The 45,276-nt window shown below is 61.7% G+C and carries 43 protein-coding genes and 2 pseudogenes; 14 read left to right on the forward strand and 31 right to left on the reverse strand.

Annotation, left to right across the window (positions count from 1 at the left end; all coding sequences use genetic code 11):
• Positions 1 to 113: 113 nt before the first annotated feature.
• From tnpA to K225_RS0116610, 5 genes and pseudogenes are all read right to left on the reverse strand, one after another.
• The gene (tnpA, locus tag K225_RS0116590; RefSeq protein WP_026437438.1) at positions 114 to 545 is read right to left on the reverse strand and encodes an IS200/IS605 family transposase; all 432 of its coding nucleotides are present in this window, start codon (positions 543 to 545) and stop codon (positions 114 to 116) included.
• Positions 546 to 655: 110 nt separating this feature from the next.
• Positions 656 to 1,069 (reverse strand): annotated as a pseudogene (locus K225_RS21055) (recombinase family protein); the annotation flags it as partial.
• A 60-nt stretch (positions 1,070 to 1,129) separates the two neighbouring features.
• Positions 1,130 to 2,347, reverse strand: a complete 1,218-nt coding sequence (locus tag K225_RS0116600; protein ID WP_003465063.1) for a TniQ family protein — start codon at positions 2,345 to 2,347, stop codon at positions 1,130 to 1,132.
• Complete coding sequence (locus K225_RS0116605) at positions 2,344 to 3,252, reverse strand: TniB family NTP-binding protein (protein ID WP_003465065.1); 909 nt, start codon at positions 3,250 to 3,252, stop codon at positions 2,344 to 2,346. Before K225_RS0116605 ends, K225_RS0116600 begins: the two co-directional genes overlap by 4 nt.
• Positions 3,253 to 3,254: 2 nt before the next feature.
• Positions 3,255 to 4,934, reverse strand: coding sequence for a DDE-type integrase/transposase/recombinase (locus K225_RS0116610; protein WP_003465068.1), 1,680 nt, complete (start codon positions 4,932 to 4,934; stop codon positions 3,255 to 3,257).
• Positions 4,935 to 5,138: 204 nt separating this feature from the next.
• Between K225_RS0116610 and K225_RS0116615 the strand changes: the two genes are divergently transcribed.
• On the forward strand, positions 5,139 to 8,105 hold the full coding sequence (locus K225_RS0116615) for a Tn3-like element ISPa38 family transposase (RefSeq protein WP_003100881.1): 2,967 nt from the start codon (positions 5,139 to 5,141) through the stop codon (positions 8,103 to 8,105).
• Positions 8,106 to 8,111: 6 nt separating this feature from the next.
• Here K225_RS0116615 and trbB read toward each other — a convergent pair whose 3' ends face one another.
• The 6 genes from trbB to K225_RS0116645 form a co-directional block, all read right to left on the reverse strand.
• Complete coding sequence (gene trbB / locus K225_RS0116620) at positions 8,112 to 9,161, reverse strand: P-type conjugative transfer ATPase TrbB (RefSeq protein ID WP_026437439.1); 1,050 nt, start codon at positions 9,159 to 9,161, stop codon at positions 8,112 to 8,114.
• Positions 9,158 to 9,622, reverse strand: a complete 465-nt coding sequence (locus K225_RS0116625) for a ribbon-helix-helix protein, CopG family (RefSeq protein ID WP_026437440.1) — start codon at positions 9,620 to 9,622, stop codon at positions 9,158 to 9,160. Before K225_RS0116625 ends, trbB begins: the two co-directional genes overlap by 4 nt.
• Positions 9,619 to 11,613 carry a conjugal transfer protein TraG gene (locus K225_RS0116630; protein WP_026437441.1) on the reverse strand — a complete coding sequence of 665 codons (1,995 nt, stop codon included), beginning with the start codon at positions 11,611 to 11,613 and terminating at the stop codon, positions 9,619 to 9,621. Before K225_RS0116630 ends, K225_RS0116625 begins: the two co-directional genes overlap by 4 nt.
• A 220-nt stretch (positions 11,614 to 11,833) precedes the next feature.
• Entirely contained in the window at positions 11,834 to 12,082 is a 249-nt protein-coding gene (locus K225_RS0116635) for an EexN family lipoprotein (RefSeq protein ID WP_026437442.1), read from the reverse strand.
• The gene (locus tag K225_RS0116640; protein ID WP_026437443.1) at positions 12,079 to 13,023 is read right to left on the reverse strand and encodes a LysR substrate-binding domain-containing protein; all 945 of its coding nucleotides are present in this window, start codon (positions 13,021 to 13,023) and stop codon (positions 12,079 to 12,081) included. Before K225_RS0116640 ends, K225_RS0116635 begins: the two co-directional genes overlap by 4 nt.
• Positions 13,024 to 13,114: 91 nt before the next feature.
• Positions 13,115 to 14,605 (reverse strand): MFS transporter, encoded by a 1,491-nt coding sequence (locus K225_RS0116645; protein ID WP_238323260.1) that lies wholly within the window; start codon positions 14,603 to 14,605, stop codon positions 13,115 to 13,117.
• Between the two features lie 174 nt (positions 14,606 to 14,779).
• Here K225_RS0116645 and K225_RS0116650 point away from each other — a divergent pair, with 174 nt between their 5' ends.
• Both K225_RS0116650 and K225_RS0116655 read left to right on the forward strand, forming a co-directional pair.
• The gene (locus K225_RS0116650; protein WP_026437445.1) at positions 14,780 to 15,421 is read left to right on the forward strand and encodes a glutathione S-transferase family protein; all 642 of its coding nucleotides are present in this window, start codon (positions 14,780 to 14,782) and stop codon (positions 15,419 to 15,421) included.
• 17 nt (positions 15,422 to 15,438) lie between these two features.
• The gene (locus K225_RS0116655) at positions 15,439 to 16,143 is read left to right on the forward strand and encodes a GNAT family N-acetyltransferase (RefSeq protein WP_026437446.1); all 705 of its coding nucleotides are present in this window, start codon (positions 15,439 to 15,441) and stop codon (positions 16,141 to 16,143) included.
• Here the strand turns inward: K225_RS0116655 and K225_RS21060 are convergent.
• Genes K225_RS21060 through fabF form a run of 3 tightly spaced genes read right to left on the reverse strand, consistent with a single transcriptional unit; the run spans position 16,108 to position 18,660 of the window.
• A complete protein-coding gene (locus K225_RS21060) occupies positions 16,108 to 16,776 on the reverse strand; it encodes a DUF1638 domain-containing protein (protein WP_051249032.1) in 669 nt (222 codons plus the stop codon). The genes K225_RS0116655 and K225_RS21060 overlap by 36 nt on opposite strands.
• Entirely contained in the window at positions 16,763 to 17,386 is a 624-nt protein-coding gene (locus K225_RS0116665) for an SIS domain-containing protein (RefSeq protein ID WP_026437447.1), read from the reverse strand. Before K225_RS0116665 ends, K225_RS21060 begins: the two co-directional genes overlap by 14 nt.
• An 8-nt stretch (positions 17,387 to 17,394) precedes the next feature.
• A complete protein-coding gene (gene fabF, locus K225_RS0116670; protein ID WP_026437448.1) occupies positions 17,395 to 18,660 on the reverse strand; it encodes a beta-ketoacyl-ACP synthase II in 1,266 nt (421 codons plus the stop codon).
• 305 nt (positions 18,661 to 18,965) lie between these two features.
• Here fabF and K225_RS0116675 point away from each other — a divergent pair, with 305 nt between their 5' ends.
• On the forward strand, positions 18,966 to 19,538 hold the full coding sequence (locus tag K225_RS0116675; protein ID WP_026437449.1) for a TetR/AcrR family transcriptional regulator: 573 nt from the start codon (positions 18,966 to 18,968) through the stop codon (positions 19,536 to 19,538).
• Between the two features lie 123 nt (positions 19,539 to 19,661).
• Here the strand turns inward: K225_RS0116675 and K225_RS0116680 are convergent, their stop codons facing one another.
• From K225_RS0116680 to parA, 5 genes are all read right to left on the reverse strand, one after another.
• Positions 19,662 to 21,626, reverse strand: coding sequence for a relaxase/mobilization nuclease and DUF3363 domain-containing protein (locus K225_RS0116680; RefSeq protein ID WP_026437450.1), 1,965 nt, complete (start codon positions 21,624 to 21,626; stop codon positions 19,662 to 19,664).
• Positions 21,627 to 22,074: 448 nt separating this feature from the next.
• Positions 22,075 to 22,662, reverse strand: a complete 588-nt coding sequence (locus tag K225_RS0116685) for a S26 family signal peptidase (protein ID WP_026437451.1) — start codon at positions 22,660 to 22,662, stop codon at positions 22,075 to 22,077.
• Positions 22,659 to 23,204 (reverse strand): DUF2840 domain-containing protein, encoded by a 546-nt coding sequence (locus K225_RS0116690; RefSeq protein ID WP_026437452.1) that lies wholly within the window; start codon positions 23,202 to 23,204, stop codon positions 22,659 to 22,661. Before K225_RS0116690 ends, K225_RS0116685 begins: the two co-directional genes overlap by 4 nt.
• On the reverse strand, positions 23,201 to 23,452 hold the full coding sequence (locus K225_RS0116695) for a hypothetical protein (RefSeq protein ID WP_034713130.1): 252 nt from the start codon (positions 23,450 to 23,452) through the stop codon (positions 23,201 to 23,203). The genes K225_RS0116690 and K225_RS0116695 overlap by 4 nt, the downstream gene beginning before the upstream one ends.
• Positions 23,449 to 24,087: a ParA family partition ATPase gene (gene parA, locus K225_RS0116700; RefSeq protein WP_019718174.1), complete on the reverse strand. Its 639-nt coding sequence runs from the start codon at positions 24,085 to 24,087 to the stop codon at positions 23,449 to 23,451. Before parA ends, K225_RS0116695 begins: the two co-directional genes overlap by 4 nt.
• Between parA and K225_RS22730 the strand changes: the two genes are divergently transcribed.
• Positions 24,086 to 24,214, forward strand: a complete 129-nt coding sequence (locus K225_RS22730; RefSeq protein WP_255346481.1) for a hypothetical protein — start codon at positions 24,086 to 24,088, stop codon at positions 24,212 to 24,214. The genes parA and K225_RS22730 overlap by 2 nt on opposite strands.
• Positions 24,215 to 24,376: 162 nt before the next feature.
• On the opposite strand, the gene K225_RS0116710 is transcribed toward K225_RS22730, so the two are convergent.
• The 4 genes from K225_RS0116710 to K225_RS0116725 all read right to left on the reverse strand — a co-directional run bounded on the left by K225_RS0116710 (position 24,377) and on the right by K225_RS0116725 (position 27,114).
• Complete coding sequence (locus K225_RS0116710; RefSeq protein WP_238323261.1) at positions 24,377 to 25,150, reverse strand: replication initiator protein A; 774 nt, start codon at positions 25,148 to 25,150, stop codon at positions 24,377 to 24,379.
• Between the two features lie 86 nt (positions 25,151 to 25,236).
• Entirely contained in the window at positions 25,237 to 25,518 is a 282-nt protein-coding gene (locus K225_RS0116715; protein ID WP_026437455.1) for an AlpA family transcriptional regulator, read from the reverse strand.
• 125 nt (positions 25,519 to 25,643) lie between these two features.
• Entirely contained in the window at positions 25,644 to 26,399 is a 756-nt protein-coding gene (locus tag K225_RS0116720; protein ID WP_026437456.1) for a DUF2285 domain-containing protein, read from the reverse strand.
• A 364-nt stretch (positions 26,400 to 26,763) separates the two neighbouring features.
• Complete coding sequence (locus K225_RS0116725; protein WP_026437457.1) at positions 26,764 to 27,114, reverse strand: DUF2958 domain-containing protein; 351 nt, start codon at positions 27,112 to 27,114, stop codon at positions 26,764 to 26,766.
• 318 nt (positions 27,115 to 27,432) lie between these two features.
• Between K225_RS0116725 and K225_RS0116730 the strand changes: the two genes are divergently transcribed.
• Complete coding sequence (locus tag K225_RS0116730) at positions 27,433 to 27,726, forward strand: helix-turn-helix domain-containing protein (protein ID WP_026437458.1); 294 nt, start codon at positions 27,433 to 27,435, stop codon at positions 27,724 to 27,726.
• Between the two features lie 62 nt (positions 27,727 to 27,788).
• Here the strand turns inward: K225_RS0116730 and K225_RS0116735 are convergent, their stop codons facing one another.
• The 4 genes from K225_RS0116735 to K225_RS0116750 all read right to left on the reverse strand — a co-directional run bounded on the left by K225_RS0116735 (position 27,789) and on the right by K225_RS0116750 (position 32,098).
• The gene (locus tag K225_RS0116735; protein WP_026437459.1) at positions 27,789 to 28,103 is read right to left on the reverse strand and encodes a DUF736 domain-containing protein; all 315 of its coding nucleotides are present in this window, start codon (positions 28,101 to 28,103) and stop codon (positions 27,789 to 27,791) included.
• 763 nt (positions 28,104 to 28,866) lie between these two features.
• Positions 28,867 to 29,076, reverse strand: a complete 210-nt coding sequence (locus K225_RS0116740) for a hypothetical protein (protein WP_026437460.1) — start codon at positions 29,074 to 29,076, stop codon at positions 28,867 to 28,869.
• Between the two features lie 60 nt (positions 29,077 to 29,136).
• On the reverse strand, positions 29,137 to 31,191 hold the full coding sequence (locus tag K225_RS0116745; RefSeq protein ID WP_026437461.1) for a ParB/Srx family N-terminal domain-containing protein: 2,055 nt from the start codon (positions 31,189 to 31,191) through the stop codon (positions 29,137 to 29,139).
• A 79-nt stretch (positions 31,192 to 31,270) separates the two neighbouring features.
• Positions 31,271 to 32,098, reverse strand: coding sequence for a DUF932 domain-containing protein (locus tag K225_RS0116750; RefSeq protein ID WP_026437462.1), 828 nt, complete (start codon positions 32,096 to 32,098; stop codon positions 31,271 to 31,273).
• Between the two features lie 678 nt (positions 32,099 to 32,776).
• Here K225_RS0116750 and K225_RS21065 point away from each other — a divergent pair.
• The 7 genes from K225_RS21065 (at position 32,777) to K225_RS21905 (ending at position 39,425) form a co-directional block, all read left to right on the forward strand.
• Complete coding sequence (locus tag K225_RS21065) at positions 32,777 to 32,968, forward strand: type II toxin-antitoxin system RelB/DinJ family antitoxin (RefSeq protein WP_034713134.1); 192 nt, start codon at positions 32,777 to 32,779, stop codon at positions 32,966 to 32,968.
• Positions 32,969 to 33,011: 43 nt separating this feature from the next.
• On the forward strand, positions 33,012 to 33,932 hold the full coding sequence (locus K225_RS0116755; RefSeq protein ID WP_026437463.1) for an ABC-three component system protein: 921 nt from the start codon (positions 33,012 to 33,014) through the stop codon (positions 33,930 to 33,932).
• Positions 33,929 to 34,180 (forward strand): ABC-three component system middle component 6, encoded by a 252-nt coding sequence (locus tag K225_RS22395; RefSeq protein ID WP_026437464.1) that lies wholly within the window; start codon positions 33,929 to 33,931, stop codon positions 34,178 to 34,180. The genes K225_RS0116755 and K225_RS22395 overlap by 4 nt, the downstream gene beginning before the upstream one ends.
• Positions 34,177 to 35,898, forward strand: a complete 1,722-nt coding sequence (locus K225_RS0116765) for an ABC-three component system protein (protein WP_026437465.1) — start codon at positions 34,177 to 34,179, stop codon at positions 35,896 to 35,898. The genes K225_RS22395 and K225_RS0116765 overlap by 4 nt, the downstream gene beginning before the upstream one ends.
• A gap of 80 nt (positions 35,899 to 35,978) precedes the next feature.
• The gene (locus K225_RS0116770; RefSeq protein WP_026437466.1) at positions 35,979 to 37,307 is read left to right on the forward strand and encodes an SIR2 family protein; all 1,329 of its coding nucleotides are present in this window, start codon (positions 35,979 to 35,981) and stop codon (positions 37,305 to 37,307) included.
• Complete coding sequence (locus K225_RS21900) at positions 37,285 to 39,168, forward strand: ATP-binding protein (protein ID WP_198135306.1); 1,884 nt, start codon at positions 37,285 to 37,287, stop codon at positions 39,166 to 39,168. The genes K225_RS0116770 and K225_RS21900 overlap by 23 nt, the downstream gene beginning before the upstream one ends.
• Before the next feature lie 47 nt (positions 39,169 to 39,215).
• A complete protein-coding gene (locus tag K225_RS21905; protein ID WP_042043535.1) occupies positions 39,216 to 39,425 on the forward strand; it encodes a KTSC domain-containing protein in 210 nt (69 codons plus the stop codon).
• Positions 39,426 to 39,436: 11 nt separating this feature from the next.
• Here the strand turns inward: K225_RS21905 and K225_RS0116785 are convergent, their stop codons facing one another.
• From K225_RS0116785 to K225_RS0116795, 3 genes are all read right to left on the reverse strand, one after another.
• Positions 39,437 to 40,507, reverse strand: a complete 1,071-nt coding sequence (locus K225_RS0116785) for a YhcG family protein (protein ID WP_026437469.1) — start codon at positions 40,505 to 40,507, stop codon at positions 39,437 to 39,439.
• Positions 40,504 to 41,703, reverse strand: a complete 1,200-nt coding sequence (locus tag K225_RS0116790; RefSeq protein ID WP_026437470.1) for a site-specific integrase — start codon at positions 41,701 to 41,703, stop codon at positions 40,504 to 40,506. Before K225_RS0116790 ends, K225_RS0116785 begins: the two co-directional genes overlap by 4 nt.
• 157 nt (positions 41,704 to 41,860) lie before the next feature.
• Positions 41,861 to 43,017, reverse strand: a protein-coding gene (locus tag K225_RS0116795) for an IS3 family transposase (protein WP_155885299.1) whose coding sequence is annotated in 2 segments (ribosomal slippage) — positions 41,861 to 42,750 and positions 42,750 to 43,017 — 1,158 coding nt in all. Because the reading frame shifts where the segments join, the coding sequence is not laid out codon by codon here.
• A 335-nt stretch (positions 43,018 to 43,352) separates the two neighbouring features.
• Between K225_RS0116795 and K225_RS0116805 the strand changes: the two genes are divergently transcribed.
• The gene (locus tag K225_RS0116805; RefSeq protein ID WP_026437473.1) at positions 43,353 to 44,018 is read left to right on the forward strand and encodes a peroxiredoxin-like family protein; all 666 of its coding nucleotides are present in this window, start codon (positions 43,353 to 43,355) and stop codon (positions 44,016 to 44,018) included.
• A 122-nt stretch (positions 44,019 to 44,140) separates the two neighbouring features.
• Here the strand turns inward: K225_RS0116805 and K225_RS21070 are convergent.
• Positions 44,141 to 44,953, reverse strand: a pseudogene (locus K225_RS21070) (LysR substrate-binding domain-containing protein); the annotation flags it as partial.
• Positions 44,954 to 45,276 lie beyond the last annotated feature (323 nt).

The following is a 45,276-nucleotide window of genomic DNA, read 5'->3' on the forward strand; positions in this document are numbered from 1 at the left end:
GGGTAACCATCCCCCGGCAAAGCCGGGGGCATTCGGGATGTGAGCCGCTCAAAGCGGCTGTAAGGGGTCGCTAACGCGGCCCCTCATTCTTGGGGCCACCTATCGGTGGCTACTCACCTCCATAGACCGAGTTGGTCCAACCTCTCGTCTTCCTTCTCCTGGTTTCGGATGTACTCCCGTATCACCGCTTCGTCGCGTCCCACCGTCGAGACGAAGTACCCTCGCGCCCAGAAGTGCTGACCCACGAAGTTGCGCTTTCGCTCTCCGTACACCCGCGCAAGGTGGATTGCGCTCTTGCCTTTGATAAAGCCCACCACCTGCGACACCGAGTACTTCGGTGGGATCGACAGCATCATGTGCACGTGATCGGGCATCAGATGCCCCTCTTCAACCCTGCATTCCTTTTGCGCGGCCAACTTTCTGAATACCTCACCCAGGTGTTCGCGTAGCTGCTTGTACAGCGTTCGCCTTCGACACTTGGGGATGAAGACCACGTGATATTTGCAATCCCAGGCCGTGTGACTCAAACTTTCATACTTGTCCATCGTGTTTCTTCCTTTCGTTTGCTTGGCGGCTCACGATTGAAAGTCTCTACGGTGGACAACCTCCTGAAAAGTCAAACTTCTACTGCCTCCCCGGCAGAGCCGGGGGGCCTCCTTTTGGTAGCTAGGCCGGCAATCGTGCGCTCCGCGATCAACTCGCGCTCGAACTCGGCCAGGGCGGCGAAGATGCCAAAGACCAGCTTGCCGGCGGCGGTCGTGGTGTCGATGGCCGCGCCGTGCCCGGTTAATACCTTCAAGCCGATGCCGCGCCCAGTCAGGTCGTGCACGGTGTTGATGAGATGTCGCAGGTCGCGTCCGAGCCGATCCAGTTTCCACACGACCAGTGTGTCGCCAGTTCGCAACGCCTTCAGGCAGCTCGTCAAGCCGGGCCGATCCTCGCGCATGCCGGATGCCTGGTCCTCGTAAAGATGTACTGGATCGACCCCGGCGGCAATCAGCGCGTCGCGCTGCAAATCGGTAGCCTGGGAGCCGTCCGCCTTCGATACCCGCATGTAGCCTATCAGCATGTCGTACCTGTCACATATACGTTCGATTATGTGACAGTGTGAGCCAGAAAGTTCTCGCCGTCAAAAACTGTCACTTAACCCGTCATTTAGTCTAAGACCTGCAAACGGCCATTCAGGCTCGTAATGTGACAAAAACTCCGGCGGGATGCCCTCCTTGGTGAACGTGGCGCGCAAACGTTCCAGGGATTCGGGGTCGCGTCGCCCGTAGGACGCCAGTGTGAACAGCAAGCGGGCCGTCTCCGGGTTGTGTCGCGCTTCAATGATGGCCTCATCGATGGCCTGGGCTGCTCGTTGCCAGTGGTTGATGGGTTCCGGCTTCGGCACCTTCGCCGGCAGGCCGTTGGTGAAACCAGTGTGCGGCTCCGTCTGAAACAGCGCGGCCTGTTCCCCGCGCGGGATCAGCGCCTTTGACTCGATCAGCGTGATGGCGGTGGCCGCCGCCTCCAGCATCTGCCACTGCACCGCCGGGGCCAGAATCTCGTAGGGACGCCACAGACTCTGCCCGGCGCGCAGCGGATGGCCGCAGCGCTCCCAGACATGGCGGATGCTCGCCGAGCAACTGCCGCAGTGCGAGAGCGGCGTGTTCAGCTCATCAAGCAGGGTGCGCAGCAGCCGGAACCACAAGCCGGCGTGGACACGCCGACGCGGCAGCTCCACAAAACCCGTCGTCAGCGCCTGCCAGGTGCGCCGGTCCATGCAGGCGATTGCGTCATCGGCAGGGCGCGGCGCAGCATCGGCGATTTCCCACTGAAGATACCGGCCGGGCATGCCCCAGTAGGACTCCAGCCAGCAGCCATGCTGCGGGCAGCTCAGCATCAAGGGGAGCTGCCAGACGAGTAGCACAGCTTGATTCGTTGGATCGTTCAGACACTGCGGACACGCCCGGCGAATCGTCTGGCTCGGTAGCCAGGCACGCCAGCGAGTGATGGACCGCACCTTGCGGGTGCGCTTGGGCAGGAGCACCGCGCATTGGAATGTATAGGTTTCCAAGGCTGCTGGTACCGAATCGTCGAGACTGTCGAGCAGCCACGGCACCCAGCCTGCAAGACTCATGCTGCGCAACCGCTCCAGCTCGACGCCACTGCGCTGGCAGAGCGCCGTCAGCAACGACAAGGATGGTGCGGTATCCAGGTCATCAAGTTGGCTGTGACCAAGATCGTGGGCCAGCAGCTCGTGCACGTCCATCTGGTAGCAGGCGGCGACCCGGTTGAGCCATGAGGACAGGGCTTCGCCTTCCTTGGGTGCCGGATGCAGCGGCCAGCGCGGCGCGGACTTCACATCAGTTCCCGCTCGAACTGTCGCCGCCGCTCACTGGGGCCGATGTAGTCGGCCATGCTGAGCGTGCGGTGGTTGATCGCTTCCTCGCCACTCTCCACGGCGGCGACGGCCGCCGCCACCAGCAGATGTGCAAGCTCGCCGATGGTGCCTTCGCTCCGGGTGAGCAGGTAGCGGGCCATGTCCAGCGTGGCAATCGGGGATGGCCGCCGTAGCGGGAGTGACGCCGCGAAGCTGGCCAGCAGCGAGCAGCAGTCCTCATTGGCCTCCCACGGCGGCAGCAGCATCGGCTCGAAGCGGTTTTCCAACTGATCGTCCGAACGGATGGCCAGGTACGCCTCGCGCGTGCCGACCCCGACCAGGGGGATACGCAGCTCGTTGCCGAGGAAGCGCAGCAGGTTGAGGAACTCGCGCCGGTTAACGCTGTTGCCAGCCAGTACATTGTGCAGTTCGTCGATCACCAGCATGCGCACGCCGACCTTGCGCAGCAGGGCCAGCGCCAGTTGCTCCATTTCCGGCAGCCGTGGGCGCGGGCGCAGCGGCGCGCCCATCGCAGCCAGCAGCGCGACATAGAAGCGGATCACCGATGGCTCTGACGGCATCTGCACGACCAGCACCGGGATATGTTCTTGGTCAGCGTCGGTGCCGACCGGGTGCGCCCGCCGGAATTTCTCGACGATCATCGACTTGCCGTTGTTGGTGGGGCCGACCAGCAGCAGGTTTGGCATGCGTTGCTTGTTCGGCCACGCATACAGAGTTTCCAGCCGGTTCAGCGCCTCGACCGCGCGCGGGTAGCCGATCCAGCGGTCGGCGCGAATGCGCTGGATGCGCTCGTCTGCCGGCAGCCTGGCCAAACCCTGTGCCGCTGGCAGCAGGTGGGACAGGTCAATGACGGGATATTCGTCCACGGCTACCACTCCTCGATCTGATCGAACGGTTTGGCCGGCGGCAGGTTGTCTGCCTGCGGGTCAGCCATGTCCACATCCGGCGGTATGGGCTTGGCCGGTGGCTCCGACGTCTTGAGGTGCTGGCGGCGATCAGCGTCGCGCCGCGCCTTGCGCGTGGCCTTCTGGGCGGTGGTCACGATCTCGCGCATCTGCCCGATCATGCGGAACAGCGCCGACTCGTCCACCTGCTCGCGCCCGAGCTGACGCAATTTGGCCAGCGCCTGGCGTTGTTCCCAGAGGGTGACGGCCGGATGGGACAAGGTGCGGTAGTGGATCTCCAGATAGTGCTGACCTTCCGGTTCCAGTACCCAGATGCGGCTGATGTCGCGCGGATCGCGCCGGATCAGGAAGGCGGGCAAGCGCTCGCGCCGGGCAATCCACGGCTTGAGGGCGTCGGCGTAGTAGTGGATGTGGTCGATGACAAAGCCGGTGCGGGTCAGGGTGCGGCGGATCACCGGCAGGAAATCGACCAAAAACGCGGTGGGGCGGGTAACGACGGCCGGGACGCCAACGCGCTCCACGGCCTCGGCCCAGCGCGCGGCCGGCGGCTGGAGCAGGCCGTTGTGCACGGAGCCGTGATAGGTGCCTACCGCCAACGCGAGCCAGCGCTCCAGCTCGCGCAGCGTCAGGGTGGCCATCTTCTCGGAATCGTACTCGCCGCGCTGGCCGGGATTGGAGAAGGTCGTCCCCGGTAATTCGTCGTGGATCATCTGCATCGCCGTGCCGATGATCCGTTCCACGATGCCGCCGTAGTGCGGCTGGCCTGGTGGGCGATAGTCCAGCCGGATGCCATGCTGTTCGCAGCCACGGCGCAGCGCTTCGCTTTTGAACTCGGCCGCGTTGTCCAGATAGAGCAGCCTGGGCTTGCCGCTCATCGGCCAGTCCATTTCCACATTCAGCCCTTCCAGCCAGGGCCGCTTGTCGCAGGCGGCATGCGCGAGGCATAGGCCGACCGAGACGGCGGACGGCGCTTCCAGCGTGACCACCATGCCGAGTACGCAGCGCGTGAACACGTCGATGGCGAGGGTCAAATATGGGCGGCCAATCGGTTGCCGGTCGCGCTCGTCGACCACGATCAGGTCGATGACGGTGTGGTCGATCTGCACCTGTTCCAGCGGCATGGTGACTTCGGGCGGAATGCCACCCGCGCCTTGCAAGGGACGGGCAGCGTCCTGCCCGCCCCGGCTGCGGGCTATTTTCGCCGGGTGTAGTCCGGCAATCCGCTGGGCCACGGTGTTGCGCGCCGGCACCGGCAGCTTCTGGGTTTTGCACGCCTGCGCGACTTCGCGGTGGAACGCCGCCAGGCTGCGTTTCTGCTTGGTCAGGAAGCGCTTTTGCAGCAGCTCGCGGATGATGCGCTCGACCGGTTCCGGCAAGCGCCCCTTGCCTTTGCCGCCGCCGGATCGGCCGGGCGTCAGGTCTGTTACCAGGCCAGTACCCTGCCGGGCGCGACGGATCAGGACATATACCTGTCGCCGGGACAGGCCCAGCGCTTGGGCTGCCTCATCGGCGGCTTCATGCCCGACCACCTCAAGCGCTGCCAGTGGCCCGATGATTTCCGTCCGGTGCCGGGCTTGCGCCCATGCCTCGTCGGGCAGGGTGGCCACGCCTTGCGCGGCAATCGGTGGAGTGTCTGATGTCATGCCCAAACCTCGCTTTGGTGCACACGAGTATTGAGCATAGTCGAGATTGGTGCAGACGACTCCTGATATTGGGCTGTCAGGAGCCGTATGCACACCAGGCGTTACATCCAGTCAGATGGTGCGGTCGTCTTCTGAAAACGACACCGCGCCGGTTGCCTTGGCGGGCTTGTCACAAACCTACGTTTTCAAGAAGAAGGAAACCGCATGCCCCGCCGTTCGATCCTCTCCGCCGCCGAGCGCGAAAGCCTGCTGGCGTTGCCGGACACCAAGGATGAGTTGATCCGTCACTACACGTTCAGCGAAAGCGACCTCTCCATCATCCGGCAGCGGCGCGGCCCGGCCAATCGGCTGGGCTTCGCGGTGCAGCTCTGCTACCTGCGCTTTCCCGGCGTCATCCTTGGCGCTGATGAGCCACCGTTCCCGCCATTGCTGAGACTGGTCGCCAACCAGCTCAAGGTCGGCATCGAAAGCTGGGACGAGTACGGGCAGCGTGAGCAGACCCGACGCGAGCACCTGGTCGAGCTGCAAACGGTGTTCGGCTTCCAGCCGTTCACGATTGGCCACTACCGGCAGGCTGTCCAGTTGCTGACCGAGCTGGCCATGCAAACCGACAAGGGCATCGTGCTGGCCAGAGCCTTGATCGAGCACCTGCGGCGGCAGTCGGTCATTGTGCCCGCCCTCAACGCCGTCGAGCGGGCGAGCGCCGAAGCGATTACCCGCGCCAACCGGCGTCTCTACGACGCCTTGGCTGAGCCGCTGACGGACGTGCATCGCCGTCGCCTCGACGATCTGCTCAAGCGCCGCGACAACGGCAAGACGACGTGGCTGGCCTGGCTGCGGCAATCCCCGGTCAAACCGAACTCGCGGCACATGCTGGAACACATCGAACGCCTCAAGGCGTGGCAGGCGCTCGACCTGCCCTCCGGCATCGAGCGGCTGGTTCACCAGAACCGGCTGCTCAAGATCGCCCGCGAGGGCGGCCAGATGACGCCCGCCGACCTGGCGAAGTTCGAGCCGCAGCGGCGTTACGCGACCCTGGTGGCGCTCGCCATCGAGGGCATGGCCACCGTCACCGACGAAATCATCGACCTGCATGACCGCATCCTGGGCAAGCTGTTCAATGCCGCCAAGAACAAGCATCAGCAGCAGTTCCAGGCATCCGGCAAGGCGATCAATGCCAAGGTGCGGCTGTTCGGGCGCATCGGCCAGGCGCTGATCGAGGCCAAGCAAGCGGGCCGCGATCCGTTCGCCGCCATCGAGGCCGTCATGTCCTGGGATGCTTTCGCCGAGAGCGTCACCGAAGCGCAGCGGCTCGCGCAACCCGAGGACTTCGATTTCCTGCACCGCATCGGCGAGAGCTACGCCACGCTGCGCCGCTACGCGCCGGAATTTCTCGACGTGCTCAAGTTGCGGGCCGCGCCCGCCGCCAAGGACGTACTCGACGCCATCGAGGTGCTGCGCAGCATGAACAGCGACAACGCCCGCAAGGTGCCCACCGACGCGCCGACCGAGTTCATCAAGCCGCGCTGGCAGAAGCTGGTGATGACCGACACCGGCATCGACCGGCGCTACTACGAACTGTGCGCGCTGTCGGAGCTGAAGAACGCGCTGCGCTCCGGCGACATCTGGGTGCAAGGCTCGCGCCAGTTCAAGGACTTCGAGGACTACCTGGTGCCGCCCGCGAAATTCGCCAGCCTCAAGCAGGCCAGCGAATTGCCGCTGGCCGTGGCCACCGATTGCGACCAGTACCTGCATGACCGGCTGACGCTGCTGGAAACGCAGCTCGCCACCGTCAACCGCATGGCGCTGGCCAACGAGCTGCCGGACGCCATCATCACGGAGTCGGGCCTGAAGATCACGCCGCTCGATGCGGCGGTGCCCGATACCGCACAGGCCCTGATCGACCAGACGGCGATGATCCTACCGCACGTCAAGATCACCGAATTGCTGCTGGAGGTAGACGAATGGACGGGCTTCACCCGGCACTTCGCCCACCTGAAGTCAGGCGACCTGGCCAAGGACAAAAACCTGTTGCTGACCACGATCCTCGCCGACGCGATCAACCTGGGCCTGACCAAGATGGCGGAATCGTGCCCCGGCACGACCTACGCCAAGCTGGCCTGGCTGCAAGCCTGGCACATCCGCGACGAAACCTACGGGGCGGCACTGGCCGAGCTGGTCAACGCGCAGTTCCGACATCCCTTCGCCGAGCATTGGGGCGACGGCACCACGTCATCGTCGGACGGCCAGAACTTCCGCACCGGCAGCAAGGCCGAGAGCACCGGCCACATCAATCCGAAATACGGCAGCAGCCCAGGGCGGACGTTCTACACCCATATCTCCGACCAGTACGCGCCGTTCCACACCAAGGTCGTGAACGTCGGCGTGCGCGACTCGACCTACGTGCTCGACGGCCTGCTGTATCACGAATCCGACCTGCGGATCGAGGAGCACTACACCGACACGGCAGGGTTCACGGACCACGTCTTCGCGTTGATGCACCTGCTGGGCTTCCGCTTCGCCCCGCGCATTCGTGACCTGGGCGACACCAAGCTCTACATCCCGAAGGGCGATGCCACCTACGAGGCGTTGAAACCGATGATCGGCGGCACGCTCAACATCAAGCACGTCCGCGCCCATTGGGATGAAATCCTGCGGATGGCCACCTCGATCAAGCAGGGCACGGCGACGGCCTCGCTGATGCTCAGGAAGCTTGGCAGCTACCCGCGCCAGAACGGCCTGGCCGTCGCCCTGCGTGAGCTGGGACGCATCGAGCGCACACTGTTCATCCTGGACTGGCTGCAAAGCGTCGAGCTGCGCCGCCGCGTGCATGCCGGGCTGAACAAAGGCGAGGCGCGCAACGCGCTGGCCCGCGCCGTGTTCTTCAACCGCCTGGGGGAAATCCGCGACCGCAGCTTCGAGCAGCAGCGCTACCGGGCCAGCGGCCTCAACCTGGTGACGGCGGCCATCGTGCTATGGAACACGGTCTATCTGGAGCGGGCCGCGAACGCCTTGCGTGGCCACGGTCAAGCCGTCGATGACGGCCTGTTGCAGTACCTGTCGCCGCTCGGCTGGGAGCACATCAACCTGACCGGCGATTACCTCTGGCGCAGCAGCGCCAAGATCGGCGCGGGCAAGTTCAGGCCGCTACGGCCGCTGCAACCGGCTTAGCGTGCTTTATTTTCCGTTTTCTGAGACGACCCCAAGGTGGTCAGGGGATGGGGAAGAAAGCGGCAGCTCTGGAAGCGGGGGCTCCAGCGCATCCGCGAGGCGATAGCCCACGCCGTCGAAGCCAAGGACGCGGGCAATGCTCTCGATGCGGCGGCGCCGGCCACGGCCGGCGATGTGGATGACGACGTTGACGGCCTCGGCGACGAGCGCCCGCGGCGGGTTCACAGCCACTTCGAGAATCAGTTGCTCCAGGCGCAGCAGCGCGCCCAGCGCGGAGCCGGCATGGATGGTGGCGATGCCGCCGGGATGACCTGTGCCCCACACCTTGATGAGATCCAACGCCTCGCCGCCGCGCACTTCGCCGACGATCACGCGATCGGGGCGCAGCCGCATCGTGGCGCGTACCAGTTCGGTCATCGACACGACGCCGGCACGCGTGCGCAGCGGCACGTGGTCGCGCGCCATGCATTGCAGTTCGATGGTGTCTTCGAGCACCAACACGCGGTCGCCGGTGGCGGCGATCTCCGCGAGCAAGGCATTGGCGAGCGTGGTTTTGCCGGTGCTGGTGCCACCGGCGATCAGGATGTTCTGGCGCTCGCGTACCGCGCTGCGCAGGAACTCGGCCTGCTCGACGGTCATCATTCCGTCGGTGACGTAGCGATCCAACGGGATCACGCCGACGGCGCGCTTGCGCAGCGCGAAGGCCGGCCCCGGCGCGGCCGGCGGCAGGATGCCCTCGAAGCGCTCGCCGGTTTCCGGCAATTCGGCGCTCAAGAGCGGCTGACCGCGATGGACTTCCGCGCCGACATGCGCGGCGACCAAACGAATGATGCGTTCGCCGTCTTCCTCGGACAGTTCTGCGCCCAGCGGCGCGCGGCCCGAGGACAGGCGATCGACCCAGAGTGTGCGGTCGGGGTTGAGCATGATCTCCACCACGTCCGGGTCTTCCAGCGCGGCGGCGATCAGCGGCCCCATCGCGGTTCGCAACATGCGGATGCGCCGGTCGAGCGAGGTGGTGGCGAAGGACTGCCCGACAGTCGAGGGAATGGCACTCATGAGGCACGCTCCTGGGCTTCGGCCAGTGCCGCCGTATCGTCCAGGTGAGCGGTGTCGGGATGCAGCTCTTCAACTACGTCGCGCACCAAGCTGCGCCCGCGCATCAGATGGCGGCCGAGTTGTTCGACGAACTGCTCGAAGCGTGCCTTGCCCTGCGCGCGGGCGGCTTCCTGATGGGCTTCGGGAACCGGCGTGCTAACCGTCAAGAAGTAGCGGACGAACAGCGCCAGCGTTTCTATCTCGATGTTCTGGTCGCGCTCCAGCCTCTCGAACTGGCGCGACAGTCGATCCAGCCGCTTTGCAATGGCCGCCTCACGCTGGTCGCCCGCATCCGGCGACAGCCAGGACGCCAGCGCCGCCGCGACGATGGACGACTTGGACACGCCTTTTTTGGCGGCCAGCTCGTCCAAGCGCTTGGCGTGCTCGTGCGGAATGAACAGGTTGAGGCGGTATTGGCTCATAGCTCGATTCCGTCGTGTTGGTCGAGGGACGCCAGCCGGGCCGTGCGCTGCATGGCCGGGTCAAGCTGACGAGGAAGGGGTAACGGCAAGTCGTCGTCATCGAGCAGCGCCAGGTCGTTGATCGCTGGCTCTTGGTCGGGGAGGTATTCGGTGACCTCGGATAGCTCTGGCTGCCGACGCGGCCCGCCGTCGTCGGTAGCGGCTGTGCTGTCGTTCAAGTCCGCCGATGCGGCAGGTACGACAGGGATAGCCAAGCCGCTCCAGTCGTCAGGACGGAGCGGCGGCGCATCGGCGTAGCGCCCGGCTGCGAGCGTGGGCGGCGGCAGCACACGGCGCTTGAAATTGGTGTCGGCGTAGTAGCGCAGCTTCTTCGCCTTGATCGGCGCCAAGCTGGACACCATCACCACGGCATCGTCCGGCGGAAGTTGCATCACTTCGCCGGGAGTCAGCAGCGGGCGCGCCGTTTCCTGCCGCGACACCATCAGGTGCCCCAGCCAGGGCGCCAGCCGATGGCCGGCGTAGTTGCGCTGTGCGCGCAGCTCGGTGGCCGTGCCGAGCGTTTCGGAGATGCGCTTGGCGGTGCGTTCGTCGTTGGTGGCGAACGTCACGCGCACATGGCAGTTGTCGAGGATCGAATGGTTCTGGCCGTAGGCCTTGTCGATCTGGTTGAGCGACTGAGCGATGAGGAAGCTGCGGATACCGTAGCCGGCCATGAACGCCAGCGCGGTCTCGAAGAAGTCGAGCCGGCCCAACGCAGGAAACTCGTCGAGCATCAGCAGCAGCTTGTGGCGACGGGCGATGCCGTCGCTGCCATCAAGTGATTCGGTCAGTCGGCGACCGATCTGGTTGAGGATCAGGCGCACCAGCGGCTTCGTGCGGCTGATGTCCGAAGGCGGCACCACCAGATACAGCGACACAGGTGATTCGGACGCGATCAGATCGGCGATGCGCCAGTCGCAGCGCGACGTGACTTCGGCCACTGTGGGATCGCGGTACAGGCCGAGAAACGACATGGCCGTGGACAGCACACCCGACCGCTCGTTGTCCGACTTGTTCAAAACCTCGCGCGCAGCCGATGCGACGACGGGATGCGGGGCATCGCCCAGATGCTTTGTCGTCATCATCCGGTGCAGCGTCAGCTCGAACGGACACGCCGGATCGGACAGGAAGTTGGCGACGCCGCGCAGTGTCTTGTCGGTTCCCGCATAGAGCACGTGCAGAATGGCGCCGACTAGAAGTGCGTGCGAAGTTTTCTCCCAGTGGTTGCGGCGCTCCAGCGCGCCTTCGGGATCAACCAGGATGTCGGCGATGTTCTGTACATCGCGTACTTCATGCGCGCCGCGCCGGACTTCCAGCAGAGGGTTGTAGGCCGCTGACTTCGGATCGGTGGGATTGAACAGCAGGCAGTGCGAGAAGCGCGAGCGCCAGCCGGCGGTGATCTGCCAGTTCTCGCCCTTGATGTCGTGAATGACGGCGGACGCTGGCCAGCTCAACAGTGTAGGAACCACCAGGCCGACGCCCTTGCCGGATCGCGTAGGTGCGAAGGTCAGGACGTGCTCCGGACCTTCGTGCCGCAGGTATTGGTCGTCATGCCGACCAAGGAAGACGCCTGCAGACTGTGTTAGTCCCGCCTTGCGAATATCAACGGCGTCGGCCCAGCGCGCCGAGCCGTAAGTCGTCACCAGTTTCGATTGCCGCGAGCGCCACACGGACATGGCGATGGCGACTACGACAGCCACCAGGCCGCTGCCGCCCGCAATCGCGCCGCCGATATCGAAGACCCGGGGCGCATAGGCATCGAAGACGAACCACCACTCGAACAACCGCCAGGGGTGATAGACCGGCGTACCGAAGAAATCGAACCAGGGCGAGCCTAGGCGTAGCTGATAACCCAGTGCAGCGGCTGTCCACTGTGTGGCGATCCACACACCGGCGATAACGATGCCAAAGACGACACCGACCTGCCCGAACAACACGCCTTGACCTTGCATCCTGGCCTCCGATTTCTCCTGAACGACATGCGGCACAAAAACGTGCCGTAGCCGTGAGATTCGGGCTAGGTCAAGAGGCGGTCAAAGACCGTTATCGGAAGAACTATCGAGAAAAAAGCAAGATTTCGCGCCGTAGCGAATTGAGGAAAAATGCCGCAAGTAATGGCGCGTTGCGGCGTATCTAGTTAGGAATCCGAAGTTTTGTGCGAATGGGCAACGATCAGAACTTCGGTGTTTCTTTCGGCGGGTTGTAGGGCGTCTTACCATCCCCAAGGAAGCGCCGATTCGTCGCCTCGGCCACACGATTGCAGAGTTCGTCGCCCAGCTTGGCGCGATCTGTTTTGCACTGCTCGCGCAGCTCCTTCAGCCGCTCGGGATTGGCCGCCAGCGACTCCACCGTTTCGGTCGGCCCAGACTTTCCGCAGGCAGTTAGCGCGGCAACGAGAAGAAACAGCATGGTCCTGTTCATGGTTCGCGTTCCTCAGAAGAATCGAGAGCGGACACTGCGGTAGATGTCTTCGCCGCAGGGGGTTTGAGGGAACTTGTCCTCTCGATGAAACGAGCCAGTACATCCGAAGGCTCGATGTCCCGGCGCAGCAGATAAGTCGTGAGCATTGATGTGCGGCCAGCCAGGGGCCGCGCGACCACGCCCTGCTCGCGGCTGTTGACGATCTGCGAACCACCGGCCAGACCCAAGGCGAGGCCAGCCGCCACCACTGACATCATCAGATCACAAGATGCTACTCGTTCGGCAATCAGCGGCTCTTGATCGATTCGCCGCAGCACCCGTTCAATCTGCCGCGCATAGCCTTCGCACGCTTGAGGATCCACAAGTACCAGCGGATGGCGCAGCACTTCCTCTAGTGGGACGCGCTTGTATGCCAACAGAGGATGTCGAGCAGGCACTGCCACCATGAACGGATCTTCCAGGACGGCCTCGGCAATGAGGCCATCGCCAACATCATTCGATCGAGCAAAACCCAAGTCGTACAGGTCGTCGCGCAGCCCTTTGATCTGCTGCGCCAACGGAATCTCGAATAGACGTATTTCGATATTCGGCTCTTCTTCGCGGCACAATGCCAAGAAGGTCGAGAAGCGCGATGGCGGTATGCCGTCGGAAAGGGCAACCCGCAACTGGCTGTGAAAGCCGTTAGCGGCAGCCTTCACGCTGTCGCGTGCCTGCTGCAACGCGGTGAAGACACGCGGAACGTGATCCATAAACAGCTGTCCGGCGCGAGTCAACCGGGTACTGCGGGTAGTTCGCACGAAAAGCTGAACGCCCAGTTCTTCTTCCAGTTCTTTGATTGCCCTTGACAGAGGCGACTGTTCAATGTGTAGCCGTTCAGCCGCGCGAGCAAAATGGAGTTCTTCGGCAACGGCTATAAAACATCGTAGGTGTCGAAGTTCCATGGAAGACTCTTTGTCCATTCGCACAACCGCAGCAAGACCATCATCACTCTAGATGCCTGCCATCAAGTCTTGTTCCGCGGGCGATTGCTATCTACTCCATCGCGGCAACCGCCGATTCGTGCCCGCCCACCGCAGGCGCGGTGTCTGCTCTACGCACGAGTACATACGTCAAAATTCCGGCCGTCGCCGCAGTAATTGCAGCTAGGGCGCTCGCTGCGGCAAAGCCGCTAACGAACGACTTGGTGGCAGCCGCTTGCACCGGCTCATGCAGTGACGTCGGGAGTTGAATCATCAAGCTACCAAAGTCGCCTGCCGCAACGCGCTTTGCGAAGGAGGCCGCGAGATTTGGGTCCAATCCCAACGACAAGCTCGAAGCAATGAAGTGACGAGAGACCTCCTTCGATAGCAGAGCCCCTAGACTCACAACGCCCAATAGAAGGCCAACGAATCGAACCGTAGCAGTCAGGCCGGACCCCATTCCTGCGCGCTGCGCCGGCACTGCTCCTTGCATCACCTTTGCGGTCTCGCCATTGAGCAAACCAGCACCTGCTCCGGCGACGAGCATGCCGATAACGAGAAAGGCGTAGGATGCTTCGGACGCTGCCAATGTCGACAGGAGAACGTCGCCGAATACGCTCACGACCAAACCTAAAGTTAGCAGCGTTCGCCCGGAATAGCGCCCTGCGAGGCGAGCTCCAAGCAGCGGCGTGAGGAACATGGGCAGCGCAAACGGCAACATTGCAAAGCCGGCGGACGAGGGGGCCAGTCCGTAGGCAATCTGAAGGAATAGCGGTAGGAAGAAGACCAGCACCTGCGCACCGGCGGCATATCCCAGCATCGCAAAGGTCGCCCCCAGGAATGTCCGGTTTCGGAAGAGAGAAAAGTCAACCATAGGCCGCTTTTGCCGAACTTCGACGACCGCAAACGCTATGAAGAGCAAGGCGGCGCCCACCAGGCGCCAGATGATTACAGTCGTTGCCCAGCCAACGTTGTTGCCATCGATGAGCGCCCAAATCAGTAGAAAGAGCGCGCAACTGAAAGTGAGAATTCCTGCAATATCGAGGCTCTTCGCATCTGGATCACGAGATTCATCGATTATTTTGGCGGCGGCAATGAACAGGATGAAACCGACCGGAAGATTGATAAGAAACGCCCACCTCCATCCTAACCAGTCCGTGATGACGCCTCCCACGATGGGACCGCTTGTGATGGCGATTCCAAGGCACGTTCCCCAGAACGCGTAGGCTTTGGCACGATCCACACCGACGAAGGCGTGATTGATAACGGCGAGGGCAGAGGTCAAGAGCAAACTTCCTCCGATGCCTTGCAGCGCGCGGGCCCAGTTTAAGACGTGCGCTGATGTAGCAAAGCCGCATAACGCAGAGGCAATGATGAATATCCCCAAGCCAATCAACATTGCCCGCTTTCTGCCGTGACGATCTGCGTAAGAGCCTGCGGCGAGCAATAGCGCGGCAAAGGTCAGGATATATGCGCTGACCACCCATTCGATGTCAGTGAAGGTCGCATTGAGTGATCGAGCGATCGTTGGGAGTGCTACGGCCACGATGTTCGAGTCGAGCATGATCAATGACGAAATCAGAGACGCAGTCAACAGGAGCAGCGTCTTGGATTTGCTCCCATGGTGGATTCCTGTCCTAGGCATGACGGTTTAGTCCTCTCAGACTAATGATGTTGATTGACATCTTTTTATGATGTCGTATAACATCTAAACCGTCAAGTAGAAAAGCGACCACACATGCTCGGTGAACGTCTTGCCCCCATTGACCTGTACGGCGCTCGAACAGGGAACTGCCTACGTGTAGCTATAGCTCTTGAGGAGGCGGGATTACCCTATCGCCCTGTCCGACTGGACCTGCGGCGAGGAGAGCATCGGACAGCTGAGTTCCTGGCGCTCAACCCAGATGGCAAAGTGCCGGTGATTGTCGACCGCGTTGATGGCGACGAAGTCCTTGTACTTACGCAGTCCAACGCCATCCTGTTCTATGTCGCCGAGGCTGCTTCAGAAACCTTGTTTCCTGTCGGTGGCACGCGTCGACGTGTCGTCGCTTATGAGCGGTTCTTTTATTTTCTGACGGATGTGATCGCCCCCAGCCACGCCGCATTCCAACTCCGGGCAAGTGGCGTGAAGGACAGTTCGCCGCAAGCACTCGACCTCCGTGCGATGAAAGCCCTCTCCGTTGCAGAGCGATTCGTAAAGACATCCGAGTTTATCGCTGGGGAGACATTTACGTTGGCCGACATTGCAGCGATCACCATCGCCTTCGCTGTTGAGCGCCACATCGATTGGAGCGAGCTTCCGCAATTGCGGCGGTGGTATCAAGCCGTCATGGCACGGCCCTCCGTCATTCGAGGATTCGCTGCCTTCGGAACGCGATAACAAAAAGGAAGTCAGTTATGCAGAATTCACACCCCCTCGACGACTTCATCTGGAAGTCACTGACCAGCTGCCATCAGCATCTAGCCGCGGGGGACGCGCTCGCGCTACGTTACCCAGCGCCGATAGGCCCCTTCGCCGTGCTTGGCGGCAACTCTCCCGCGAATTGGAAAGCGCTTGCAGATCTAGTGCTGGCAGGTGATCACGCCGCGCTCGTCACGCTTCAGGAACTTGAGCCCCCATCCGGATTGAATGTAATTCAACGTGGTCTTATCAATCAGATGGTGCTATCGACAGCACCTTCCGACAGCTCAGTGGCGAAAGCATCGCGCCTCGGTGTCGCCGATGTGCCCGACATGCTCGAGTTGGTAGCAATGACGCGTCCCGGCCCGTTCGGAACTCGTACCCATGAGATGGGCGAGTACTACGGCATTCGTGTTGGCGGCAAACTGGTTGCCATGGCGGGCGAACGAATGCGTCTGCCCGACTACACCGAAGTCAGCGCTGTGTGTGTGCATCCTGACTATCGTGGTCATCGGTATGCGGAAACATTAGTGAACCTCGTCGGGAAGAGAGTAGTTGCTCGTGGCGAGACGCCGTTCCTTCATGTCTTCAGCGACAACACGGGTGCCATTAAGCTCTATGAGAAGCTCGGATACGTTCTGCGGCGGCAATTTCATCTCGTCGTGTTAGCTCGCGCTGGCGATGGGGATGCGGTGAGTTAGAAAGCTATCAATACCCTGAAGGCCGGTAGTCCGCATTTCAAATCGCAATTCCAGCCTTTCGGCAGCCAAACGCGCCTTTTTCTCCAGCACGGGATCAGGAATCTGAGCGAGATACAGTGCCCGGGTGAAGTTCCCGAAGTAGTCGGGGAGTAATTCTGGATACAGATCCAGGCCCAGATTGCGGATAATGAACTGATCAAAATGACGCACCAGGAAATCAGTCAGATAGAAGGTTCCACCTTCTGCCTCGTGCAATGCTTTGAACTGCTCAACACCAGCGAAGAACGCATAACAGTGGTCGCCTTCAATACGTGCGACCCCTTCCTCCTCAAGAACTTCGTCCAGTTTCCCACCCGTTCCGCAGTCTCCATACAGACATAGGATTTCGTCATAGGAAGATCGGTTCTCTTTGATCTTCTGCCTCATACCTTCCGGTATTTTTTGCGGGGTCATATGCCACGACGCCGGGAGACAGGTGACATCGATATCCGTCAATTGATTCATGCGTGTCACTTCCAGCAGCTCTCGGGCTACGGCTCCGCATGCAATGACAAGCGTCTTCTTCTTGCGTGGTTTGCGGCCTCGCTCTGGAGGATTCGAGGATTCGGCGTGGGCGGTGTTATGTGTGTGCATTCTTGGAGACTCCTGCCACGTTGTCTTCGCGAGCTTTGGCCCCAAGGTATCCCCCGTGATGACGAAGCCCATAGTCGTGGCGAGAGAAGCCTTTTCTCTCCATGAGAATGAGTGCGATCGCATCCCCGATCGCGGACATCACTGCGATGCTTGCGGTCGGTGTGAGGCCCAATAGGCAAGGCTCTTCAATGAGTCCCATATCGATGACGTTATCGCTCAGGCGGCGCATTTCGGACTCGGGATGGGATGTGATGCCAATGATCGGACCACAATCCAGGTGGCGGGCAAGCTCGATCAACTCCAGAACTTCCCGCGTCTTGCCGCTAGTCGAGAAGGCCACGATGCAGTCGTTCGGAGAGATTAGGCCTAGATCGCCATGCGCAGCCTCGCCTGGATGAAGGTAGGTCGCCGGCGTGCCGGTGGAACAAAGCGTAGCGGCAAATTTCTTGGCCACGAACCCGGCTTTCCCCATTCCAGTCGTGACGATCTTTCCCTGACATTCGAACAGGGTGTCAATGGAATTATCGAAAGAAACATTTAGATTGACGGCTGTTATGGCCGCCGCTTCCGCGGCTAGGATGGCCTTCGCCCTGGTTATCCATTGAGACATTGTTTTCCTTAGCTCAGCTTCCGCAGAAGAATGGACGCATTCACGCCACCGAATCCGAAGCCATTAGATATGGCGTACTCGGACGCAATGGGGTGAGCGGAACCACCAATGATGTCGAGCCCTTCGGCTGCGATGTCCCGGTTTTCCAGATTAAGTGTGGGCGGAGCGATCTGATCTCGTAAGGCCAATGCCGTGAAGATCGCTTCCGTCGCGCCGGCTGCTCCGAGAAGATGGCCCGTGGACGATTTCGTTGCGCTGATCGCGGTGCGGTAATGATCGCCAAAGACTGCCTTAATGGCCGAGATCTCGCCCCTATCACCAACCTGAGTTGAAGTCGCATGAGCGTTGAGATGGCGAACTTCGTCTGGCGGTATGTTGGCTTGTTCTAGGGCGATCTCCATCGCTCGTCTCGCCCCACGACCATCCTCAGGCCCGGATGTTATGTGATAGGCATCGGAGGTCGTCCCATAGCCGACGACCTCCGCGATTGGGCGGGCGCCCCGTGCACGCGCGTGATCCAGATCCTCGATCACGAGCATGCCAGCTCCTTCGCTCATGACGAATCCATCCCGTGCGGAGTCAAACGGCCTTGAGGACTTCGACGGTTGATCATAGTTAGCGGTAGATAAAGCTCGCGCGGCCGCGAATCCGCCTAGGCTGACCTCATTGATACAGGCTTCCGCGCCGCCGCAAAGCGCAATGTCGGCCTCGTTGGCGCGGATGAGCCTGGCGGCGTCACCGATAGCCTGGACGCTGGCCGCGCATGCTGTGACCGGGGCCCCTGACGGTCCGGTAAAGCCGTACTTGATTGAGACTTGGCCCGCCGCCAGGTTGATCAGAAACGAGGGAATGGTGAAAGGAGAGAGTTTCCCCGGGCCCCGCTGGCGAACCGTATCCACAGCGCTCGTAATCGCATGAAACCCTCCGATTGCGGAGGCGACGATAGTGGCGGTTCGAGCGCGGTCGCGCTCTGAGGTGGGACGCCACCCGGCTTGGCCAATAGCCTCTTCCGCCGCGGCTAACGCGAACACGATGAAACGGTCCATTCTGCGCAAATCCCGTTCCATAACGAAAAGTACAGGGTCGAACCCAGCCGCCGGGTCGTCATCAACACCCGGTACTTGTCCGGCTACCTTGACTGATAGGTTATTGGACAGAGCTGTAGGCAGCCAACTCAATCCTGACTTTGCCGCGAGGAGGCGAGTCCAGACGGATTCCAATCCAACCCCCAAAGGCGTAACCAAGCCCATCCCTGTGATCACAACTCTACGCATATGAAGTGCTCTCAAGATCGGCGCCATTGACGGCGCCCTATGAATCCACAGCTCATCAGTGAGCATGGCTTCCTGCAAAATTAGATGTTACTCAACATCTTTACACGTGCAATGATGCCATGTAACATCTAAGAGCGCAAACTATTCCATGCGAGAGGCGCTACGCATGCTGTGACGTTCGCGCAGCAGCGGGGCTGTCACAACCCGTCTTCTAGTGCGGGCGAACCTTGCTATGGGCAGGCAGGAGCGGCATGAACGGATTCGATCCTGTTGAACACTGTTTACCTTGAGGGCATTGCTGCACGATGAGAAAGTCGAGAGAAGAAACTGTTGCTACCCGCGCACGGATCGTTGAAGCCGCTTCCAGTGAATTTCGCCGCAATGGCATTGATGGAACCGGACTAGACGATCTGATGGCTGCAGCGGGGTTGACCCGGGGCGGCTTCTATCGGCATTTCGAGTCGAAGAACCAACTCGTCGCCGAAGCGTGTTCGGTCGCTGCGCAGCGGCAAATTGACGGCATCTCGCTGGCACTGCGAGGAAAGCGCCGCTCATCTGGCCTGCGTAGTGTCGCCAACTTCTACCTGGATCAATCTCGCCGAGATGATCCGACCATCAGTTGCCCGCTCGCGATGCTTGGGAGCGAGCTTGCTAGATGTGATAGCGCGACACGCTCTTCTGCAACAGATAGTTTTTCCAAGCTGGTAGATATCATTTTCTCCCAGATCGATTCGGAGGACTCCGAAAAGGCACGCAGTAAAGCTGTCGTCATCGCCACCACACTTATCGGCGCTCTTACGGTCGCTCACTTCATCAACGACTCGTCCCTCTCGGATCAAGTCCTTGAAACAGTCAAGCAAGCCTGTGCCTCCGCGTAATGTCTGCTTTCAGTTGACGCTGACAGTTGGCTTGCCGCCGCCGGGCACAAAGCAGGCGCCGCGTCACGTGTGCTAATGCGCACTGACGCTAGGGCTAAGAGCCTAGCACTGGAGCGCTAGGGTTCACCGGTTGTTGTCATGCCCTCGTTGTCGTCCGATGTCCCAAGACGCTCCTCCGCCGCGGACCGTCGCGGCGAGCTGTTGTCCCAACCGCTGTTCGATCACTGGCTTCCAGGGCACCAGCGAGAACCCCATGCCGTCATCGAGCATCGCATAGCGCCCGCTGGCAAGCATGACGCTACGCCGGTAGATGCCGGCCACGCGCTGGCCATCAGCCACTGGCCGATGCTCCAGCCCGGTTTCGTCGGCAATGTCCTTCGCGGCCTGTGCCAGCTCTCGACCGCGCAGCGTTGCCAGCAGGTTGCGCGCGAGGACGACGCGCTGCCCGCGATGCTCGGCCAACCCCTGTTCGGCCAGAAAATCGGCGCGCTCGCGTAGGGCGTCCTTGACCTCTGCCCCAAAGCCCAGGTCGCCCAGTCCCTTGCCGCCACCGATCAACTGCTGGTCGAGCCAGGTGGCGCCGATCATGCGGGCCTGCCGCTCGATCGGCAGATGCGATTTCAGTTCCACCGCTACGCCACCTCCCAGGCGCTGCGCGTCGTATTGGCGACCACGCTCGGTCAAGTCATCGGGGACGCGCCAGACGCCTTCGGCCTCCCGCTCCACGATGCCGGCGCGGCGCAGGGCTTCGAGCCGGCGCACGTGTGCAGCGACCACTTCGCGCGGGTCGCGGTCGGGCGTTGCCTGACCTTGGGCGACGGCCAAGTGATGATCGGTGCGATACACGCCATCGACGGCCAACGCGGCGATGTTGCGGTCGGCGGGGCGCATGTCGGCCGAGCCTTTCACTTCCACCACGGCGCCAGTCGGGTACTGCTCCAGCTCCGACCGAGGCGGCAGCGCGACGTAGTGCGCCTTGCCGTCCATGCCGTCGACAATCAGATAGCCCTTGTCGTATAGCTCGTCGGCCAGCCCCTTACCGGCGACGCGGCCGACAATTGCGCGGCCATCCTCGCCGGGTTGGAACACGGCAAGCTCGCGCAGCTTGCCGCTCATGGCCCGCTGCATCGTGCGGATGATGTCGCCGCGCTCGCCCATCGCCCGCAACGTCGGCTCGGCTTCGGCATGGACAGCCCACGCGCCGGGCTGCTGCTCGGTCGTCAACCCCATGCGCTGCAAGCGTTGCAGCCGGCCCATCAGCATTTGCCGCTGCCGTTGCAGCCGGGGTTCGGCGAAGCGTTCGGTGCGCACCAGGCCATCATTGCCGGCCTCGCGCTGCAAGGTGCGATCCAGACCTGTCCATCGCTCCTGATCGACTTCGCGCAGCATGGCGCGCTGCATTTCTAACTCGGTGCGCGGCCCCAGCCATTCGGTCGCCAGTTCCGATGCCCGATGACGCATTCCCTCGGCGATGTAGTCGCGGGAAATGATGAGGTCCTTGCCGGTGTCGTCCTTGCCGCGCAGGACGACGTGCGTATGCGGGTTGTCCGTGTTCCAGTGATCGACTGCTACCCACTCCAGGCGCGTGCCCAGATCGGCCTCAATGCGCGCCATCAGATGCCGGGTGTAGGTGCGCAGGTCTTCAAGCTGTTCGGCATCCTCCGGCGAGACGATGAAACGGAACTGGTGCCGATCCTCTCGCCCGCGTTCCTCGAAGGCGGCGGTATCTGCCGCGTCGGTCGTCGGGCCGTAGGCGTGGCCCGGCCCGCCCTGGCGATCGACGCCTTCGCGCTCAATGTAGCGCAGGTGCGAAGCGGTCGAGCGCGGCCCGGCCTTCGCCAGATTCACCAGCCGAGCTTTGATCGTCACGCGCCGCGCGTTGGCCGTCAGCGAACGCCCAGCAAAGCGGGCCGCGACATGGCCGCGCCCTAAGCGGGAACCGGGCCGTTGACCGACCTTGCCAGCCGCCTTGCCGAGCCTCACCCCGGCCTTGCTGGTTTGGCGCAGCACCTTGTTGATGAAGGCGTCGCCGCGCTGCTTCGGCGCACCAGGGCGGACGCGGAAACGGTCATCGTCGCGACTGCTCATGGGGCGTCCCCATCCAAGACCATCGCAGTCGGGCGTGCGAAGCACGCGCTTTCGCCAATGCCGATGCGGCATTGCGCACCTTCGCGGCACGCTGCCGCTCCTTGGCGCGTGCCGCGCCACCCCCACGTGCAGACAGGGTTTTCAAGCGGCCCAGTGCCGCGACCTTTTATCTTGCCTTCCGCCTTTGCCCTTCGCTTTCGCTCTGGGCCTCGGCGTCCCGGCGGCGCTGCGCTGCCTGCAGCCAGCCCGCCGGCGAACGCGGCCACAGCCACAAGCCGGGCGCGTTCGAGGCAAGACGCCTGCACATGGGAAGGTGGCGCCGGATGTTGCGCGAAGTGCGGCGCGAATGCGCACGCACTGCACGCGCGACGACACCGTGACGACCAGCGGAACGACATACCGGATGGCACGATGAGATGCACGGGAACGTGCAGCGAATCGACGGCCATCATGGGCGTGTCTCCAGCCAGACCGGATGCGCAAGACCGATCACCGTAGAAGCCGCAATCGGCCCAAAGTAGCGGCTGTCGAACGACGCCGGATTGGTCACGCTCAACAGGAACAGTTCGCCAGATGCAAGACGGCGGCACTGCTGCCAGGATGGCAGCGGTCGGCCCAGTCGGTCGGCCGGCAGCACGGCGGCCGCAGGCACGCCGTCGATGCGAACGATACCGCCAGCGATGCATACCTCCTGCGGTGATACGGCGCCCACTCGCTTGAGCAGCGGAACGCGCGTCGGTAGATAGCCGCGCTGCGCAGCGAGTGCGGCGGCTTCGGTCGGCAGTGGTACAAGGACGATGCTGTCCACGGACAACGGACGTGGCAGCGAGGCGGCCCGATGGCTGAACGGTTCGATGCGATACCAGCCGACCGCCACACTGTCGGACGGGTTGTAGGTCAGGCGCGGCAGCGGCGACACGAATGCGGCCCAGGCCAGCGCAGCGATGCCGGCAGCGGCGAAGCCCGTCAGCGCGATGCGAGCTCGCAGGCGCGAACGAGGGTGCGGTGCGATGCTGGATGTGGAAAGCGTCGTCATGGCAATGTCCTCCCGGCCAGCCAAGCCGCATGTCGCTCGGCGGTGTATTCGGGTAGTGGCAAGCGCGCAGCGAGCCGGTTGCCGAGCGTGCGCCAGTACGCGGGTGACACGTCGGCTGGCGCAATGCTCAGTGCCTCGATGGCGTCGAGCTGCGCAAACACAGCGCGGACGGCAGGTTCGCCTTCGGCGTGCAGCAGCAACCGCGCGCCGGGCAGCACGCCGGGGATGCGCTGCGCCGCATCCAGCGACGTGCAAGCCTGCATCACCATGAGTTCCCAACGGATCGTGCCGTAGTCATTGGCCTGCCACCGGATGCGGCAAAACACGGCCCCCGACAGGAACACCGCGACACGGCGCCAGTGGTCAAGCCGGACGATGCGTGACGGTTCGCCGAAGCGCAGATAGAGGTCGATGCGCCGTTCGACGTAGGCGAGCGACACGCGGGTCAACGGCACGGTGCCGGCCCGTCTGGCGAGCATCGCGAGCGAAGACGGATTTGTGTTGGTCGTGGCGGCCGTGACCGTCGAAGGTTGTACGTTCATTGGGAGTTCTCCGGAAACTCGCGTTCCAGCAGTGCGCGCAGCAGTTCGGCCACCGTCACGCCACGCGTGAAGGCGGACACCTTGATGCGCGCCCGCATGGCGGGCGTGATGTCGAGGGTCAGGCGCGCGGTGTAGAGGTCGCCCTTTTGCAAAGCGTCGGCGTCGCCCTGGCGAATCCACGCCTCAGCGTGGGGATTCGCTGGCGGACGTGCGCCGATGCCGATGCGTTTGCCGCGCGTATTCTTCATGTCGGCCACCGCAGCAGTTCGTCGGTGAGTGCGGCGATCTCACGCGCAGCGGCGCTCTCGGGCGCCGTCTCGCGTGCGAGCCGTCCGGCAGCCACGCTATCGGCGAAGACGATGCGTTGATGCACTTCCGAGCGCAGTGCTGGCAGCGGTTGTTCGGCCAGCGACTGCCGCGCCTCCCGGCCGATGATGGTGGTGCTGACGCGCCGGTTGATGACGAAGGCCGCGCGCAGCGCAGGTCGGAACACTTGCGCTTCGCGTATCAACGCCACCATCTCGGCGCTGGCCCACAGGTCGTAGGGACTGGGCTGCACCGGGATCAGCACGCGCTCGGCCGCCAGCAGCGCGGAGCGCGCCAAGGCGGCGATACGAGGTGGTCCGTCAATGATGACGTGATCGGCCCGCCTGGCGAGTTCTGGGGCCTCCTGGTGCAGCGTTTCGCGTGCCAGGCCCACGGCGCTAAACAGCCTGGGCAGACCTTGCTGACTTCTGCGCTGTGTCCAGTCCAGCGATGAGCCCTGCGGATCGGCATCTAGCAGGATGACCGATTGCCCGCGCATCGCCAGTTCGCCCGCGATGTGCGTGGCGAGCGTGGTCTTGCCCACGCCGCCTTTCTGATTGAGCAAGGCAACGATCATGGCGCGGCCCTCCGATCTGGAAAGCCAGCCTGTTTTTGCCCTGAAAACCGGGGTTGTTTTTGCTTTCGGAGTTGCTTTGGTTTTTGCGTTTCGGCAGTTGTCCACCGAAACGGCGCGCTTCTACTAAAAGTTAGAGAATTTAAGTTAGGTAAGTTAAGGGGCATCGAAACCCGCGCCGTTATTGGCTTTGCGGGCGATTCGTACTCCTGATAGCACGATAGCCGTACTCCCGATAGCACGATACCCGTTACTCCTGATAGCACGAGCCCGTCCACAAGTTGTCCCGCAGTTATCCCCGTGCCGTGAACGGCACGGGTCGGAAGGTCAATAACTCCGTCCGGTCGCCCGGCATTCGTTCGATGCCCAGGACGTAGCCTGGCAGTGATTGCCGCCCCACCAAAACGCGCAGGTCGTAGGCGAAATCCGAAAACCGCGAGCTGCTGCCAGACTTGCGATACAGATGTTGGAAGTCGAACTGCCAGCCAGCCTCCTGTCGACCGCCATGCTTGCGCACCAGCCGATACAGCCATCGCTCGATGCCGCCCGTGAGTCGGAAGTACGCCGGGTCGATGGTGAGCACCAGCGCCGCGTCGAGCACGCCCGCATAGAACCAGTCCGGCAGAATCAGCTCGATGCCCAGCGGCGTGCCGCGGGCGTCGGTCAACTCTTTCCACTCGTTGATCCAAGAAAAGCGGTGCAGCCGTCGTCCGGTTGTCTCTCGGATGGACGTGGCCACAGTGGTCGACTGCAAGCGATCCAGCGCAGCCTTGAGGCGTTGGTAGTCGTGCAGCGACGTTCCGCGCCCAATGAAGCGCAGGATCTCGTAGGGCGTTGCTTGCATCAGGCGCGACGGGCGAATGCCCGCATCGCGCGCTTCCACGATTTGCGATGCTGCCCAGATCAGGATGTCCGCATCCCAGATGGTGGCGATGCCGTGCTCCATTGTCCCTTCCACGCGGATCGTGACGTTGCCGCTGCGGAAGTCGATCGGCGCGGTGCGCCGCGATTTCGCCAGCGAGAAAAACGGAAAGGCCATCAGGTCCTGGCTGTCGCGCGGCGCCATGTCGCCCGGCAAGGCGCGGAACAGATCGAGCTGTTCCCGCTCCCGCGATGGGTTGGACAGGGTGATGGCCACCGGCGAGCCACCGATCAGCGCCCACGGCTGTCGGCCGAGTGGTGCTCGGCGTATTCCGGGTCGGACGTGGTTTCATAGCTGCGCTGGTCGGCCCAGGCATCGAGGTCGGCCACCGCGTACATGACGCGCCGGCCGAACTTGCGGAACTTCGGCCCGTTGCCGATCACGCGCTGTTTTTCCAGCGTGCGCGGCGAGAGACGCAGGTAGTCGGCAGCCTCGTCGTTAGTGAGATAGCGCTGGGGCTGCGCGGGCGTGGCGACGGCAGCGGCGGCAGGTCGTAAGGGAGCGGGTCGCATGGTGAGAACCTCCATCGGTCAGAAACGCCCGGCCACACAACGCGACCGGATGGAGGCAGTCTCAAGAAAGAGGTGCGGAGCGCAGAGGGTCGTTTTGCCGTGAAGGCAAAGCGACCCTCCCCAGGTCATTCGACCTGTGCCAGACGGCGGTAGCCGCCGCGCATCAGCGATTGACCGCGCTGAACCAGGCGGCGCACGCGCGAGCGCAGACCGCCATCGGCGTACCAACTACCGGCCACGGCTTCGGCGCCGAACAGCCCAGCGGCTGTTTCGCGCAAGGACGCGCCCGCCAAGGTCGCGTCGAGTGCCTGGAGCGTGTGCAACTCCAGCAGCGCGGCGGGCGTGGGCCGGGAGCGGGCCGCTGCCGCAGGCGCGGTTTCCGCGACTGCGGCCAGGGTGTCCAGTTCGGCCGCCATCGTGCGGTAGCGCCCGCAGGGCGCAGCGCACGCGCGGACGGCATACAGATAGGCCATGCCATCGGTCAGGCCCGGTGCCAGTGCGAGCCGCACGCAGCAGCCGGGCCATCGTGCCACTAGCACCAAGCGCCTGCCGTCGTGGATCAGATGCTTGTGGCCCGGGATGCGCCAGAACTCGAACGCGTCGGCATCGGGTGGCGGGTCGGCGTCCGGGTAGAGCTGGAGCACAGCGTCATGGTCGGGGAACCAGGCTGGATGCGCGTCGCGCGCGTCTAGCGCCGGGTCTTCCAGCAGGCGCAACCCCCAGGCGTGCGCCGCTTCGGGCCGATGGCGACGGCGCAGCCAGTCGCGCCGGTAGTCAGGATGGCGGCGCAGATACTCCCAGGCCAGCGCGAGCCCGTCCAAGTGCAGCACGTAGAGATACGCGGCGGTTGGATACCAGAAATCGGCGCTTCGATCAGCCATGACGCGACCTCCTGTTCGACAGGAACGTCGCCACGACCTCGGGCGCGAATAGCTACGGCATCAAGACATCAAAGCGCCATCAGGATGGCGTAACTTAAGCTGTAGAGAGAGTGTCAAGACCGATTAGCTCCGAAACCTTGCTCGGGTCGTCCGAGTGCGACGACCGCGCATCCCGGAAATGGGGCGCGGCACTGACACCGTGCCGCAACCCGCGACACACATCATGTCTTTCTAGGTCAGGCTGCACCCTCTTGGTGCAAGAGTGCCGATTCAGACCCCAGCCGTCTTGAGTCAGACTGAGAAAGACACAATGCGCTGCAACGGCCTGTCTCTGGATGGCCCGCCGCAGGGAACCGGTGGTTCGTCAGTCGGGGATCGAACCATCGCGCTGCGCCAACCAGGCGTATTCCGATAACGGCCGCGAGGCGCGGAAATACAGGTCACGCAGGATGGGTCGCTGCTGCGGCCCGACGATGCCCGTCAGGTCGGACAGCCTGACCGTCCCCAGTGCGGGCATACCGATGCCGAGGTCGATCAGTCCCCAGGCGGTATCGCCATCGGCTGGATCGAGCGCGGCCAGCAGCCAGGTCGCATGCGCATCGGGCGTGAACAGTCGAACCACCGGCATCGGGTCGATGCTCTGGCCGGCGGCGCGCGCCGCACCGTTGGCGAGCAGTCGTGCGCGTTCGTCGGCGGTGGTGAGCGGCTGGGTCATGGGCGGGAATCCCACGTATCTGCGAATGCACGAACACGCCTTTCCTGCGAAGCACGGAACCACCAAGCCGGATATGTGCTTTCGTGCGCAAGCACGGATGCGCAAGCTCTCGAATCTGTACATGCACAGAAACGCAAACGCGGAATTGTGGATGTCAGGAAAGGCACGAATGCGGCTCCCCGGCTCTGGCGAAATCCTCAGATGCGGATTTCCTTAAAAGCACAAATACGGAAAACAACAACACCAATTGAACACTATAGATTGTAGCCCTATAGGGCGCAATAGGTTGTCATCTTGGTTTTATAGGGAAAACCATTGGTGGCGGCTAAAAACTCATTGGCAACGGCAATAAGGACGGTCAGAAAAGCGCGTGGCTTGAGCCAGGAAGCGTTTTCTGACGTGTCGAGCCGTACCTATATGAGTTCACTGGAACGCGACCTGAAAAGTCCGACTCTGCACAAACTGACCGAGCTGTGCGAGGTCATGGAAGTGCATCCGCTCACGCTGCTGACGCTGGCCTATGCCGGCGACAGCCCGCACAAGGCCGATCAGCTTCTGGCGCAGGTGCGCCAAGAGCTGGAGGCAATCTTGAAGAAGCGCGACGCGCCGTAGGCGCGCGGTGCTGCGATCAGCAGCACTGCGCCCCGCCGCAACGGGCGGGGCGCTAGGGGCCGTCAGGCCGCTTGAGGCTTGCTGCGCGACCAGATCAGGTCGTGCGTGCCGTCCTCGCCTTCGATCAGGCGAGCATAGACCGTTGCCGGGAACGAAGGATCGTCCAGGGTCACGGACAAGTAATCCCGCCCGGCTTCGCTGGTCTTCTTCCACGCCGCGCCGATGTCGTGGCTTGCCGCCTGCAGGCGGAAGTCGGGGGCGTTCTCGTTGTTGCCCTTGTCGTTGGGAACCAGCTTGACCTTGACGTTGAGCGTCAGGGTGCGGAGTGTGCCGGTGAAACCGTCTTTGTCTGCGGTGAAGGTGCCGATGTTAGCCATGATGATTTTCCTTTCGGGTTGAACAAGATCGCGCCAGTGCGTCCTTGTTGTGATCCGGTCGGCGTGGGATGGGCGGGCCGCACCGCGCAGCGGTCGCAACACCGTGGAGAACCTGGAAGCGCAAACAATTTGTCTCGCGAGGAAGCCGCGCAGCGGCGGGGAAATTGCTTGCGCTGCAAGGTTGCGGCCATGAAGCCCAAGGCGCAGCCGTGCCCTCGCCAGGATTCACAACAGACCAAGGACGTACAGGCCGACCGCTCCCGAAAGGAGACATGGCCGACTCGACATCCCCGCGTGATGGTTTCACCGGCTTGTGCCCTGATGCGGCAAGGCCAACACCCCAGCGACAAGGCGGGAGCGCCCCTGCCGCAGCTTGCGGCACCCAGCTTGAGGCGTGGCGTGGAAGTTCCATGAGCAAGGCCGGGCGCGTGTCGGTGAACCGTCCTTCGTGACGTACAGGCGATGTACCGCCAGCGTCGAGGACAGCACGCTTTTGCACAACCTGCCGCAGCAAGCCGGGGCGTAGCCCCACATGCCCCGCTCATTGTGGCGGGACGTCATCGAAACTTTGCCCGCATCGGCGGGCATCGATCGCCGTACTGCGCGCAAGGCACTTGTGCGCTCGCCACGTCGCCGCCTGGTCGAAGGCGGCGACGTGGCGATTTTGCTTTGGACGTTGAAACCGAGTGCGGCGGGCCTCCGCCGCGCCCGGTTTTTTAACCACCGGCCCCAAGCCGGAACGGCTTGGGGCCGGTGCTGATCGTTATTCCTTCGTTTCGATAATCCACCACACGGCGCGCGGCAAGGCGCGGCCTGTGATGGGATGTAGGTTGGTCAGGTCGGCGCGGGCCATCCAGCCACTAGGCGGACGGTAGCCGCGCACGTCGCCATCGCCATGCCAGCGGCGAGCGCGTAGCGTGCCGGGGGCATAGACCGCCGCCATACGGGGGCGGCTCGTGGTGTTGCGGCTCATGGGAAATCCTCGGAATGAAGCGCCCCGGTCGGAACCGGGACGCTTATCGGCGGTGCAGGGTCACGCGCCCAGTGCCTCGACCTGCGGTTGCTCATCCGCCACGGTGGCGGCATCCTTCGGCGCTTCGGCTTCGGCCGCTCCGTCCTGCGCGATCTGCTGCGGACCTTCGGGACGGAAGATGGCGGGCATCCAGCCGGTGCCATCGGCCAGCCGTTCGGCCTCGCAGGCAATGTCGCCTTTCTTCAACTTCGCCAGTCGGGTGACGTGGGCCGGGGCGAACTCGCCCACGGCTTCCAGAATCACGACCTTGGAGACGTGGCGGAAATAACCCTCGGCGGTCGGCTTCCACCATGCCGCCATGTCCAGCCCCACGGCCTGCGCCAGTTCCGCGCCGGGCTGGCGCTGTGTGGCGCGGGGCGTCACCACGTCCACCGTAGCAGCGACGCATACCGCCAGCAGCCGCACCAGTTCGTCTTGCGGTGTCGCCAGCAGCACGGCGAACAGTTCGGCGCTGTCCTGTGGCAATGCCTCGCCCGCCACCTGCTGCAACTCGCGCAGCGCCACGGCGGCAGGTGATTCCGGCCAGTCCGGGGCCATGCCTTCCAGCCGGTCTTGCACGGTCAGGCGCACGCCAAGCGGCAGGTCGTGGCCGTAATGATTTTCCAGCAAGACGGTCTGCACCATGCGATGCACCAGCGCAGCCAGTGCCACCTGCGGGTGCCGGGCCACTTCGATTTGCAGCGCGGCAGTGCGGTGCGCGCTCAACCGTTGCGCCAGTCGGTCGGACAGGCTGACCGCGACCGTCACCGGCTCGGCGTCCTCGCCTTCGCTGTCGTCCGCGCCTTCGGTTCCGGCGAAGCCTTGCCGCAGCCGTTCCAGCGTGCGCAGTGCCTTCGCCTCGGCCTCACGCAACAGGCCGCGATGAATCACGGCCTCGCCGCTGCGGTCGGTGGTAACGATGGCACCGGCGACGGCGCGCACGTCCGGGGCGTAACCCTGTAAGGCATCCTCCACGGCTTGCAGTTCCCCGGCCACCTGTTCGCGGCGCGATTCCAGCGCTTCCGTCTTGCCGCCGTCTTCGGCGTCGTAGGCTTCTTCCAGTTCGGCGTCGATCTTGTCTAGGCGGTTTTGCAGCGAGGCGATGCGGCGGGCTTCGCGGGCGGTCGGTTCGCGGCGCTGGCGCGGCGCGTTCTGGAACGCCTGCCGTTCGGCATAGCTCAAGTGCGGCACGGCTTCCACCCACGCCCAGCCTTCGGCGCGGATGCCTTCGGCCAGTTCGTCCAACTTGCCGCGCACCAGCGTTTCCAGCAGCGCGGCGTCGGTCAGATAGGTGCCGCTATCGTCGTCGGCGAACAGGTCGCGGCGGATGCCGCCCCCCACCGCCGTGTAGGCATCCATTCCGATGAAATGCACCAGCGGGTGCGATGCGTCGATTTCGCGTTCCGTCAGACGCTCGCGCAGTGCAGATGCGCTACGCTGCCATTCGGGCGCGGCGTAGAACGCGGCTTGCTGCGCGGCGTGGTCGTCGGTGATGGTCAGGGCCATCAACTGTTCCAGCGTCACGCCACCAGCCCGATAGTCGGCCATCAGGCGCGGCGAGACGTTGGCCAACTTCAAGCGGCGTTGCACCACCAGCGGGGACACGCCGAAGTCTGCGGCAATGTCTTCGATGGGGCGGCCTTCCTTGACCAGCGCGGCGAACGCCTCGAACTGGTCGGCGGGGTGCATCTGCTCGCGCAGCAGGTTTTCGGCAAGGCTCACGGTGCGCGCCGAGGCATCGGGCACCAGCAGGCACGGCACCTCGTAGTCGGCGGCGATGCGCTTCTTCTTCGCCAGCAGCTTCAATGCGGTAAGACGGCGATCACCGGCCACCACTTCATACTGCTCGCCATCGGCGGCGAGGATGACGACGAGGTTTTGCAGCAGGCCGATGCGAGCGATGCTCGCGGCCAGTTCAGGGATGGACAGGCGCGGGGTCTTGCGTGCGTTGCGCTTGGAGCGGCGCGGCAGCAACTGCGAGAGTGGAACCAGAATCAGGTTCTTGGTCGGATCGGCCACTTCCAGCGGCGCGGCGGCTTCGATGGCGCGGGTTTCGGTTTGAGTAACGGCGTTCATGGTGATAACTCCTTGCGGTTAGGGATGCAGCAGCGAAAGAAGCGGCAAGGGCTGCTGCCTGCCCCTGCCGCGTGGGGATTCAGGCCTTCAACTGGCGCATGCCATCGGCCAGCAGCCAAAGCGCGCGATTCAGTCGGATGTTTTGGTCAATGCCCTGCACCGGACGGGTCTGCTGGCGGCGTCCGTTGGCGCTGCGCCCGCGCAAGCCGCCTTGGGTCAGGTTTTCTTGCGTGCGGTTGAACACGCTCCACAAGTCCGGGCGGCGGTCGTCGAAGCGGCGCGGCATCAGGATTTGCGATTCCGTGATGGGCGCGGGCTTGTCGGCGTCGTCGTACCTGAGGGCCAGCGCGGCACGGGCGAACACTTCGGATTCGCCATCGTTCAAGGTGATGGCGTGCATGGCATCGCGGGATTCCTTCACCCGGTCGAAGCCGCGCAAGACTTCGTAGGCGCCTTCGATGACGTGTCCGGCCACGTCGCCTTTATGCGGCACGCGCACGTCCGCCACCGTATCGCCGCAGACAAGGCCATTGCTGCACACGAACCGGAACATCCCGGCCAGCATCTGATAGCTGCTCGTGCCGTCATGGGAGTTCAGAAGCACAATTTCGTTGGCTTCCGCGCCGTTGATCTGGCTGGCATGGCGCAGACGCAGCATGTGTTTGGTGTAGTCGCGGCGGTCGTCGTGCCGCACGCGGGTTTGCGCTGCCATGAAGGGTTCAAACCCTTCCTTGCGCAGTTCCGCCAGCACGGCGGCAGTGGGGATGTAGGCGTACCGTTCGGAACGGCTTTCATGCGGGGCGTCCGCGAAGATGGACGGGGCCACGCGGCGGATTTGATCGTCGGACAGCGGGGAATCGCTGCGCAGCGTCGGGGAATGGGAAGCGAAACGGGATGCGAGTTGCATGGTCTTTCTCCAAGAGTTGCTGCTGTGGTTTCAAAGCTGACCGGATTCCAAGATTCGGAGCCCGTTGTGGCTTTGGTTGGTTCGGCGCAGAGACCTGGGCCGGTCCCTGTTTGCCGCCGTCTTTCCTGAGTTCATCGCCCGCGAAAAACCGGGCCAGCGAGGGACTGGCCGTCAAGGAAGAAGCGCAGGGTTGGTGCGGCCCGCAGCGCAGCGAGGACTCGGCCCTGCGCGCCTTGACGGCCAGGCACCGCGGGCTACGGTCGCGGGAAAAGCGATGAACTTGGGGAAGACGAACAGCGGCCGATGGGCCAAGGGGATGCGCTGAACCCAACGCCGCGCGGCGAGCGCCCCTGCGTGCCAGGGCACGCCTAGCTGGATTGGCCGATCAGGTGCAACCTGTTCGGCTGCATTCGAGGGGCGCCAAGCAAGGCGCGGCGGGGATGGGCTGTCCAGCCGATCCCCTGGAGGGCAAGCGTCGCGCGCAGGCCGGGAGCGTAGCGACGGCCGGAGGCATCAGGGATCAAAGCCGCATGGCCGCGACTCGCTACGAGGCGCGGGGCAACGCCCGCGAGCCCGACGGCGGCACGCCGGGATGCAATGCCACTCGTGACAAAAAGTAAATGACTTAAAAGCCCAGATGAGCCACAATGTAGCTACAACCACCTGTGAGCATATGAAATGGCTAGCACTGACGTCGTTCGTGCCCGGATAGACGGGCATATCAAAGAAGAAGCGAGCAGCGTTCTGGCCGAGATGGGACTGTCTGTTTCGGATGCCATCCGTATGCTGCTAACCCGCATCGCAGCGGACAAAGCGCTGCCATTTGACGTCAATCGCGTCCTTCCCCATTCGGATCGGAAGACGCCATGAGGTTGTGCCTGAAAACACTTAACCAGTCATGGCCCTGAACCGCATGGATCGCATACAACAGCTCGGCTACGAAAAAGATTTCCGCATCATCTTCCTTGAAGCCAAGGGGGACGGATTTCAGCGCCTGTTCGAAAAACTGATGGCGAAGGCCCACCCGAACGATTTCATGGCCTGCCGTCCATGGGGCAATGTTGGCGACCGGAAAAATGACGGATACCTGCCCTCGGCCCGGACCTTATTTCAGAGCTATGCGCCCAATGAGTTGAGTGCCGCCGAAGCCATCAAAAAGATCAACGAGGATTTCGGGGGCGCAAAAGAGCATTGGGAAAAATATTTTGGTGAGTGGACTTTTGTTCATAACGCACCCGATGGGCGCCTTGGCCCCCACATCATCGAAGCGCTGGCCAAGCTCTCGCAAGAAAACCCGAAGATCAAGATTGGCCACTGCGGTTGGGATGAAATGCTGTCGAAGTTTCGCCAGCTCAGCCTGCAGGATCTCGAATCCTGGTTCGGCCCCTCGCTGACCATGGAAGCAAACGTCAATCTGGGCTATAGCGATTTGATGGCCGTACTTACGCACATCAACGTTGCTCCCGCGCCAGAGACGAGTGAAGTCAAAGATGTCTCGCGGGGGAAAATCGAGGCAAATCTTCTATCTGCGGTGGTCGCCGATTTTTTGAAAATCGGGATGCAGAAGTCACCGTTGGTGACGCAGTTCTTCGATAACTGGAAGAACCCCGTGTACGGCGAACAAATTGCCTCGGCATTCAAGGGTAAATACGTGTCTCTGAGGGATGCGATCCCCTCGCTTCATCCCGATGAAATCTTTGGACAGCTTGAAACCTGGGCAGGGGGAGTCGTGAACACGACACCCACACATAAGGCGGCGGTGCTGGCGGTCATGGCCTATCTGTTCGACAAGTGCGAGATATTCGAAGATGCCCAAGCGGTGAGGTCAACATGATCCTACCGTCCAAGCATCTTCCGCAAGATCGCGCGCTACTCACCGTGGGCGGTCATGTCCTAACTTTTCTCGCGCGTCCCAAAACGGTTTCCGCGTTGTGGGAGGAATTGAACCGACAGGACCAAGGGATGGTTGCCATTCGGCCTCGGCGAATAACCTACGACTGGTTCGTGCTTGCGCTGGACCTGCTGTATTCCCTTGGCACTATCGAACTTGAAAATGGCCTTGTGGCACGGAGGGAAGCTTGATCCACCATCTTTTCAGCACGCTGCCCACCTTCAAGAATCTCGGCGATTTGAAGCCAGGTCTGAACGTGCTGCTTGCCCAAAAAACCGAAGGTGCCAGTACCAAGCAAACGCGCAACCGCGCAGGCAAAACGAGTTTCATTGAAACAGTGCATTTTCTGACCGGCTCGGAAGCCGGTCCTGATTCCATTTTCCGCACGCCGGAGTTGGCCGAATACACCTTCGGCATGGACTTCGATTTGAAGGATGCGCGGACCGTCGTCGAGCGCAGCGGGAGCGCCAAAGCCAAGATCTACATAACAACGCCACCGGAGACCAAGCGCAAGCTATCGGCAACCGATTGGGTCACGTTCCTCGGTGAGGAGATGTTCGGCCTGAGCAGCCTGGAGGCCGCAGGCAGCAAGCCCCCTTCGTTCCGGTCACTGTTCGCCTACTTTGTGCGGCGCCAGATGAGTGGTGCATTCACCACGCCAGAGAAGCAGGCCACCATGCAGGGAACGGGCGACATGCAAATGGCGCTGATGTTTCTCCTTGGGCTGGACTGGCAGATCGCGCGCGATTGGCAAGCCGTTCGTGATCGTGAAAAGACCTTGGAAGAATTGAAGAAGGCGGCGGGTACGGGGGCGTTCGGTTCAATCATCGGCAAGGCCGCTGATTTGCGCACGCAGTTAACCCTGCAGGAATCTCGCCTCAAGAAGCTCTATTCGGAAATCGAAACCTTCCAAGTATTGCCTGAGTACCGGGAACTGGAAGTCGAAAGCGCCAAGCTGACGCGTCAGCTCAATGAACTGGCCAACGCCAACACCATAGACTTCTCGGCCATCCGTGACCTCGAAGGCGCGCTGGCCTCCGAGATTCCACCTGACCTGGAAGACCTGCAAGCGATCTATCAGGAAGCCGGCGTTGCACTTCCAGGCCTCGTAAAGCGCCGTTACGAGGACGTGAAAAGCTTCCATCAATCGGTTGTGCGCAATCGCAAGGACTATTTGTCCAGCGAACTCGAAGCGGCACAGCTACGCATCGAGTTGCGCGACAGCCAGAAAGCGCAACTCGATCAGCGACGTGCGGAGATCATGGGCATCCTCAGGAGTCATGGCGCACTGGATCAGTTCCTCAAGTTGCAGGGGGAATTAGGTCGCCTGGAATCGGAGGTGGAATCCCTACGGCAGCGTTTCGAAGCGGCCGAGCAGCTCGAAGGCACGAAAAACGAGTTGGAGATCGAGCGCAACCGGCTCACGATCCGGCTGCGTCGCGATTTTGCCGAGCAGAAGGATCGGCTGGCCGAAGCCATCGTCGCTTTCGAGGAAACGTCGCAACGCCTCTACGAGTCGGCCGGCAGCATGACCGTCGACGAAACCTCCAACGGCCCGATGTTCAAGTTTCCGATGCAGGGTCAACGCAGCAAGGGCATCAAGAACATGCAGATCTTCTGCTTCGACATGATGCTTATGCGCTTGTGCCACAAGCGGCAAATAGGACCCGGCTTCTTGATCCATGACAGCCACCTGTTCGACGGTGTTGACGGCCGGCAGGTGATCAGCGCCTTGCGCTTGGGTTCGGAGATTTCGCAGGAACTTGGTTTTCAGTACATCGTGACGATGAATGAAGACGACGCCTTTAAAGAAACCATCGATGGCTTCGATCTCAATGACCATGTGCTTCCAACGCGTTTGACCGATGCCACGGAAGATGGTGGGCTGTTCGGAATTCGGTTTGGATAGAGGTGTATTTAAAAAATTGAAGGCCTGAGTGTGAACGCGTTGCCGGGGCCTAACGAAAAAAATTAAGGGACCTAAAAATCATGACAAAACCCCCAAGCGCAAGCACTGCCCCAGTTGCCGCACCTGTTGTCGCCGCCGCACCGACGTCTGCACTTCCATTCCCAGCGCTCCACGACGCAGCGCAGCAAGCAAGAAATCTGCGGCAGGTGCTCCAAGATGACAAGCAGCGTATCGGCTGTTTCCTTGGTGCGGGTTGCCCGCTTGGAATCTACGATGCGGCCGGCAAAGACAGCGTCGTGCTAATCCCGGCCATCGTCGAACTGACGAAGCGGGTCGCTGCCGGGCTGGAGGCAAGCGACAGCGCTTCCGGAGCCACATCAAAGTTCAAGGCGCATTGGGATGCATTGTGTGTGGAATGCAAACCATCCGATGACAAGGACCCGACCGTTGAAGACGTATTGACAGAGTTGCGCACTCTGGCCAATCGACGCGGGACTGCCGAGATTTTGGGAATGTCGAAGGAGAACTTAAGTGACCTGGATAACAAAGTCTGCGCACTGATTGCAACTGAGATGCGTAAGCCGCTCCCCGCCTATCGCAGTTCATACAATCGCTTTGCATCGTGGGTCGGTGGCGTTCAACGTGATGCTCCAGCGGAAATATTTACGCCTAACTATGACCTGCTTTTTGAACAGGCGCTTGAACAGCATCCGCTACCGCACTTCGATGGTTTTGTTGGCTCACGAGAACCATGGTTCGATTTGGCGTCGATCGAGCACGACGTAATTCCCGCGAGGTGGACGAGGCTGTGGAAGCTACACGGCTCCATCAATTGGGAGAAGAGCGAGGAAATCGTGAATGGGGCGAAGATTACGCGCGTTGTTCGCGTCACACGTGAGGCCGCAGCAGGCAAGGTAATGATCTTCCCTTCGCACCTCAAGTACGACCAAAGCCGTCGCATGCCATATCTCGCAATGCTTGATCGACTAAGGGCATTTTTCCACGGGAAGGATGCTCCCAGGCTTGTTGTGTGCGGATATTCCTTTCTCGACGACCACCTCAATGAAGTTTTGCTAGATGGATTGCGGGGCAACCGGAACGCTCAATGCTTTGCGCTGATGTATTCAGGTCTCGGACAACATTCGAGAGTTGTCGACTACGCAGTAAAACAGAGCAACCTCACCGTTCTGGCTTGGGACGGAGCAGTCGTAGGAACGCGCGTGGGGCTTTACCGTCCCGGAACCATTGGAGGCCACGAGCACACGCCGTGGCTGATGGAAGAAGCGGCCGCCGGTGGCGATCCCAAAGAACTTCAGCCACGTAGCCGTCTCGGAGACTTCCACTATTTTGGTCTTTTTCTCGAACAACTTTGTGGTGGGAGCAATCATGATGCGCAGCCCATCGTCTAATCTCGACCCTTCACGGCTTGGTACTGTTGAGGATGTGAACGGCTCAAGCGTGAGTGTGAAACTTGCGGAGAGCACACCGGGCGGACTCTTATTTGTCAATGGTGAGGCATATCGCGTCGGACAAGTCGGGGGATTTGTCCGTATTCCATCTGGATATGTAGACCTCTATGGTGTGATCTCACAAGTTGGAGCTGGCGCCGCCCCTGGTCCACCGGAACTCGCGCCTCAATTCGGCAATCGATGGCTTAGGATTGAACTCGTCGGCCAAGGACGCCGGGGAACAAAGTTTGAACGCGGCATCGCACAGTACCCCTCCATCGGCGACTCTGCCCATGTCGTCACCGAATCGGACTTGAAAACGGTCTATGCGCCTGGAGACGAAGATGGCTATGTCGCCGTTGGGCGCGTCGCCAGCGCCGAGTCGATCCGCGCATACATCGACATGAATCGCTTGATCAGCCGTCATTCTGCAGTGGTGGGAAGCACTGGCTCTGGGAAGTCGAATGCCGTGGCGAATCTACTTGGTGCTATTTCCGATCAAACTCGGTTCAAGTCTGCTCGCGTCGTATTGTTTGACCTTCACGGTGAGTATGCGAAGGCATTTGGCGATCAGGCCCGTGTATTTAGGGTTGGGGCGGATACCGCCGCAGGGGAGCGGGAACTCCATGTTCCATTTTGGGCGCTCACAGCGGAGGAATTTACTTCGTTGGCGATGGGTCCGGTATCAGGAACGCCCCTCGCGTTACTGCAAGAAAGGTTGTTGACCAGCAAAAGGGCATCGAAGCCGGGTGGCATCCCCCATGCCTTGCCTGATCTCAGCGTCACCGTCGATACACCGCTTCCGTTCTCTGTCTACCAGCTCTGGCACGACCTGTATTCATTGCATTGCGCGACTCATAGCGTTAGCAAGAACCAAAACCAGACTGAGGCCACGCGAGTCTATATCGAAGACGGTGCTCCTCCCCAAAAGGCCACCGGCGATGGCGACCAGCTCGTGCGTCCTCGATTCCGTCCGATCACAACAGAGGCAGGTGCCGACAAGGTTTATGGCGGGCTCTACATTGATGCGCCGCGACCGCACCTGGATGTGTTGGAAAGCAAGCTTCGCGATCCACGCATGCAATTCCTCTTCAACCCTGGTGAATGGGCTGTCGCGAAAGACGGCACTACAACGTCAGATCTCGATGCTCTGCTCTCAGCGTGGATAGGGGCCGACACTCCAATTTCAGTATTCGATCTGTCGGGAATTCCAACTTCCGTTGTAGATGATTTGGTTGGGGCCGTTTTAAGAATTCTTTATGACGCGGTGTTTTGGGGAAGGACGAAACCAGAGGGAGGTCGAGAAAGGCCGTTACTTGTCGTCATGGAAGAAGCGCACGTGTATCTCAGTGCTCAGTCAAAGAGCCGGGCAGCTACTGCCGCGCGGCGCATCGCGAAAGAGGGGCGAAAATATGGAGTTGGGTTAATGCTGGTCAGCCAGCGTCCTTCCGAAATAGACACTACGATCCTTTCGCAGTGTGGCACGGTCATCGCCCTACGTCTGACAAATGACTCAGATCGTGCTCAAGTTACCTCATGTGCATCGGATAATCTTAAGGGTCTCTTTTCGATGCTACCTGTTCTCCGCACCGGCGAGGCGTTGATTGTGGGAGAGGCTGTCAACATGCCGATACGGGCAATCATCGACCGTCCGCCAGAAGGCCGACGACCTGATAGCGACGATCCTGTGGTAGTTGTTCCCAAGGGTGCTGACGGGAACCGTATTCGGAGTGGCGGCTGGACTGAGCCGGTACAGAATGAAAATTACAAGCCCCTAGTGGAGGCCTGGCGTAAGCAAGATCCAAATGCTGGTGAGAAATAACCCCCGTAAGCCAAAAGTTTTATTACACCCAATGGAGATGACGCACTATGGAACGTACACCAGTAACCTCAACCGACATCTGTGCAATCGGCTATGACGCAGATACTCAAACCCTTGAAATTGAGTTCAATACTGGATCTGTATACGACTATTCGGACGTACCTCAAGGTGAATATGACGCGTTCATCGGCTCAGACTCAAAGGGGAAATATTTCCACGCCAATATCAAAAATCGATACTCGTTTGTAAAGCTCTAATAGAACGACACTTACCGCTTTCCCTTGCCAGCGCCAAGCTGCTCGATCTGCAGTCGAGCACGGGCTGTAGCTTGCTGCAGTCGCTCGGCCAGCAATTCGCGCGGCGGCAGCGTTGTCAGGTATTCGGCGACGTGGATGCCCGACTTGTCCAACTCCAAAAGTTCGATTTGCTCGGACTTCTTGCCGGTGCAGAGGATGATGCCGAGCGGCAAGGCTTCCTCCGGCTCCCGTTCATGTTTGTCAAGCCAGCGCAGGTAAAGCTCCATCTGCCCCTTGTACGCCGCCTTGAACTCCCCGACCTTCAATTCCACCGCCACCAGTCGGCGCAGCTTGCGGTTGTAGAACAGCAGGTCAAGGTGAAAATCGTCGTTGTCGATCTGGATGCGTTTTTGTCGAGCCACGAACGTGAAGCCCACGCCCAGCTCCAGCAGGAAGGATTCCATCTCGCGGATGATCGCCGCCTCCAAGTCGCCCTCCTGCCAGGTGTCGCGCAGGCCCAGGAAGTCGAGGATGTACGGGTCACGCATGACCAGGCTGGGCGAGATGCGCTGCGCGTCGCGCATGGTCGCCAGTTCCTGCGCAATCATCGTGTCCGGCTTCTTGGACAGCGCTGTGCGTTCGTACAGCATCGAGTCGGTGCGCTCGCGCAGTGTCCGAACGCTCCACCGTTCGACGCCGGCCATCTGCGCGTAGTAGTCCCGCTGCATCGGCTCCTTGAGCGCCAGCAGCAGGACGAAATGCGACCAGCTCAATTGTCGCGACAGTGTCGCGACAATTGGTTCGTCAGGGAACGTGGCGGCGAACTTGACCATCCGGCGCAGGTTCTTCTCCCCGAAACCCCGCCCGTAGTCACGGGCAAGCTGCTCGGCCAGGGTTGGCAGGATTTCCTCGCCGTACCCGGCCCGCTGCCCGGCCAGCACTTCCGTATGGATGCGCTGACCGATGCGCCAGAACAGCAAGGTCAGCTCGGCATTGACCGCTGAAGCGGCGCGCTGGTGCGACGCCTCGATCAGTGCCCGGATGTCGCCCAGCAGCGCCACCGGCGCTGCTGGCGACGTGACAGACGCCTTGTGCCGGGTCATGCCGCCACCTCTTTGGCTCGTTGCATCCCGGTGATCGTCTTGCGACGATTCGCCACCAGTTCGGCCGCGTCTCGCACCGGCTTGTCCTCGGTGTGGACGTAGCGCATGAACATCACGACGGTCTTGTGCGCCGTCAGCGCCATGCCGACCTTGACCGGGATGCCCGAATTAGCAATGTCGGTCGCCGAACGGTGGCGGATGCCGTGCGTGCCCACGTGCGTGGCGCCAGCCGCCTTGAGCGCACGGCTCCAGCCACCGTAATACTCGCCCGTGGTCAGATGTTTGCCGGCGTGGCTCGGAGAAGGCAGCACGTAGCGGCAGCCCTCCTGCCGGGGTGCCGTCGAGAGTAGCCGATAGGCTTCCTCGCTCATGGGCTTGGACATGCCGCCGGTCTTGCTATCAGGCCAGACGACCCGCCGGTTCTGCAGGTCAACCCAGTCCCATTCCAGCGCAATGATTTCCGAGCGACGGCCAGCGAACTCGAATTGCAGGCGGATGCCCAAAGGGATGACGTAGTTCTCTAGTCCCTCCGACTCGATCTTGTCGAGCTGCCGGAACAAGTCGCCCATTTCTTCATCGCTGATGAGGTGGGTTGATTTGCCGGCAGGGAACATTGGGACGTGACGGCATGGGTTGGTGCCGTCGGGCCGATAGCCCCATACCTCGGCCATGTTGAACATCTTGCGCAAGACGCTGAAGACCTTGTTCGCCTCGGTCTGCTTATACGAGAGCTTCTCCATCAGCCCTGCGATGTCAGGACGCTTCACGTCCTGAACTTTCTTGCGGCCTAGCAGCGGGATGATGTTGCGATTGATGACGGCCTGATAGCCGGCCTGGGTACTGAGCTTGTTGCGCTTCTTGGAGTAGTCCTCCATGAACTTCGTGCATAGCTCTTTGACCGTGGGGGCCTGGCGCGCCTCTGCCTTCTCCGCGGCGGGATCGCCGCCTCGGCGAACCTGGGCGAGCCATTCCTGCGCCAGCGACCGCGCCTGTTCGACGGTCAGCTCCCCGTACAGCCCTAGCGAGGGTTTGCGGCGCTCGCCAGCGTTCGTCCGATACTGGAGCATGAACACCTTGCGACCCGCCGGGGTAATCTTGCACAGGAAGCCGGGGACCAGCGTATCCCTGAGTTCGACGGCCTCTGCCTGGGGTTGCGCTGCGTCGACAGCGGACTTAGTGAGTTTGATCTTAGCCATGATGACTCCTTGGGAAGACCCGGATTCCAAGAGCCGGATAGGAGTCAGGCGGTCGGAAGTCAGGTCAGGTTTCGGAAAGCACCGGCATATGTTGAACTCGCCTAAGTTATTGATAAACCTGCTGTATGGGCTTCCCCCAGTTTCCCGGACGGTTTGCTTAGCCCATTAAGCCTTGCTCAAAGTCGACTGGGCTGAGGAAGTCTAGCTTTGAGTGTTTGCGCACCGGGTTGTAGAAGCGCTCGATGTAGTCGAACACGTCGGACCTGGCTTCTTCCCTTGTCCGGTACACCTTGCGGCTGAGCCTCTCGGTCTTCATGGATGAGAAGAAGCTCTCCATCGCGGCGTTGTCCCAGCATTCACCACGACGGCTCATGCTGCAGGTGATGCCCTGTGCCTTGAGCAGCTGCTGGAAGTCGTCGCTGGTGTACTGACTGCCCTGGTCCGAGTGATGCATCAGCGAGCTGGGTTTGCCGCGCCGCCAAAGGGCCATCAACAAAGCGTCGCTCACCATCTTGGCCTGCATGGTGTCGCTCATCGACCACCCCACGATGCGGCGTGAGTACAGGTCCATCACCGCTGCCGCATACAGCCAGCCCTCGGCCGTCCAGATGTAGGTGAAGTCGGCCACCCACTTCTGGTTCGGACCACTGGCCTCAAAGTCGCGCTGCAGATGGTTGGGCGCGATGTGGCTCTCAAGCCTGCTGCCTGTATCTCCTGGTAGCCTGCGTCGCTTGTGGCGAGCTTGCAGCTTGGCCAGGTGCATCAGCCGGATGACCCGGTTCATCCCGCAACTCTCGCCCAGCGCTCGAAGGTCGTGCCAGACGCGTGGACTGCCGTAGGTGCGGTCGCTGAGCTCGAAGCTCTCTCGGATGAGGCGGGTGAGCCTCGCGTCGTCCTGGCTGCGCTGGCTTGGCGCTCTGCCCATCCATTCATAGAAGCCGCTGTGGGAGACCGCCAGAACCCGGCACATGGTGCGGGTGGGCCAGACACTACGATGCCGCGCGATGAAGCCGTACTTCACTGCGGGTCCTTTGCAAAGTAGCCGAGCGCTTTTTTTAGGATGTCGCGCTCCGTGGTCACACGGCGCAGTTCGCGTTGCAACCGCTCCACCTCCGTTGCAGCCTCACTTCGAAGCGGTCGGTTTGGTCTGAGGTCCAACACTCCGCCACGCTCCTGCGTGACCCACCGCCTGAGCACGCTCGTCTGAATACCCAGGTCCCGCGCAATGTGCGTGGCGGTTGCTCCTGGCTGCTTGCACAGCTTCACCGCCTCACGTTTGAACTCGTCCGTGAAGCTCCTTCGGGTTCTTGTCATGCCTATCTCCTGAACACATCATGTCATTGGATGTGTCCGGGAAACTGGGGGAAGCCCAGTCTATGCTGTTGGACGTCAAGCGAAGCCTTCTGCACGGGCCTTGACTGAGTTCATTATTTCGGAAATCGCGCGTGACCCTCCGGATGTGCCGCCCAGTTCAAAGTAGCCCTACATCGCGCCCTTGTCCTCGTAATTTCAGCCGCTTGTCCGCTGCGCAAGATTGACAGGCCCTACATTGGTGCGCACTCGCGCTGACGTGCAAGAATGCAGACAAAACTCAGTACGCTTTCTTCTTGCGGTTTTCGCACTTTTGATCGCGGCTGGCCCAGCCCTAAATGTCTTTGCAGCAGAAGCTTGACGCGTTGCGTACCCACTTGGAGGTGGGGACACGCTCGAATGCGTTAGTTGCGATGCTCAGAGTGATGGAAGACGCCGTCTCCAGCGACCGCGCTACCAGAGCATTGCAGGCACCTAGCCGCGCACCAGCTTTTTCCCTCCCGGACGCGACAAGTCAAACTGTCTCCCTCTCAGAAATGCTTCGCGATGGGCCCGTGGTGGTGGTTTTTTATCGCGGCGAATGGAGTCCTTGGTGCCGGAAGGAATTGAATGCCTTGCAGGGGGTTACCGGGCGGTTCAAGCTGCTTGGTGCATCGGTGCTTGCCGTTTCTCCTCAGTTACCAGTATTCAGCCGCGGGCACATCCGAAGGCGCAGGCTAGATTTCCCGATACTGCATGATTCTGGTGGTCACGTGGCGGCTCAGTTCGGTGTGGAATGGCAAGTTCCAGCTGAATTTAGGAAGCTATATCTTGATTTGAACGTGGACCTTGAGAAGTTCAATGGGCAAGGTGGGTGGGTGCTGCCGATACCCGCGCGCTTCCTCATTGATCGGCAGCAGACAATCGTGTACGCCGAAATCAATGCTGGTGAAACTCATAGGATGGATCTGAGTGGCCTTCTCACCGCCTTGGAAGGGTTGCAGCGAAAGGCATCTGGGCCCTAAGCTTCATTGTCCTCGGGGATGTCCGATATAGACGGGGCATCGCTTTCTGACCAGTTCGTTGTCACCAGGGCAGTTCCTAGGCGACTGGGATGCACTTACGACGGATGAAGTTGTTCAGCTCATCACACCGCCTGAATCTGTTGGACGTTTGCGTGCTGGTCACGGTGAGCGCCATCAGTGCAGTGCTTGTCATGAAATGAGTTTTCGTGCCTCGAAGCCACAGGCACGTGCTCGGGCATCAGATCCACTACCCAGTCGATGAAGGCTCGCAGTTTCGCACTCACATGGCGGTTGGACGGGAACGCCACATACATCGGCATCGCATCGAAGCTCCAACCGTCGAACAGCGGCAGCAGTTCGCCCCGTGCCGCATGGTCGTTCGCCATGTACTGCGGCAGCCACAGAACGCCCATGCCAGCGACGCCAGCCGCGAGGTAGGCGTTGCCGTCGTCCATCGCCACCACATGGCGCCCCTGCACCTCCATGCGTTCGCCATCGCGGTGCATGCCGATGGGCGCCACCGTGCCGCTGCGGGCGCGCAGATAACCCACCGTGCGGTGGTGCGTATCGTCCAGTTCAGCCGGGTGCAGCGGCGTGCCAACGCGCTCCAGATAGCTGGGTGCCGCGTACACACCGATCTGCAGATCGCCCACGTGACGGGCGATCAACGAAGGGTCGGTGATCTCACCGCCGCGCAGCACGCAGTCCACGTTGTCACCGATGAGGTCCACCATGCGGTCGCTCACACCCATGTACAGCTGGATCTCCGGGTAGCGTGCATGAAACGCCGGCAGTGCCGGCATCAGGATCATGCGAGCCAGCGGGCTGGGCACATCCACGCGCAAGCGCCCACGGGGCGAGGCCACAGCGCTGGAGAGGCTGGTGTCCGCGTCTTCCAGGTCGGCCAGCAGGCGCACCACGCGCTCGTAGTACGCGGTGCGTATTTCGGCGAATGTGACCGGTCATTTCGGCGCATCGTGACCGGTGGGCTGAGCGATGTTCTCAGCGCCGTTTCGGTAACGTGACCGCCCGTTTCGGCGATCGTGACCGCCGTGATGCTGGCGGTGCTGCGTAGGGGGTTGAGTTTACGGTTTTGGAGAGGCTGTCAGGTCTTCATGGGGGTCCTTGATGGTCGTTTTTGAAACGGTTGCAGTGCGCGCCGTGCGGCCCGTTCGTCGCGACTCGCCGTCCAGGCTGAAGCGCCGGCAACTCTGCAGCAACCGGTCCAGAATGGCGTCGGCAACGGTGGGGTCGCCCA

The organism is Acidovorax sp. JHL-9 (assembly GCF_000426205.1).
Lineage (GTDB): Bacteria > Pseudomonadota > Gammaproteobacteria > Burkholderiales > Burkholderiaceae_C > Acidovorax > Acidovorax soli.

Bases quoted from the DNA above. Each gene is read 5' to 3' on its own strand.
- K225_RS0116755 (WP_026437463.1), top strand. From the start codon at position 33,012: ATGGATCGCATACAACAGCTCGGCTACGAAAAAGATTTCCGCATCATC.
- K225_RS0116685 (WP_026437451.1), bottom strand. From the start codon at position 22,662: ATGACGACGCTTTCCACATCCAGCATCGCACCGCACCCTCGTTCGCGC.
- K225_RS0116690 (WP_026437452.1), bottom strand. From the start codon at position 23,204: ATGAACGTACAACCTTCGACGGTCACGGCCGCCACGACCAACACAAAT.
- K225_RS0116695 (WP_034713130.1), bottom strand. From the start codon at position 23,452: ATGAAGAATACGCGCGGCAAACGCATCGGCATCGGCGCACGTCCGCCA.
- K225_RS0116740 (WP_026437460.1), bottom strand. From the start codon at position 29,076: ATGAGCCGCAACACCACGAGCCGCCCCCGTATGGCGGCGGTCTATGCC.
- K225_RS21065 (WP_034713134.1), top strand. From the start codon at position 32,777: ATGGCTAGCACTGACGTCGTTCGTGCCCGGATAGACGGGCATATCAAA.
- K225_RS0116725 (WP_026437457.1), bottom strand. From the start codon at position 27,114: ATGACCCAGCCGCTCACCACCGCCGACGAACGCGCACGACTGCTCGCC.
- fabF (WP_026437448.1), bottom strand. From the start codon at position 18,660: ATGCGTAGAGTTGTGATCACAGGGATGGGCTTGGTTACGCCTTTGGGG.
- K225_RS0116655 (WP_026437446.1), top strand. From the start codon at position 15,439: ATGCAGAATTCACACCCCCTCGACGACTTCATCTGGAAGTCACTGACC.
- K225_RS0116665 (WP_026437447.1), bottom strand. From the start codon at position 17,386: ATGTCTCAATGGATAACCAGGGCGAAGGCCATCCTAGCCGCGGAAGCG.
- K225_RS0116770 (WP_026437466.1), top strand. From the start codon at position 35,979: ATGACAAAACCCCCAAGCGCAAGCACTGCCCCAGTTGCCGCACCTGTT.
- K225_RS0116710 (WP_238323261.1), bottom strand. From the start codon at position 25,150: ATGGCGCCGCGCGACAGCCAGGACCTGATGGCCTTTCCGTTTTTCTCG.
- K225_RS0116805 (WP_026437473.1), top strand. From the start codon at position 43,353: ATGTCTTTGCAGCAGAAGCTTGACGCGTTGCGTACCCACTTGGAGGTG.
- K225_RS0116715 (WP_026437455.1), bottom strand. From the start codon at position 25,518: ATGCGACCCGCTCCCTTACGACCTGCCGCCGCTGCCGTCGCCACGCCC.
- tnpA (WP_026437438.1), bottom strand. From the start codon at position 545: ATGGACAAGTATGAAAGTTTGAGTCACACGGCCTGGGATTGCAAATAT.
- K225_RS0116745 (WP_026437461.1), bottom strand. From the start codon at position 31,191: ATGAACGCCGTTACTCAAACCGAAACCCGCGCCATCGAAGCCGCCGCG.
- K225_RS21060 (WP_051249032.1), bottom strand. From the start codon at position 16,776: ATGCACACACATAACACCGCCCACGCCGAATCCTCGAATCCTCCAGAG.
- K225_RS22395 (WP_026437464.1), top strand. From the start codon at position 33,929: ATGATCCTACCGTCCAAGCATCTTCCGCAAGATCGCGCGCTACTCACC.
- parA (WP_019718174.1), bottom strand. From the start codon at position 24,087: ATGATCGTTGCCTTGCTCAATCAGAAAGGCGGCGTGGGCAAGACCACG.
- K225_RS0116630 (WP_026437441.1), bottom strand. From the start codon at position 11,613: ATGCAAGGTCAAGGCGTGTTGTTCGGGCAGGTCGGTGTCGTCTTTGGC.
- trbB (WP_026437439.1), bottom strand. From the start codon at position 9,161: ATGAGTGCCATTCCCTCGACTGTCGGGCAGTCCTTCGCCACCACCTCG.
- K225_RS0116650 (WP_026437445.1), top strand. From the start codon at position 14,780: ATGCTCGGTGAACGTCTTGCCCCCATTGACCTGTACGGCGCTCGAACA.
- K225_RS0116750 (WP_026437462.1), bottom strand. From the start codon at position 32,098: ATGCAACTCGCATCCCGTTTCGCTTCCCATTCCCCGACGCTGCGCAGC.
- K225_RS0116615 (WP_003100881.1), top strand. From the start codon at position 5,139: ATGCCCCGCCGTTCGATCCTCTCCGCCGCCGAGCGCGAAAGCCTGCTG.
- K225_RS0116675 (WP_026437449.1), top strand. From the start codon at position 18,966: ATGAGAAAGTCGAGAGAAGAAACTGTTGCTACCCGCGCACGGATCGTT.
- K225_RS0116785 (WP_026437469.1), bottom strand. From the start codon at position 40,507: ATGACCCGGCACAAGGCGTCTGTCACGTCGCCAGCAGCGCCGGTGGCG.
- K225_RS0116735 (WP_026437459.1), bottom strand. From the start codon at position 28,103: ATGGCTAACATCGGCACCTTCACCGCAGACAAAGACGGTTTCACCGGC.
- K225_RS0116680 (WP_026437450.1), bottom strand. From the start codon at position 21,626: ATGAGCAGTCGCGACGATGACCGTTTCCGCGTCCGCCCTGGTGCGCCG.
- K225_RS0116610 (WP_003465068.1), bottom strand. From the start codon at position 4,934: ATGACATCAGACACTCCACCGATTGCCGCGCAAGGCGTGGCCACCCTG.
- K225_RS0116645 (WP_238323260.1), bottom strand. From the start codon at position 14,605: ATGCTCGACTCGAACATCGTGGCCGTAGCACTCCCAACGATCGCTCGA.
- K225_RS0116720 (WP_026437456.1), bottom strand. From the start codon at position 26,399: ATGGCTGATCGAAGCGCCGATTTCTGGTATCCAACCGCCGCGTATCTC.
- K225_RS22730 (WP_255346481.1), top strand. From the start codon at position 24,086: ATGGCGCGGCCCTCCGATCTGGAAAGCCAGCCTGTTTTTGCCCTGAAA.
- K225_RS21905 (WP_042043535.1), top strand. From the start codon at position 39,216: ATGGAACGTACACCAGTAACCTCAACCGACATCTGTGCAATCGGCTAT.
- K225_RS0116640 (WP_026437443.1), bottom strand. From the start codon at position 13,023: ATGGAACTTCGACACCTACGATGTTTTATAGCCGTTGCCGAAGAACTC.
- K225_RS0116625 (WP_026437440.1), bottom strand. From the start codon at position 9,622: ATGAGCCAATACCGCCTCAACCTGTTCATTCCGCACGAGCACGCCAAG.
- K225_RS0116790 (WP_026437470.1), bottom strand. From the start codon at position 41,703: ATGGCTAAGATCAAACTCACTAAGTCCGCTGTCGACGCAGCGCAACCC.
- K225_RS21900 (WP_198135306.1), top strand. From the start codon at position 37,285: ATGATGCGCAGCCCATCGTCTAATCTCGACCCTTCACGGCTTGGTACT.
- K225_RS0116635 (WP_026437442.1), bottom strand. From the start codon at position 12,082: ATGAACAGGACCATGCTGTTTCTTCTCGTTGCCGCGCTAACTGCCTGC.